This window comes from Allorhizobium borbori, from assembly GCF_014196535.1.
Lineage (GTDB): Bacteria > Pseudomonadota > Alphaproteobacteria > Rhizobiales > Rhizobiaceae > Ectorhizobium > Ectorhizobium borbori.
Genome location: NZ_JACIDU010000010.1, coordinates 1 through 56,971, shown reverse-complemented (window position 1 = coordinate 56,971; position 56,971 = coordinate 1). Strand labels below are relative to the sequence as shown.

The following is a 56,971-nucleotide window of genomic DNA, read 5'->3' as shown; positions in this document are numbered from 1 at the left end:
CATGAAAACCGGCGCCGTTGCGACCGATATCGTTTATGTCCCGCTCATGACGCCAATCCTGGCGATGGCAGAAGCGCAGGGTCTTGCTATCGTTGATGGCCTCGGCATGCTGCTGTATCAGGCCGTGCCGGGTTTCGAAAAGTGGTTTGGCCGGCGTCCCGCTGTCGATGAAACCCTGCGCACTCTGGTGATCGCCGACATGGAAAATCACGCATGATCATTCTCGGACTGACCGGCTCCATCGGCATGGGTAAGTCCACGACCGCGGATTTTTTCCGGGCGGAAGGTGTGCCGGTGAACGATTCGGATGCAGTGGTTCACGATCTCTATCGCAGCGAAGCGGTAGAACCGGTTGGCCGGCTCTTCCCGGGCAGCGTTGAAAACGGAACCGTCAACAGGGTGGAACTGAGCCGGCAACTTTCCGAGAATCCGGCTAAGTTTAAGGAGCTTGAGGCGGTCATTCACCCGCTTGTGCGGGCCCGCGAAGGGGCGTTTCTGGAGCGTGAACGGGCGGCGGCGACACCGATCGTTCTTCTTGATATTCCGCTTCTCTTCGAAACGGGTGGTGAAGCGCGAGTTGATGCGATCGTAGTCGTGACCTGCGATCCGGAAATCCAGCGTGCCCGTGTTCTCGCCCGACCAGGCATGACGGTGGAAAAATTCGAGTTGATTCTGAGCCGGCAAATCTCGGATGCGGAAAAACGTAAGCGCGCCGATTTCATCATCGATACGGGGCAGGGGCTTGAGGCGGCCCACGAGCAGGTGCGGCAGGTGCTCGCCATCCTCAAGACCGGCTGGAAGCGGAAAGGCTGAACATGCGTGAAATCATTTTCGATACGGAAACGACGGGCCTCGAGAACAAGAACGACCGCGTGATCGAAATTGGCGGTATCGAGCTTTTCAATCATTTCCCGACCGGTAACACGATCCATTTCTATATCAATCCCGGCGACCGCAAGGTCCACCCGGATGCGCTTGCAGTGCACGGTATTTCGGATGAGTTCCTGAAGGACAAGCCACCCTTTTCCGAAGTGGCGCCGAAGATCATCGAATTCTTCGAAGGCGCCAAGTGGATTGCCCATAATGCCACCTTCGACATGGGCTTCATGAACGCCGAGTTTGCCCGGTTGAACCTGCCGCCCGTGCCGGGTGAACTTGTCGTTGATACTCTTGCCTTGGCCCGGCGCAAGAATCCGATGGGTCCGAACACGCTCGATGCGCTCTGCCGTCGTTATGGTATCGACAATTCCCACCGCACGAAGCACGGCGCACTCCTCGACGCTGAATTGCTGGCCGAAGTCTACATAGAAATGATTGGCGGTCGTCAGGCGGCCTTCGGCCTGACGGAGGAGGAACGCCGCATCGAGGGCGATAACAGTGACGATGCGACGATTTCGGAATTCGGGCAAAGGCCACGGCCGCTTGTCTCGCGGCTGACCACGGAGGAGCGCGATCGCCACGCGGCGATGGTCGCGACGCTCAAGGGCACGCCGATCTGGTCGAAATACGAGGATCAGATGTAATCATCGCCAAAGAAAAAGCCCGGTCGCAAAACCGGGCTTTTGTCTGTCGCAAGGCGTTTCGGATCAGTTCGCCTGAACCTTGGCGCGGGCCTGTTCTTCGGCCATGCGCTGCGAAAACATCTGCGTGAAGTCGATCGGGTCGATCATCAGCGGCGGGAAGCCGCCGTTGCGCGTTGCGTCCGCGACGATCTGGCGAGCGAACGGGAAAAGCAGGCGCGGGCACTCGATGAAGAGGATCGGCAGGATATGTTCCTGCGGGAAGCCGGTAATGCGGAACACACCGCCATAAACCAGTTCAACCGCGAAGAGGGCCTTGTCGCCATCCTTGGCTTCCGCGTTCAGCGAAAGAACGACGTCGAAATCATTTTCGGAAAGCGGGTTGGCATTGACGTTGACGGAGATGTTGATCGCCGGCGGATTGTCACGGGCCTGGAGCGAGCGCGGCGCACCCGGGTTTTCGAAGGACAGATCCTTGATGTACTGGGCAAGGATGTTGAGGGAGGGCTGAGCACCCTCGGAAGAATTCTCGTTGGCCATGGGGCTTTCTCCGAATTTGATTTGTGCCGCTCTAGCATTTCGCAAAGGGGCTTACAACCCTGAGCGCCGGGGCCTCTCAGCCGTCGATCTGCTTGCCTGGCCCAGCCCAGGGCGAGCGGTTCTGCCCTGATCCGTCCTTCGGTTTCGTCTCCTCGTCGCGGTGGAATTCCCCGTCATCGAGATCGATCACCGACGGTCCGGATTTGGTATTGCGTTCGCCTGTATTCGAGCGGCGATAGAATTGAGCCGACCGCGTTACGACGACATCGGGCTTCAGTGAACGCCAAAGAAAGCTGCGCGTAAGCGGCAGGAGCAGAAGCAGACCAAGCGCCGAGGTGATGAAGCCCGGAATGACGAGCAGAAGACCGGCGACCATATGCAGCATGCCGCGCACCACCTCACCGCCTTCCGCGCCGGTCGCGCCGGCTTGAAGGCCGCGCAACATCGACAAGCCCTGCTTGCGCATCAGAATCATGCCGCCAAATGAACTGGCCAGAACGGCAAGAATGGTGGCCCCGACACCGATCCTTTGCCCGACCAGCACGAACATCGCGATTTCCGCCAGCGGCAAGAGAAGAATGAGGGGCAGTAACAGGCGCGAAGACATGATTTCCCTGATGATGAAGTCGAAGTGACCGGATTCCGTAATGATTCCGCCCTTGGCAGTTTGAATGCCGGGCCGATGCTGATTATATGGGTACAAAGAATGAAATTAACAGCGATTGCGGAATAAGATGGGATCGAACGACTTCATTACCTTGTTTTTCGTTGTGGCGGCGGTGCTGATCTTCATCCAGCTCCGGTCCGTTCTCGGTCGCCGGACCGGAAACGAAAAGCCGCCGTTCGATCCTTTCAGCGCGAGGGACGAGGCCAAAGCCCCGACGGAAGACGGCAAGGTCGTGACAATTCCACGCCGCAACGGTCAGGATGGCGAAGACAGCTTCAGTGCGATCGACGCCTATGCTCCGGTTGGCGGCGATCTCAACGAGCAGCTTCGCACGGTGCTTCGCGCTGACCAGACCTTCGAGCCGAAGGAATTCCTGAATGGCGCCCGCATGGCCTACGAGATGATCGTCGTCGCCTTTGCCGATGGCGATCGCAAGGCGCTGAAAGGACTTCTCTCCAAGGACGTGTTCGACGGTTTCAATGTGGCGATCACCGAGCGCGAAAAAGCCGGCGAGACCATGAAGTCCACCTTTGTCGGTATCGAGAAGGCAGAGATCGTTCAGGCCTCGGTGAAGGACAGCGAAGTCCAGATCACCGTTCGCATTTTGAGCCAGCTCATTTCCGCTACCTTCGACAAGGACGGCAAGATTATTGACGGCGACGCGGAGAACGTCTCCGATGTCAACGACCTCTGGACGTTCGCGCGTGACAGTCGTTCGCGCGATCCGAACTGGAAACTGATCGCGACCGAATCCGAACAATGAGCGCCTCGCCCGGACCCTTTCACCTGGAAGCTCTTTCTTTCTCCGGGCTGGAGGGCTGGGCGGAGGATGACCCTTCGCCGCTCTTCCCGGCGTTGAAGGATGTGCTGGACCATCTTCAAAACGCCAAGCCTTACCGAACCGGTTCTCTTGGCGTTACGGCGGCAGACTTGCTGCCGCTATTGGGCGCGGCCACTGAAGCCGCACCGCGGAGTGCGGCAGAGGCGCGCGCGTTCTTCGAGACCCATTGTCAGCCCTTCCGCATCGTTCCCCATGCCGCCGCCCGTGGTTTCGTCACCGGTTTTTATGAGCCGGAGGTCGAGGTTTCCGCTACGCCGGATGCAGCCTGGCGCTACCCCTTCTATCGTCGCCCCGACGATCTCGTGGATGTCGATGACGATAATCGCCCGGCGGAAATGGACGCGGACTATCGCTTCGGCCTGAAAAAGCCGGACGGCTCCATCGGCTTTTATGCGGATCGCGGTGAGATTGATCGGGGTGCGCTTGAAGGACGCGGCCTCGAAATCGCCTGGGCGAAATCGAAGGTGGATGTGTTCTTTGCACATGTACAGGGGGCGGCCCGTCTGGTCTATCCCGATGGAAGCGTCCGGCGTATCACTTATTCCGCCAAGGCCGGACACCCCTTTTCAGGGATCGGTCGCTATCTGGTCGATCACGGTGAACTGGACCTTGCGACCATTTCCATGCAGACGATCCGGGCTTGGCTCGCCGAGCATCCTGACCGGGTGGACGAGATCCTCTGGCAGAACCGGTCCTACATCTTCTTCCGCGAGGCGGAGGTCGAAGGTTTGGCGAAGGGACCGATTGCCGCCGCCAAGGTGCCGCTGATTGCCGGCCGGTCGCTGGCGGTGGACCGGTTGATCCACACCTTCGGCTGCCCCTTCTTTGTTTCCTCTCAAACCTTGACGCATCTTGATAAAGGGCAGCCGTTCCGGCGGCTCGTTCTGGCGCTCGATACCGGAACAGCCATCGTTGGGCCGGCGCGGGGCGATATCTTTACCGGCTCCGGCTTTGAAGCCGGTAACCAGGCCGGAACCATCCGCAACGCAGCGGATTTCGTCATCCTCATCCCGAATGGTGCAGCGGAAAGGTTCCGCTGATGGCACGCAAGGGCAAACGCGACCTCGACACGGATGAACGGGTCCTCTGGGGCAAGATTGCCAGAACCGTGCGCCCCTTGGCAGGACGCATGGAAGACCTTTTGAAGTTCGAGGAAAGCTATCTTGAGCCCGCGCCGGTTGAACCGGAGCCTCCGACAATAAAGAAAGTCGGACAAGGATCGGCTGAATCGCTGGTGAATCCGGATAAGGACGGAAAGAATCCGGCGAAGCATTGCCATTATCCGCTGGAAAAGCCGGTCAAGCGCAAGCTGTCGCGTGGCGCACTGGCGCTTGAGGCGCGGATCGATCTGCACGGCATGTTCCAGAGCGAAGCCCATACCGTTTTGCTCGATTTCATCATCCGGGCGCACGAACGCGGCTTGCGGCATGTTCTCGTCATCACCGGCAAGGGCTCGTCCATGGGCAGCGAAGGCGCCTTGAAGCGGGCGGTGCCGCTGTGGTTTTCCAAGCCCGAGTTCCGCTTCTTTATCTCGTCCTATGAGCCGGCGGCGCGCAACCATGGCGGCGAGGGAGCCTTTTATGTGCGTCTGTCACGGCAACGCGGGGACAGGTCATGACCACACCCTTCGGTGAAACGATAAGGCGCCTGCGGGAAGAACGCGGCGTGACGCAAAAGCAGATGGCTGAGGCCATTGGTGTATCCGCGGCCTATCTTTCGGCGCTCGAACATGGCCGGCGTGGAACGCCAAGCTTCAATTTTCTCCAGCGCGTCGCCGGTTATTTCAATGTCATCTGGGATGAGGCCGAGGAACTGTTCAGCATTGCATCCGCATCCGATCCGCGGGTGACGCTCGATACGGCCGGTTTGCCGGCTCCCTACACCGCGCTGGCCAACCGCCTGGCCCGCGATTTTCGCGAGCTTTCGCCGGAGATCGTGGAGGAGATCGCCGCCGTGCTGGAAAAGGCGGAGGCAAAGCGCTACAAGGGCGTTTAATCCCCTGTTTTATGCCGCTTCCGGGGTCATGCGTTTGGACCTTGCGGTAAAAAACCTGTAGTTAATTCCTAGCGGAATTGCCGGTGATTCGTTTCACCGTGCGCGATTTTGAAAACACTGGAAAGATCATCGATGAGCGACACACCCGTGACTGACAACGGCGCGAGTGCCGAATATGGTGCCGATTCCATCAAGGTCCTGAAGGGCCTTGACGCCGTACGCAAGCGGCCGGGCATGTATATCGGCGACACCGACGACGGTTCGGGCCTCCACCACATGGTTTACGAAGTCGTGGACAACGCGATTGACGAGGCGCTTGCCGGCCATGCCGATATCGTGACCGTGACGTTGAATGCCGATGGCTCCGTCACCGTAACGGACAACGGTCGCGGCATTCCCACGGACATTCACTCGTCCGAAGGGGTTTCGGCTGCCGAAGTCATCATGACCCAGCTTCATGCCGGCGGTAAGTTCGACCAGAACTCCTACAAGGTGTCTGGCGGTCTTCACGGCGTGGGTGTCTCGGTCGTGAATGCGCTGTCGATCTGGTTGAAGCTCAAGATCCGTCGTTCCGGCAAGGTTCACGAGATGAAGTTCACCCACGGTGTCGCCGATGCGCCGCTGGCAGTGACCGGCGAGTATGAAGGTCGTTCCGGTACGGAAGTGACCTTCCAGCCGAGCCCGGAAACCTTCACCCATATCGAGTTCGATTATGCCACGCTGGAGCACCGGTTGCGCGAACTGGCCTTCCTGAACTCCGGTGTCCGTATTCTGTTGACAGACAAGCGCCGGTCGGAAGTGCGTCAGGACGAATTGCTTTACGAGGGTGGTCTGGAGGCTTTCGTTCGCTATCTCGACCGTGCGAAGAAGCCGCTGGTCGACGCACCCGTGGCGATCATCGGCGAGAAGGATGGCATCACCGTTGAAGTCGCCATGTGGTGGAACGACAGCTACCATGAAAACGTGTTGTGCTTTACCAACAACATTCCCCAGCGCGATGGCGGCACGCATATGGCCGGCTTCCGCGGGGCGCTGACTCGTCAGATCACCTCCTATGCCGACACCTCCGGTATCATCAAGAAGGAGAAGGTTTCGCTGACCGGCGACGATTGCCGCGAAGGCCTGACCGCTGTCCTCTCCGTCAAGGTTCCGGACCCGAAGTTCTCCTCGCAGACCAAGGACAAGCTTGTCTCGTCGGAAGTGCGACCCGTTGTCGAGAACCTCGTTAACGAGGCGCTGTCCAACTGGCTTGAAGAACACCCGACCGAAGCCAAGATTCTCGTCGGCAAGGTTGTCGAAGCTGCCGTTGCCCGCGAAGCGGCCCGCAAGGCCCGCGAGCTGACACGCCGCAAGGGTGCGCTCGACATCGCATCGCTGCCCGGCAAGCTGGCCGATTGTTCCGAACGCGATCCGGCCAAATCCGAACTCTTCCTCGTCGAGGGTGACTCGGCAGGTGGCTCGGCCAAGCAGGGCCGTTCGCGGGAACGCCAGGCCATCCTGCCGTTGCGCGGCAAGATCCTGAACGTGGAGCGCGCCCGCTTCGACAAGATGCTGTCGAGCCAGGAAATCGGCACGCTGATCACCGCACTCGGTACCTCCATCGGCAAGGACGAGTTCAACGCTGACAAGCTGCGTTACCACAAGATCATCATCATGACCGATGCTGACGTGGACGGCGCGCATATCCGCACCCTCCTGCTCACCTTCTTCTTCCGGCAGATGCCGTCGCTCATCGAACGCGGCCATCTCTATATCGCGCAGCCGCCGCTCTATAAGGTGACGCGTGGCAAGTCGATCCAGTATCTCAAGGATGAAAAGGCGCTGGAAGAATATCTGATCGCGCAAGGCACGGAAGATACGCGTCTGGAACTCGGCAGCGGCGAAGTGCGCGCCGGTGCCGATCTGCGCGAGATCATTCATGACGCTTTGCGTCTGCGTGCGTTGATTGATGGTCTCCATTCCCGTTACAGCCGCTCGATTGTCGAGCAGGCCGCCATCTCCGGTGCTCTCGACCCCGAACTGACCACACGTCAGGATGATGCCGAGCGGATTGCCGGTGAAGTCGCGACCCGTCTGGACCTGATTTCGGAAGAAACCGAGCGCGGCTGGACCGGCAGCGTGACGAAGGAGGGCGGCCTGCGTTTTGAGCGCACAGTGCGCGGTGTTCGCGAAGTTGCGACGCTCGACATGGCGCTGATCGGATCCGCCGACGCCCGCTACATCGACCAGCTCACGCCGCGTCTCAAGGAAATTTACGCCAAGCCGCCGATCCTTGCCCGCAAGGATGGCACGACCGAAATCTCGGGTCCGCGCGCGCTTCTGGACGCGATCTTCGCGGCTGGCCGCAAGGGTCTTTCCATGCAGCGCTACAAGGGTCTCGGTGAAATGAACGCTGAACAGCTCTGGGAAACGACGCTTGATCCAAACGTCCGCTCGCTGCTTCAGGTCAAGGTGGCCGATGCCGTCGATGCCGATGGCCTCTTTTCCCGCCTCATGGGTGATGAAGTGGAACCGCGCCGCGAGTTCATTCAGGACAACGCTCTCTCGGTGGCGAACCTCGACATCTGACTCCGGCTATCGATCCGACAAAGAAAAAGTCCCGGTGGAAAACCTCCTCCGGGACTTTTCATTTTGTGTTTCACGTGAATCGCGCTTCCCGCTTGCCTTGGATTTCACAGATTCACGTGAAACACTTTGTTAAGCATGACGGAAGGGCGTTGTGTTTCAGCCTTTGAAGCTGCCCTCAAAGGCGATTTCGGCCAGCGGTTTGCGCGGGCTCGGCACTTCGCGGGCGGCGAGCCCTTCCGGAAGAATGGACTTGTCACCGCGCTTCCCAACGACGAAGGCAAGTTCCGCGCGGTAGCCTTCCGGAACGTCCAGCGTCTCGTGAACCTTGTCGAGGTGGATACCCGTGGCGCCGTGGGCGGAATAGCCGAGCAGCGTAGCCTGCAATGCGGCGCTTCCCCAGGCAGCGCCGGCGTCCAGCGTGTGGCTGTAGGAGGGAACCTCTTCGGCTGCACCCGGCGGCAAAAGGTGAGTTTTCGACAGAACAATCACAATGGCGCCGGCATTCTTCGCCCAGCTCTGGTTGAAGTCGTTCAGAAGGCCAAGCAGCTTGTCGAAGGCCGGGGTGCCCTTGACGCCGTAGACGAAACGCCACGGCTGGGAATTGAAAGCGGACGGCGCCCAGCGGGCGGCGTCGAGAATGGTCAGAAGATCCTTCTCTGGCACACTCTCGCCGGTAAAGGCGCGCGGCGACCAGCGGTTCAGGAACAGAGGATCGACCGGATACTCGGCCTGGCGGGGGTTGGTGTCAGTCATGGTGCTCATCTCTGGGGCTGAAAGGGGAGGGCATTCGACACGACGGGCTTGGGAGGCGATCACCATCGCGCGGTGTCCTGTAAACGGGACGACCCGCTAAACATAAGCTGCTTCATCGTAACGGCAAGAGCATGCGAGTCGAATGCAGCGTTTGCAAAGTGAACGCGCATCGCGAAAATTGTCACGGCGGCGGATGACTTTTGCTTGACGGTCTCCGGCACGAATCAGCTATCCATGCCCGATGTTCGGATTTCTGAAGCAGAAGAGGCCGGCCGGCCGCGCGAAAGACGCGCCAAAGGGCCGCACCGTGGAGGTGCTTGGCCGGGCGCTACCACTGACCATCCGCGAAAACCGGCGCGCCACGCGCATCACGCTACGCATCGAACCGGGCGGCAAGGCGCTGAAGATGACCGTGCCGCCGGGGCTTCGTCACCACGAAATCGATGCCTTTCTTGATCGGCATGGCGCTTGGTTGGATGAACGGATTGGTCGCATGGAAACACGCGACACGGCTTGCGTTGCCGACGGTGGTTCCATACCCCTGCGCGGTGTTCCCCACCGCATTGAACACACCGGAAAGCTGCGCGGTGTCACCGAAAGCGTGGTGATCGATGGTGAGCCCGTACTGCGGGTTAGCGGCATGCCGGAGCATCTCGGTCGCCGGGTTGTCGATTTTCTGAAGAAGGAGGCGCGCCGCGATCTGGAATCGCGCGTTGCGCTGCATGCGGCCCGTGTTGGCCGCCGGATCGCGTCCATGACACTGAAGGATACGCGCAGCCGCTGGGGCTCCTGTTCGCACGCGGGCGCCCTCAGCTTCTCCTGGCGCATCGTCATGGCACCACCGGAAATCATAGACTATCTCGCCGCCCATGAGTGCGCGCATCTGAAGGAGATGAACCACGGCCCGAACTTCTGGGCGCTGTGCGAAAGGCTTTGCCCGCAGACACCGAGCGCCAGGGCCTGGCTCAAGGAAAATGGCAACGCCCTCCATGCCGTCGATTTCGGCTGAAATACGGGCAAATTTTTCGTATGCGGGCAATTGCGCAGCAAAAATCGAGCATCTGTCCGGCTGAGGATCGGATGCCCGGTGAAAGCATGGTCAGGGCGGAAAAGCGTGCGATTTCACTCGACTCAATCGATTTTTCATGTCACTTCGGCTGCCATGAAACCGGACGTCAAGATTTGCGGATTGAAGTCGGAAGAGGCAGTCGATCGGGCCGTGGCCCGGGGTGCGACCCATATCGGCTTCATCTTCTTCCCCAAGAGCCCCCGTAACATCGAGCCAGCCGCCGCAGGTGAACTGGCGGATCGCGTGCGTGGCCACGCGAAAATCGTTGCTGTAACGGTCGATGCGGATACGGACGACCTCGATGAAATTGTCGATCAGGTAAAGCCGGATTACCTCCAGCTTCACGGTAACGAAAGCCCGGAGCGGCTTTTGACGCTCAAGGCGCTTTACGGCCTGCCGATCATAAAAGCCTTCTCGGTGCGCGAGGCGAGTGATCTGGAGCGCATTGAACCTTATATAGGGATTGCCGATCGCTTCCTGTTTGACGCCAAGCCGCCGAAAGGCTCGGACCTGCCCGGTGGCAACGGCGTTTCCTTCGACTGGACCATCCTCCAGTCGCTTGACGCTGATGTGAATTACATGCTTTCCGGTGGCCTCAACGCGGAGAATGTCGGCGAGGCGCTGGCGCTCACCAGGGCGCGGGCCATCGATGTTTCCTCCGGTGTGGAAAGCGCGCCGGGGATCAAGGATGTCGGCCTGATCGACGCATTTTTCGATGCAGTCGAAAAAGCCGGCGCCAGCAACCGTTCTCAACGGAGTGATGAGACGTGAACAAGACGCCTGAACCCAATTCTTTCCGCGCCGGTCCGGACGAAGACGGACGCTTCGGTATCTATGGTGGCCGCTTCGTGGCGGAAACCCTGATGCCGCTGATTCTGGACCTGCAGGAAGAGTGGCGAAAGGCCAAGGACGATCCGGCCTTCAAGGCGGAGCTTGCCCATCTGGGCTGCCATTACACCGGTCGTCCCAGCCCGCTCTATTTCGCCGAACGCCTGACCGAACATCTCGGTGGCGCGAAGATCTACTTCAAGCGCGAGGAGCTGAACCACACCGGTTCGCACAAGATCAACAACTGTCTCGGCCAGATCCTGCTGGCAAAGCGCATGGGCAAGACCCGCATCATCGCCGAAACCGGTGCCGGCCAGCATGGCGTGGCATCGGCCACGGTTGCGGCCCGCTTCGGTCTGCCCTGTGTGGTCTATATGGGGGCAACCGATGTCGAGCGGCAGGCGCCGAATGTGTTCCGCATGAAGCTGCTCGGCGCGGAAGTGCGCCCGGTGACGGCCGGTCATGGCACGCTGAAGGACGCCATGAACGAGGCAATGCGCGATTGGGTGACCAATGTCGAGGATACCTACTACCTCATTGGCACCGCTGCGGGTCCGCATCCCTATCCGGAAATGGTGCGCGATTTCCAGGCCGTGATCGGCGAGGAAGCCAAGGCGCAGATGCTGGAAGCCGAAGGCAGGCTGCCGGATATGGTGGTGGCTGCCGTCGGCGGCGGTTCGAACGCCATCGGCATTTTCCATCCGTTCCTTGACGACAAGGACGTGAAGATCGTCGGCGTCGAAGCTGGCGGACGTGGCCTTGATGGTCAGGAACATTGTGCCTCGATCACTGCGGGAAGCCCCGGTGTTCTTCATGGCAACCGCACTTATCTGCTGCAGGATGGTGACGGCCAGATCTTCGAGGGTCACTCGATTTCCGCTGGTCTCGATTATCCCGGCATTGGCCCGGAACATGCATGGCTGAACGATACCGGCCGCGCTGAATATGTGCCGATCATGGACCACGAGGCTCTGGAAGCCTTCCAGCTTCTGACGCGCCTCGAGGGCATCATTCCGGCGCTTGAGCCCAGCCACGCGATTGCTGAGGTCATCAAGCGCGCGCCGAAGATGGGCAAGGACGAAATCATTCTGATGAACCTCTCCGGTCGTGGCGATAAGGACATCTTCACGGTCGGCAGGCTTCTTGGTTTGGGAGTGAACGAACAATGACCGCTCGCATGGAAAAGCGCTTCGCGGCGCTCAAGGCCGAAGGCCGTCCGGCGCTCGTCACCTATTTCATGGGCGGCGATCCGGATTACGAAACCTCGCTCGCCATCATGAAGGCATTGCCGGAAGCCGGTTCGGATGTGATCGAGCTTGGCATGCCCTTCTCCGATCCGATGGCCGATGGCCCGGCCATCCAGATGGCCGGTCACCGGGCGCTGATCGGCGGACAGACCTTGAAAAAGACCCTCAAGCTCGCCGCCGATTTCCGCCAGACCGACAAGGACACACCGATCGTGCTGATGGGGTATTACAATCCCATCTATATCTACGGTGTCGAAACCTTCCTCGATGACGCCAATGCCGCCGGTATCGACGGGCTGATCGTTGTTGACCTGCCGCCGGAAATGGATGACGAACTCTGCATTCCGGCGCTCAGGAAGGGTATCAGCCTCATTCGCCTGGCCACGCCGACGACGAATGACAAGCGTCTGCCGAAGGTGCTCACCAACACCTCCGGTTTCGTCTATTATGTCTCGATGAACGGCATTACCGGTTCGGCCCTGCCGGATCCGTCTCTGATCGGCGCCGCCGTGGCGCGCATCAAAGCCCACACGGATCTGCCGGTCTGTGTCGGTTTCGGTGTGAAGACGGCCGAACATGCCCGCGCCATCGGCGCGGCGGCTGATGGTGTCGTGGTTGGCACGGCCATCGTCAACCGCATCGCCGGCAGCCTGTCGGAAGACGGCAAGGCGACTGGCAAGACGGTGGAAGCCGCGACCTCGCTGGTGCGCGAACTGGCCGGTGGCGTGCGCGCCGCGCGTCCGGTGGCTGCCGAGTAACAACAAGAAATCGCCTGCCCGCGCAGGTCCATCAACGGGAGTGATGCGCTTTGAACTGGATTACCAATTACGTCCGCCCGAAGATCAATTCCATGCTCGGTCGTCCGAGCACCGTTCCGGAGAACCTCTGGATCAAATGCCCGGAAACGGGCGAGATGGTCTTCCACAAGGATCTCGAAGAAAACAAGTGGGTCATTCCATCCTCCGGCTATCACATGAAGATGCCGGCCAAGGCCCGTCTCGCCGACCTCTTCGACGGCGGCCAGTACGAAGCCTTCCAGCAGCCGAAGGTCGCGACCGATCCACTGAAGTTCCGCGATTCCAAGAAGTATGTGGATCGCCTCAAGGATAGCCGCACCAAAACCGAGCAGGACGATACCATCGTTGCCGGTCTCGGCACCGTGCAAGGCGTCAAGCTCGTGGCCGTCGTGCATGAATTCGCCTTCATGGGCGGTTCGCTTGGCATGGCCGCAGGTGAGGCCATCGTGAAGGCTTTCGAACGCGCGCTGTCGGAAAAGTGCCCGCTCGTGCTCTTCCCGGCTTCGGGTGGCGCCCGCATGCAGGAAGGCATTCTGTCGCTGATGCAGATGCCACGCACCACGGTGATGGTCGATCTTCTCAAGGAAGCTGGCCTCCCCTACATCGTCGTGCTGACCAACCCGACCACGGGCGGCGTCACGGCCTCCTACGCCATGCTGGGCGATCTGCACATTGCGGAGCCGGGTGCGGAAATCTGCTTCGCCGGCAAACGTGTGATCGAGCAGACGATCCGCGAAAAGCTGCCGCCGGGCTTCCAGACCTCGGAATACCTGCTGGAGCACGGCATGGTGGACATGGTGGTTGATCGCCGCGATATGGCCGATACGCTGGCCAGGGTTCTCACCATCCTGATGAAGCAGCCGGAGCCGAAGGCCGCTGCCTGATCGGGCACAGGAAATGAATGCGGGAAAGCGGGAAGGGCTCACTCGGGCCGCCCGCTTTCCGTCTGTTTGAAAGCCGACGATGACCCATCTTTCGACCAGCCGGGCGGAACAGGAAATCGAGCGCCTCACGGCGCTTCACCCCAAGCGTCAGGACCTGTCGCTGGAGCGGATCAAGGCATTGCTCGACAAGCTCGGAAATCCCGAGCGCAGATTGCCGCCGGTCATCCACATTGCCGGCACCAACGGCAAAGGCTCGGCCTCGGCCTTTTCCCGCGCGCTGCTCGAAGCCGCCGGTTACGCCGTTCACGTCCACACTTCACCACACCTCGTCAACTGGCACGAGCGCTATCGCCTCGGCGTGAAAGGCGAGCGCGGACGCTATGTCGAGGATGACGTTCTGGTCGAGGTTCTCCGGCGGATCGAAAAGGCCAATGATGGCCATCCCATCGCACTGTTCGAAATCCTCACGGCGGCGACCTTCGTGCTCTTTGCCGAACATCCGGCCGATGCCGTCGTTCTGGAAGTGGGGCTCGGAGGTCGCTATGACGCCACCAATGTCATCGAAAACCCGGCCGTATCCGTCATCATGCCGATCTCAATGGATCATCAGGCCTTTCTCGGCGATCGCGTCGAACTGATTGCCGCGGAAAAGGCCGGTATCCTCAAGCGCGGCCGCCCGGCGGTGATCGGCTTTCAGGAATTCGATGCGGCGCTCGACGTGCTCGTTTCAACGGCAGAACGTCTGCGCTGCCCGCTCTGGACCTATGGCGAGGATTATTCCGCTCATGAGGAATATGGCCGGATGGTCTATCAGGACGAGACGGGGCTGGCCGATCTGCCACTGCCGGCGCTGCCGGGCCGCCACCAGCTTGCCAATGCCGCCGCCGCCATCCGTGCCGTGCGGGCCGCCGGTTTTCTGCTCAGCGAAGAGGTGATCGAGCGCGCCATGCTTTCGGTGGAGTGGCCGGGGCGCATGCAGCGTATCACCGAAGGCAAGCTTCTTGCCCATGCGCCGAAGGGTGCGGAAATCTGGATCGATGGCGGGCATAATCCGGGTGCTGCGGAAGTCATGGCCGAGGCGTTGGCGGAGCTGGAGGAGCGTCACCCCCGGCCGCTCTATCTCGTCACGGGCATGATCAATACCAAGGATTCGCTGAACTATTTCCGGCCCTTCGAGGGACTGGCGGAACGGGTCTTTGCGGTGCCGATCCGCGGTACCGAGGCGATGACGGACCCCGTGGTTCTGGCGAGTTCCGCCTATGATGCCGGTCTCGTCGGCCAACCCATGGGCAGTCTCATCGAGGCGCTGGAAGAGATCCGCAGGATCGCCTCCGATCCCGACAAGCGCCCGCCGCGCATCCTGATCTGCGGTTCGCTTTATCTCGCCGGTAATGCGCTTGCCGATAACGGCACCCCGCCGGTCTGAAAAGCCGCATTGACAGGGAGCGTCATGGGCGGGAAGACCGTGAAAGGGCATTCGCGGGGGCGTTTCGATGCAAGGTTTCGACTGGGCGGCATATGATCACTTCGGGCTGGCGGCCATTGTTCTGGCTGGCACGCTTGTGGCTTCGTGGGCGTTGTCCGCCTTCATCTTCAGCGAGAAGAACCGCGCTTTTCTCCATTCGATCAAGGGCGTGGCGCCGCCCTTCATCAACATCATCGGCACGCTGTTCGCGCTGACCCTTGCCTTCCTCGCCAACGACACCTGGAGCGCCCATGACCGCGCCACCAATGCAGTCTACCGGGAGGCGGACAGCCTGAAAGCGATCCTGTCGCTGACGCTGGAACTGCCGGAGCCCGAACGTACTGCGGTACACCGCGCTGTTGAGGACTACGCCCGTTCGGCGGTTGAGGCGGAATGGCCGCTGCTTTCACATCGGCAGGCCGATCCGGGGACGGCTGCGAGGCTCGACAATCTGCTGATCCTCGTGTCGAAAAAGGAGGTGGGCGAACAGTTGGGGCTTGCCGTCCACACCCGTGTCCATGTGCAGGTGGGAGAAGTACGCGATAGCCGTGACCAGCGCATTGCTCTGTCGCAGACCCACGTCAATCCGCTGAAATGGCTCGGCATGGCCTTTCTCGGCCTCGTGACCATGCTCTCGGTCGCCGCCGTCCATGTCGAACAGCCGCGTGCGGCGCTTGTCGCCATTCTTCTGTTTGCCGCCGCCGCTGCTCCCACCGCAGCCATCGTGCTGGTGCAGGGCAATCCCTTCCAGCAGCCGACCACGGTTTCGCCGGCCCCGATCGTAGCGGTCTATGCAAAATAAAAAGAGCGCCGACGGTTGCCCGCGGCGCTCTCGTTCAATTCGATCGTCGGCAATCAGGCGGCAGACGAAATCCAGGCGGAAAGGGCGGTCTTCGGCTTGGCGCCTACGGAGATGTCCACGACCTCACCAGCCTTGAAGATGGCAAGCGTCGGGATGGAGCGCACGCCGAACTGAGCAGCCAGTTCGGGGTTCTCATCGATGTTCAGCTTGGCGATCTTCACCTTGCCGGCGAGTTCCTTGGAGATTTCCTCCAGGCTCGGGCCGATCATCTTGCACGGGCCGCACCACTCGGCCCAGAAATCCACGACCACGGGTTCATTGGATTCCAGAACTTCGGCTTTGAAGTTGGCATTGTTGACAGCAACGGTGGCCATAGGCCTCTCCTTCGGATGATCTTGAGATAGAGATTATGTGATGTGCCCAAAGCGGATTTTCAACACTTCGTATCTCACTTTGCCGCGAGGGCGGCAAGGGCCTGTTGCAGAACCGGTTCCGGCAAGCGAATGACCGTTCCCGTCTGCGTGTAGACGAGCAGGCATTCGATGCGGCGGCCGGGATAAAGCGGCCGCAGAACCTCGGCATAAATGGCAAGCTGCGCCCGATGCGCGAAGGAAACGCCAGCGATATCGCGGGGCGGGGTGAGATTGGTCTTGAAGTCGGCGATGCACACACATTCGCCATCGTCGCCGATCCGGTCGATGCGACCGGACACCGCGAAATCGCGGCCCTCAAGCCGGATCGTGCCCATGATCGCCGTTTCGGCGCGTGCGGAAGACCTGAACAGGCCGGCCAGTTCCGGATTGCCGAGAATGCCAAGCACGGAGGCAATCAGTGCGTCACACTCGCTCTCCGGCCAGAAGGGGGCTGCCCGCGATACGTAACGCCGGGCGGCGGCGGCCCGTTCGGACGGCGGGAAGTCCGGCAGAATCTGCAACATGCGATGCGCCAGCTTGCCGCGCTGCAGGAAAAGCCCGCCACGCTTTTTCTGCGCACCGAAAAGCGGCGAGGTGACCATCGCATCATCCGCGCCGTCATCGACCATCGCCCCGGCCCCGGAAGGGCTCAACGGACGCGGCAGACTGCGCTGCGCTGGCAACGGACGGAAGAGTTCGGGCGGCAGGCCGGTGTCGCGGGTCTCGGCTGCTTCGGAGCGCTCTTCCGTCGCAAAGGATTTCGCCCCCGGTGCGCGCCAGCAAAGCCCGCTCCATTGCGAACCGTCCGGCAGGGAAAAGGTCTTTTCTTCACAACGCTCGCCGTCGGCGGCGAGCGCCGAGCGCACCATGGCATGCCAGACATCGCTGTTTTCCCGCGTGCCGGAATAGCCGCAGAGAATCAGCCGGTCGGCGGCACGCGTCATGCCGACATAGAGCAGGCGGCGGTATTCCTCTTCCGTAAGCTTCTTCGCCCGTTCGGTATCGGCCCCGACAATGCCGTTTGAAACGGAACTGTTCGGTACCCAGGCGGGAAGAGCCGGTTCGTCCTCGCCGCGCTCGATCAGCCGGAATTTCGGCAGATGGGAATGGGAGAATGCTTTCGAGCCGCCATCGACCAGAAACACCACCGGTGCCTCCAGCCCCTTGGAGGCATGAACCGTCATGATCCGGACTTCGTTGCGGCCCTTGTCCTGCTCGCGCTTGACGACCGGGGCTTCCGCTTCCAGCGTGGCGAGGAAGGCGGCGAGACCGGGCAGGCCGGCCTGCTCGTGGTCGAGGGCAAATGTCAGGAACTCATCGAGAATATCGCTGACTTCGCTGCCGAGCCGGGCAAGGAATTTCCGCCGCCCGCCACCCGCACCCAGAAGCCGGGCATAGAAATCATGGACGCTGAGGCTCCGCGCCATCCCGGAAAGCCGTGTCAGCAGGCCAACCGCTGCTTCCAGCCGTTCGTCGCCGGCCTCGGCTTGCGCCGCCAGCCGCGTCCACAGTGTTTCGCCGTCTTCGCGCCGCGCCGCCAGTTCGAACAGATCGTCCTCGCCAAGGTCGAGGAACGGGCTTTTCAGCACTGCCGCCAAAGAAAGGTCGTCACGCTCGCTGACAAGAAAGCGGCCGAGCGCCATCAGGTCCTGCACGGCGATATGGCCGGTCAGCGTCAGCCGGTCGGCCCCGGCCACGGGAATGTTGTTGAGGTTCTTCAGCGCCCGTGTCAGCGCATTGACGAAACTGTCGCGCTTGCGCACCAGAACGAGAATGTCCCCGGGCTCGATGAAGCGCGCCTTGCCTTTTTCCACCACGGTCTCGCGGCCGATCATTTCGCGGATAGTGAGGGCGATGCGGCGGGCGAGAACCGCCGGCGGCTGGCTTTCCGGCGTCGAATCGTAGGGGGCGACCCAATCCTCATCGTCCTCGCGTTTTTCGGCGCGGATCGCGTCCCACAGATCGACCGCGCCGGGATGGCCGGTGCGGTTGGAGGCATGGACGACCGCATCGCCGCTGGCGCTCAGGCCCTGGGCATTGGTTTCGACAGCAAAGACCGCATCCACGGCCGACAGCACATCCGGCGTAGAACGGAACGACAGGGGCAGGCTGATGGAGGAAAAGGCGAGCCCGCCGGCCATCACCCGCTTTTCGGTGGCCTGCCGCTCGGCGGAAAAGCGCTCGGGCCGCGCGCCCTGGAAGGAATAGATCGACTGCTTTTCATCGCCCACCGCAAAGATGGTGCGCAAGGCCGGGCCGCGCGCGCTTTCGCCGGAAAAGAAATCCTCCGCCAGCGACTGGATCACCGTCCATTGCACCGGGCTCGTATCCTGCGCCTCGTCCACCAGAATATGGTCGATGCCCTGATCGAGCTTGTAGTGAACCCAGGGGCCAATGTCCTGCCGGGTCAGAAGCGTCGCGGTGCGGGCAATCAGGTCTTCGAAATCGAGCTGGCTGCGGCGCTTCTTCAGTTCCTCGTAATCGGCCAGCAGCCGGGCCGCCAGCGTCAGTGCCGCCTTGGTCGCTTCCAGCATGGAGAAGAGCTTCAGCCGGTCGCGGATGGCCATCACATGCGCCGCCGCTTCCGTTACCGCTTCGTCCAGGCTTGGATCGATCTTGCGCATGGCGGCGGCAACCAGTGTTTTCGGCGATTTAGCTTCGCCCTTGGCGGTCAGCAACGCACCTTCCAGTCGGGCAAGCCGCAGGGTCGGATCGGCTTCGGCAATCGCCGCCTTCAACTCGGCGGCAATGCCCTTCACGGTGTCGCTGCCCTTGGAGTCGGCAAGCTCCAGATAGGTCGTCAGCATCGGGCCTGAGAGGCCCGGCAACGGCCAGAGCAATTTGGTTACGCTTTCCTCCGTCTCAAGTGGATCGATGCCGTAACCATCCCGCAAGGCGGGCTCGATGCCGCCATTCAGTGTGGCGTGGGTGATGAAGCGGGAAAGCGCCTGCCGCCTGGCCACGATGTCGGAAAGCAGCGTTTCAAGCCCGGTTTCATCGGCCAGCGATAACACCAGCGCGAAGGCTTCCGCCAGATCGTCGTCCCCCTCGCTCGTGGTCGCCGTCAGCAGCGAGCGGCGCGCATCGGACAGAAGGGCCGCAGCAGCGCGGTCGTCCAGAACAGAAAAATGCCCGGCCACATTTGCTTCCAGCGGAAACTGGTGCAGCAGCGCCTCGCAGAAGGCATGAATGGTCTGGATTTTTAGTCCACCCGGCGTTTCCAGAGCGCGGGCGAACAGACGCCGCGCTTCCGCCAGCTTGAGGGCGTCGGGCATGGCGCCCTCGATAGTTTCGATGCGCTTGGTCAGTTCCGTCTCGTCCAGAACCGCCCATTCGGCCAGCCGGGCGAAGACGCGGTTCGACATTTCGGAGGCCGCCGCCTTGGTATAGGTCAGGCAGAGAATGGCCGAGGGCCGGCAGCCGGAAAGCAACAGGCGGATCACCCGCTGCGTCAGCACATGCGTCTTGCCCGAACCGGCATTGGCCGACACCCAGGCAGAGCGCGCGGGGTCGGAGGCAAGGCTTTGGCGCTCGGTGGTGCGGTTCAGCCATTCCTTGGGGTCGTGGACCGCTTCATTCGGCATTGTCGCCGTCCTCCTCGCTTTCGGCGGTCGACCATTCCGCCACGCGGGCAAGGTGATCGTATTCGCCGCCGTAATCGAACTGCTTGAACGGCACCAGCCGCGAGGTGAAGCCGCGTTCGCCCTTCTGAAGTACGGCGACGAAGCGGCTGAACTGTTCCAGCGCCTCCTGTCCGAGACTGGCGGCTGACTTGCCGTCCTTCGCGCCTTCGTTGTTGACGGTCTCGTGCCTGAAGCGGTTGCCGGGACGCAGCCGAACGTAAAGCAGTTCGCCCGCTTTCTGCGGGGCCAGGCCCCTGAAGCCTCCGCCTTCAAGCGCTGCGGCCTCCAGAGGCAATTGCGGCTCCAGCAGGGTTCGCGCCTGCTTGGTCGAAGGGCTGGAACCGGTCTTGTAATCGATGATCGCAGCCGTTCCGTCCTTCAGGAAATCAATACGGTCGGCGCTGCCGGTCAGCGCGATGCCAAGCGGCTCGATCGCCATATTGGCGCGAACTTCCGTTTCGCTGCGCGCGATGTCGCCCTGTCGTTTCGCTTCCCAGTCGAGGAAGGCAGACGCGACCTCACGGAAGCGCGGACGCCAGACGGCATCGATATGCGGCGGCAGGCTTTCCGCCAGAAAGGCCTCGTCCACGATCCGCTCCATCGCCGCGCGTGCCGCCGGTGTACCGGCCTTGTGGCCTTCCTTCACGAAGCGGTCGAGAACGGCGTGGTAGAGTGTGCCGCGCTGGGCGACACCCGGATCGCTGTTGAAGGGATCGAGCGGATCGAGTTTCAGCACGCGCCGCGCATAGACGGAATAGGGGTCGCGCCGCAGCCGCCCGACCTCGGAGAAGGAATAGCGCTTCGGCTGAACGTCTGCCGGCGGCGTGGGCGAGGGGCGCCCGGCCGATTTCTGGTTCTCGCCCCGGTCGATGGCGGCGGCGTAATCGCGATAGCGTTCGCCCCGCGCGCGGAGTGTTTTCGCGAAGGTCTCACCGCCGAGCGCCAGCAGCCTTTGCAGGAAGCGGGAGGCAACGGTGGGGGCGGAACCCTGCCGAAGCGCGCGGGAATAGATGAGGTCGGCAACGCCGTTCGCCATCTCAAAATCGTGTGCAAGCTGGCCGATGCGCCGCTCCGGCGGCTCAAGCCCCATCTCGCTTTTCATGCTGCGGGAGATGAACGGGTTGGAGGAAGCCTGATCCGGCCACGAGCCTTCGTTCAACCCGCCGAGGATCATCGTGTCGACATCCTGAAGGCGGGCCTCCAGCGTGCCGAAGATGAAGACGCGCGGATGGCTCATGGCGCGGGGCTTCACCGCCTCGCTCGCCATCAGCGCCGCGGTAATGTCGATCCATTGCGGCCCGTCGGCCTCAACGCCGCCGTCATTGTCCATGATCGCGCCGAGCAGGCCGGTCAGCTTTTCACCGGCTTCGCCGGACCAGAGGGCTGCGAGATCGCCCTTTTCATCGATGGCGACGGCTTCCAGTGCCCGCCCGGTCTTTTCCGCCCATTCGGCAAGCGGCAGGTTCGGCGTGAAGCCGCCACCGGACCGGCGGCTGAGGAACACGCTGGACAGTGGTTCGACTGCTGCTGCGATGCGTCGGGCAAGGTCCGCGGCTTCTTTCAGCAGGGGGTCGGTCGAGGTCGGACGCCAGTGGGGTGCATGGCCCCGGTCTTCGGCCTGTTTGAAAGCTGGCAACCGGGCTGTCAGCAGGGGTTCGAGCTGGCTGATGTCGGTTTCGCCTACCCCGCCGCGCAGCGCGGTCAGTTCCAGCGCTTCCGCCACCGTCCGGTAATGCTCCTTCTCCAGACCGAAACGGGCCAGCGGATGGCCGAGCAGCGCCGCAATCGCCACGGGGTCGCCGGGGCGCAGCGTGGCTTCCAGCAGAAGCGTCATCAGCGTACCTTGATGCGTGGCGGCCAGCGGCGTACCGGCGGAATCGTCGGCCTCGATACCGAAGCGCGCGAGTTCGGCGCTGACACGCCGCGCCAGATTGCGATCCGGCGTAATTAACGCCGCGCGCGAGACATCACCGTTGAGCCCCGGCTTTTCCAGTGCGAGTCGCAACGCGATGGCAATCGCCAGCGCTTCCTCGCGTTCGTTCGCTGCCTCGATGAGGGAGACACCGGCAAAGGCCGTTTCCAGCACAGCATCCGGCAGGGATTTGCGCCATGCAATCCAGCCGTCGGTAGCCTGCGAGGGCCCGAGCGCCCGCGAGAGAATGGTCGCGCGGGCCTCAAGGGCCTCCGGTGCCGTTGCCAGGGGTAACACGTCATCGCGCGTCACGCCCAGCTTTTCGAGAAGCTTGTAAAGCCCGTATTGCGGATGGCTGCGCCGCGCCGCATCCGAAACGGGCGCGGAAAAGGTCGAAGCGCCGATTTCCTGCCAGTGGTCCTCCGGCATCACGGTGTCGAGGCCCGGCAGGACGACGGTACCATTGGGCATTTTCGCGACGGTGGCGATGAGCCGCGCTGCCGCCGGTACCGAACCGGTGGAGCCCGCGACGATCACGGGACCGCCCCCGGTCAGGCCTGCGAGCCGTCGCGCCTCGGCGTCGAGCAGCGTCGTCGCGTGGCGGGAAGGGGACGAGCGCCTCAGTTCGCCAAGCCGCGCCGGCCACCATTCGGCAGCGATCTTCAGGAATTCCAGTGTCAGCTTCCACCAGTCCGCATAGTTCTCGACCTTGAGATGGTCGAGATCGGCCCAGTCTCGCTCCTCGGTTTCAATGGCGTCGATCAGTTCGGCGAGATCGCGAGCGAGCCAGATAGCGTCCGCCGGGCTTGCCGGCGCAATCAGCGGCGAGCCGGAATGCAGCGCCCGGATCGCTTCCGGCAGGCGGTTGCGCCACGCCAGAATGAGTCGCGACAGTTCCAGAAGACGTCCCGGACCGGACAGTGGTTCGGCGAGATCGATGAGTGCCGGGGCCGCCTCGTCGAAGAAGCCCGATTCCTCCTCCGTTTCACCGAGTGGTCGGATAACCGGCAGAATGGCGGAGCGCCCGCCGAGCAGATCGACGAATTCCGAGCGCAGCGATCGCGCCGCGCGCCGCGTCGGCACGAAGATCGTCACTCCCGCCAGCGACAGCGGATCGGTGGGGTCATAGGTGAAATCAGGCGTCAGCGTTCCATCACATAATGTCTTTGCCACCGTCGCGAGAAAGGGCGTGCCGGCGGCGATGGTATAGACGCGCGGGCGAAAGCCGCCGCTCACGCTGCCGTCTCCGCAGCAAGGGCGGCCAGTTTCGCTTCCGCTTCGCCAATGGCTTCCGGCGTGCCAGCCGTCAGCCAGTCGCCGTTCAGCATCAGACCGTAAAGTCGTCCGCCTTCGATGGCGCGGTCGAAGATGCGGTTCAGGCTGAACGGCCCATCCGGCGTATTGTTCAGCAGGCCGGTGGTCAGGGCAATCGCGCCGGCATAGACGACCGGGTTTTCCATGCCGTCGCGGTAGCGCGTCAGGCGCCCATCCGGCGAAAGACTGAAATCCTTCTTGCCGTTATGGCCGGTGGTACGCTCCAGCGGCACGCACAACAGCGCCATATCCATGGTTTGCGGATCGAAGAATTGCCCGAGCCGCGTCAGGCTGGAGGCGTGGACATTCGGCGCATCGACCCAGAACAGGTCGGAATTCATAATGAAAACCGGGCCGGGCTCAAGCAGGTGAAAGCCCTTCTTCGCGCCGCCGCCGGAATCGAGCAACTGGTCCCGTTCATCGGAAATCAGGATTTCAGGGTGGTGACGCGCCTTCAGATGCGCTTCCATCTGGTCGGCGAGGTAATGGACATTGACGACCGCGCGTGTCACGCCGCCTTCTTCCAGAAGGTCGAGCGCGTAATCCACCATGGCCTTGCCGGCAATTTTCACCAGTGGCTTCGGGATCGTGTCGGTGATCGGGCGCATGCGGGTGCCAAGCCCCGCCGCCAGCACCATGGCTTGCCTGATGGTCATGTCCGCCTTGCCGGTTCTATGATTCGACGGTGCCTATTCCAGCCCGTGCGCACCATTCGCGCAAGGGGGCAAGGGCCTCATGTTCGAACGCCACCTGAAGATGCCACAGCGTGCGCGGCATGTGCTTCATGTAACCGTCCTTGCCGTCGCGCTTCCACAGCCGCACCCACAGTCCGTTGAGCTTCGAGGCGCGCTGCGCCGCCATGATCGCCCAGGCCTTGCGGAAATTCGCTTCGTCGAAACCGCCCTGCACATGGCGAAGCGTCACGTAATCGGCCATCATCACATCGACGAGATCGCGCTCGATGGTCACGCGCGCATCCTGCACGATGGAGACGAGATCATAGGCGGTTGGCCCGATCATCGCGTCCTGAAAGTCGATGAGACCCACGCGGTCAATGCCTTGGGCTTCCGGTCGCCAGATGATGTTGGGCGAATGGAAATCGCGTAGCACCAGATTGGTCTCGGCATTGGCGAGTTCGGCAATCAGCCCATCCCAGATGGCGAGATAATCGGCGCGCTCCTCGTCGGTTGCGCCCTTGCCGTCACGCTTCCATGGCAGATGCCAGTCGAGCGTCAGCTCGGCCTCCATCTTCATTACCCCCGCGTCATAGTCGGGAATGCGATGAACGTGGCTGTCGGTGACGCGGATTTCGCGCGGAAACTGCATGGAATGCAGATGCGCGAGGCAGGCGACGCTTTCGCGGTAGCGCTCGGGGATCGGCTTGCCCTGCCCATCCAGAACACCCTCGGTGCCGAGATCTTCGATCAGAAGAAGACCGGCCTCGTAATCGCTGCCGTAGATTTCAGGCGCGGCCAATCCCTGCGCTTTCAGCGTGCGGGCGATGGCCACGAAGGGATAGACGTCTTCGGCCAGATGCGCGATCTGTGAGTAGGGCTTTCCGTCGCGGATCGGCGGGCCGTCCGGCTGGCGCGGCGCATCCATCAGGATCAGACGCGGCTTGTCCGCTTCGATGATATATTCATAGGCCCGCGTCGAGGCGTCGCCGGTCAGGTGGCGGCGCGCGGCCCCGGCATGGTCATGGCTATCGAGAAAGGCACGGATGAGACGATTGCGGGCGATGCGCCCGGCCTGCGGTTCGCTGGCAATGATGGTCGCGCGACGGCCTTCACCGTCCTGTTCCAGTCTCAGACGGATAGCGTTTTTTGGCAGCGCGTTGCCTGCCATTTCCGGCCATTCGATCAGTGCCACGCCATGGTCCAGTGCCTCGTCCAGCCCGAGTTCATCGAGTTCCGAGGGGTCTGCGATGCGGTAGAGGTCGAAATGGGCGACGGGCAGGCGCAGGTCGTAGCTCTGCACCAGCGTGAAGGTGGGGCTTGGCGCTTCCAGATAGGGATCGTTCGCCATGGCGCGCAGGAAGGCGCGCGCCATTGTCGACTTACCCGCGCCGAGATCGCCTGACAGCGCCAGACAATCGCCCGGTTTCAGCGCCAGCGCCAGATCCTCGCCGAGCCGGATCGTATCGGCCTCGCCCGCAAGCGTCAGCGTGAAGGTTTGCACGGCTTCTGTCATTCTGCGGCAGCGCTTCTGGTGTCCGGTTCGGCTGCATTGGGAATGCGGCAATGGACGATGGTGCCCTTGCCGGGCGCGCTGTCGATGGAGACAGTGCCGCCATGCAGGCTGACGAAGCTTTCGACAATGGAAAGACCAAGCCCCGCACCGCTGCGCTTGCCGCCACCGGTGCCGGCATTGAAGCGATTGAATACGGCCTTGATCATGTCCTCTGGAATGCCCGGACCCTTGTCGGCCACCGAGAAGGTGAAATCTTGACCTTCGCGCTGGCAGGTCAGCGAGATGACCGAGCCTTCCGGAGCGAAATTTGCCGCATTGCTCAGAAGCTTGAGCAGAATCTGCTTCAGGCGCTGCGGATCGGCAACCATGGAGCCGAGATGCGCCGGCGCCACGATTTCCAGCGTCACGCCCGCCTCCTGAAGCCGGTCGGCGATCTGCATCGCCACATCGTCCAGCAGATCGTCCAGATCGGTGTCCTGATAGTTGAGATACATGATGCCGGCATCGACGGTCGCGAGATCGAGAATGTCGTTCACGATGGTCAGAAGCAGGGCGGAAGAGGTCGAGATATGGTCGACATATTCCGACTGGCGCTCGTTGAGCGGGCCAACCACCTGCGATTTCAGCAGGTCGGTGAAGCCGATGATATTGGTCAGCGGCGAACGCAGCTCATAGGAAACATGCTGGACGAAATCGTTCTTCAGCTCGTCGGCTTTGGTCAGCGCCTCGTTCTTTTCCTTGAGCGCCCGTTCCGCACGCACATTGTCGGTCATGTCGACGAAGGTCAGCATGGTCTGGGCATTCGGTAGCGGAATGACGGCGTAGTCGAGCACGAGGCCGGAATAAAGCTCCAGCGTGCCATCCAGCGAAGGACGCTCGTCGTCGAAGCTGGTGATCATCTGACCGAAGCGACGCCAGCCGTCCGGCTTGTCGTAGGATGGCGCGCACGCCGTTTCGATGGCGCGGATATGGGTCTCGGGCTTGGCCTGTTCGGCGGTCACGCCCCAAAGTGCCCGGAAAGCGGGGTTCGACAGGCGGATGCGTCCGTCCGGCCCGAACACGGCAACGCCTTCGGACAGATGGTCGATGGTTTCGCCCTGAACACGCAGCAGCGTGTTGTAGCGGGTTTCCAGATCGACCTGCTCGGTCAGGTTCTCGAACACCCAGGTTGCACCGCCCTGCGGATGCGCGGTGGCGATGACGCGGAGCGTCTGACCGTTCGGCAGGTGCCAGAGATCGGTCTTCGTATCGAGCGCCTGGTAGACGGAAAGGGCGTTTTCCTTCCAGCTCTTCCAGTTGAGTTGTTCCGGCAGCTTGCCGGCGCTGCGCAGGCGCTCGAACAGTTCGTTATTGTCCGGTGCCGATTCCAGGAACGCCATGTCGAGTTCCCAGAGCTGCAGGAAGGCCTGATTGTAGAATTGCAGGCGGCGTTCGCCATCGAAGATCGCGACAGGGGTCGCCAGATGATCGAGCGTTTCGGCGTGGGCCCGCAAGGTGCGCTTCAACTCCTCGCGCACGGCCTCGACGGACGAAACGTCCACCGCAATACCGGCCGATCCCGTGGCGTTTTTCACATCCACCACGTCATAGAAGGTGCGGTTGCCGCGCACGACGGTCGAAACCGTGCCCTGGAAGGGCGATTCCGGCGTGGCACTGGCGCGGATCTTCTCGCGGCTCACCGTGGTCAGGATCTCGCGGTTTTCGCGCACGGCAGTCTGCGGTGTATCCGCCTCGACGGCCTCTCCATAGGCGTGGTTGACCCACAGCAGCTTGCCATCCGAACCGCGCTGCCAGACCGGCTGCTCGATGGAATCGAGAAGGTCCTGGAAAATGGAAATGGAAGTCTGCAGCCGGTCGCGCTCGATCTTGAGTTCGGCAAGCTCGGCGCGCAGGTTGTTGAGAGCGATGAAGCGTACGAAGGCGCGGCCACCGGAAACCCGGCCCTGCACTTCCAGTACCTCGTCGCGCTGTGTTTCGATCACCATGTCGAAGCTGCGGGCATCGGTGCGCAGCGTCTCGATCGCCTTTTCCAGATCGCCCGCAAAGCTCGCCTTCAGCCAGCGCCCGAAGGCGAGAAAATCACTGTTGCTGGATGGAGCACCGGTTTCAGCCGGCAGAGCGCCGAGAATTTCCGGCTTCGAATTCGCGCCGTCCCAGATGACGATGCGCCTGTTCTTGTCGGCGATCAGCGCTTCGTAACGCGAAATGCGATGCTGAGCGTCAGAGAGCGCCGAGCGGATTTCACGCGCTTCCGTTTCCATGTTGCCGCGCTGGCGAATGAACCAGACGGTGGAAAGAAGCGTTGCCGAAAGCACGCCGAGAACCAGCGAGAAGGTTGCCATTTCCGCCGAGGAAAACAGCCGAGCCGCAATCGGCTCCGCCTGCTGCGCCTGTGCCGAAGCCGCAAAGCCTGACAGCGCTGTGCCCGAAAGGAAGGCCGTGATCGTTGGCACCCGTCGCTGGACGACAGGCTTGCCGAAGACCTTTTTCAGAATTGTGCCGATACCGTTTCCGGTCTTGGCGCGACGGTCCTCATTACCGTCGTTGGCGGCCGCGCCCGAGAGCTGGCCTTTTGTATGAACCGTCATATCCGGTCTGTCTCCGTCCCTTGTGCCGCATTTCGACAAGACATCCCATTTTCGCGCAGAACTCCGCCAAGAATGCGCGAATCAAGTCTCAAAAAGATACTTCTTTAGGGAATCCACGGGAAGGGAGTGGGGCAAAAAAGAAGCCGCGGCTTTTGTCAAGGTCGCGGCTTCTATATCTTGTGGATGAATGTGCGCTAATTAATAGCGGTAGTGTTCAGCCTTGAACGGACCAGTGGTGGACACGCCGATATAGGCAGCCTGCTCTTCCGAAAGCTCGGTCAGCTTCACGCCGAGCTTGTCGAGATGCAGGCGAGCCACCTTCTCGTCGAGGTGCTTCGGCAGGATGTAGACCTCGTTCTTGTAGTCATCCGGCTTGGTGTAAAGCTCGATCTGCGCCAGAACCTGGTTGGTGAACGAAGCCGACATCACGAAGGAAGGGTGGCCGGTGGCGTTGCCGAGGTTCAGCAGGCGGCCTTCCGACAGCAGGATCATGCGGTTGCCGGAGGGGAACTCGATCATGTCGACCTGCGGCTTGATGTTGGTCCACTTGAGGTTCCGCAGCGCTGCAACCTGAATTTCATTGTCGAAATGGCCGATATTGCCGACGATCGCCATGTCCTTCATCTCGCGCATGTGCTCGATGCGGATGACGTCCTTGTTGCCGGTCGTCGTGATGAAGATATCGGCGGTCGAAGCAACATCTTCGAGCTGGACGATTTCGAAACCGTCCATGGCGGCCTGAAGCGCGCAGATCGGGTCGATTTCCGTGACCTTGACGCGGGCGCCGGCGCCACGCAGCGAGGCAGCGGAGCCCTTGCCGACGTCACCGTAACCGCAGACCACGGCGACCTTGCCGGCCATCATCACGTCGGTGGCGCGGCGAATGCCGTCAACCAGCGATTCCTTGCAGCCATACTTGTTGTCGAACTTCGACTTGGTGACGCTATCGTTGACGTTGATGGCCGGGAAGGGCAGGAGACCCTTCTTCTGCAGTTCATAGAGGCGGTGCACGCCCGTGGTCGTTTCTTCGGAAACGCCCTTGATGGCGGCGCGCTGCTTGGTGAACCAGCCCGGGGAAGCCTTCAGGCGCTTCTTGATCTGCGCGATGAGGATTTCTTCCTCTTCGGAACCGGGGTTGGACAGCACGTCTTCACCGGCTTCGGCGCGGGCACCCAGCAGGATGTACATGGTGGCGTCGCCGCCATCGTCGAGGATCATGTTCGAAAAGCCGCCATCGGTCCACTGGAAGATGCGGTCGGTATATTCCCAGTACTCCGTCAGCGTTTCACCCTTCACGGCAAAGACCGGAATGCCGGCGGCGGCAATGGCCGCGGCGGCATGGTCCTGCGTCGAGAAGATGTTGCACGAAGCCCAGCGTACTTCTGCGCCGAGCGCCTTCAGTGTTTCGATCAGAACGCCGGTCTGGATCGTCATGTGCAGCGAGCCGGAAATACGCGCACCCTTCAGCGGCAGCGTTTCGCCGAATTCGGCGCGGCAGGCCATCAGACCCGGCATTTCGGTTTCGGCAATGTCGAGTTCCTTGCGGCCGAAAGCGGCAAGCTCGATATCGGCAACGATGTAATCCTTGTCGGTGCTCATGACTGTCTCCTGAATGGATGCGTTTGGCCGCAACGCCTGTGTTCGACAGGGCGGCATGCGATGAACCCGCCGAAGCGGGCAGGACTGGAGACAGGCAATATCAGGCTTTGTCGCGTCTGGCAATTCCGACATAAAGAAGTCTTTATGTCTTTATGTCTTTATGTCCTTGGTGAATGCAGGGCAAACGGGATTCAACATGCACGAAATCGGGTGCATGGAAAAAATATTGCCAAAATCGGGCTGAAGTTACATTTCCTCGCCGAAGCGGTCGGCGACGAGGCGTTCAAGCGCGTCGAGAACATCCACGGCCTGGTTTCCGGTCGCGGAAACCATGACGCAACAGCCGGGGCTGGCAGCCAGCATCATCAGGCCCATGATGGACGTTCCGCCCACCGACATGCCATCCTTGGAAACGGTGACGTTGGCGTCATAGGCACTGACCGTCTGCACGAATTTTGCCGAAGCACGCGCGTGCAGTCCGCGCTTGTTGATGATGGGGAGTTCGCGCGAGAGCGACGTCATCGAAATCCTTTTCAGCACATAGGCTGGAATTGCTCTATTTGCCGCTCAGAACACGGCTTGCGACATTGATATATTTGCGTCCGGCTTCCGATGATTCAAGCAGCGCCTTCTCCATATCGTTATCTGCGCGAATGCCGGCGAGCTTGATCAGCATGGGCAGGTTCATGCCGGCAATCACTTCCACCTTGCCAGTGTTCATGACCGAAATCGAAAGATTGGAGGGGGTTCCGCCGAACATGTCGGTGAGGATGATGACGCCATGGCCGGTATCGGCGCGCTCCACGGCGGCAACGATATCCTGACGGCGCTGGTCCATGTCATCCTCGGGGCCGATGCAAATCGTCTCGATGAGTTGCTGGGGTCCGACGACATGTTCCAGAGCCAGACGGAACTCTTCCGCCAACTTGCCATGCGTCACCAGCACTAGTCCGATCATAATATTACTCGTCTCCCCACAGCGCAGACTGAATGCCCGATAACGCAATGCAGAATGGCTGTCCATCGGTGGACGAGTATCTTGGCGATGAAAATGTGAAGTGCAAGCCAAAAATAGAGGCTTGTACCAAGGTTCCCGGCCGACTTTCGCCTACCAGAAGTGCAATTCCCGTTGGAAAACACCCAAAACCGCGAGGGGATCAAGGGTGTCAACCGGAAGTCGCAACAAGGGGAGCGAGATAGTTCCGGTGAGGGTCACGGTCTCGTTTTCGGCGGGCAGACGCTCACTTTCGGCGGAAATCACGGGGTGCACTGCAAGATGCATGAGCGCATGCGGCAGGCTTTCGACCGTGCCGATGCCGGTGCAGCGAAACTCCATCAGGCCGGCAATGGGTTCGGGCCGCCGGGCGATGACGTGGCCGTTCACGCCTTCGATAAAGATCTGGTCGTCGGCGATCAGCGCTGCGAAAAGCCTCGCGCGCCGGGCCGCCGCAAGGCAGGCAAAGGCGAGTTTCGATTTTCCGCTGCCGGAGGGGCCGATGAAGACGATCCCGACGGTGCCGACAACGATGGCCGTAGCGTGAACATTGCTGGCCGGGGCGGGTGTTTCGGCCATCGCCGCCTCACGCCGTTTTCTGCAGGGCCGGGAGCGAGAGGACGAAGCGCGCGCCGGTTACCTTGTCGCTGTCGGCGTCGTGCATGTTTTCCGCTTTCAGCGTTCCGCCATGCGCCTCGGCAATCTGGCGGCTGATCGAAAGGCCGAGCCCTGAATTCTGGCCGAAGCTCTCGCCCTCCGGCCGGTCGGTGTAAAAGCGTTCGAAGATGCGGTCGATATCCTCGGCCTGAATGCCAGGGCCGTTGTCTTCGATCTGGACAATGCAGCGATCCTTGGTCCGTGAAAGACGCACGGTGATGCGGCCATTCTTCTCCGGCACGAAGGAGCGGGCATTCTCGATGAGGTTGGTGACGATCTGGCCAAGACGCAGGTCGTGGCCATTGACGGTGAAGCCAACGCGGCTGCCGGGTTTCTGGTCGATGATATAGTCCAGCTCGACCGGCTTCTTGTGGTTGCGAATCTGTTGGGAAATGTTGACGAGGTTGGAAAGCAGCACTTCCAGATCAACAGGCGCGGCATCGGCACGGGCAAGCTCCGCATCGAGCCGCGACGCGTCGGAGATATCGCTGATCAGCCGGTCGAGACGGCGCACGTCGTGCTGGATGATGTCCGTCAGGCGGCGCTTGGAATCCTCGCTCTTTGCCAGCGGCAGCGTTTCGACGGCACTTCGCAGCGAGGTAAGCGGGTTCTTCAACTCGTGGCTGACATCGGCGGCGAAGCTTTCGATGGCGTCGATGCGGTCGTAAAGCGCCGTCGTCATCTCGCGCAGTGCCACCGAAAGATTACCGATCTCGTCCTGACGGATGGAGAAATCCGGAATTTCCTCGCGCTGCTTGGCACCGCGCCGCACGCGAACCGCTGCCGCTGAAAGCCGGCGCAGGGGATTGGCGATGGTGGAAGAGAGCATCAGCGACAGAACGATGTTGACGAGCGTGGCGACACCAGCCATGCGCATGATCGCAAGACGTTCGGCATGGACGATCTTGTCGATATCGCCGGCCTGGGTCGAAAGCAGAAGGACGCCAAGCACGGCGCGCGATCGCTGCACCGGCACGGCGACGGACACGATCAGTTCACCCTTCTCGGTAACGCGCACCACCGCGCCGCGCACGCCGGTCAGTGCGTTCATCACTTCGGGATAGATCGCGCCATCGCCGCCGGGCGATTCCTTGTAAAGCGGCAGGTTGCCGGGCTGGAGCAGCCGGTTCACCCAGCTCATGAAACGGTCGCTGATGCCGACATTCGTGGGGTCGATGGGCGGCAGGTCGAAACGCAGAACCTGTCGCTGTGAATAGAGATGCCGCGAGTCGAGCAGCAGGTTGGCATCGGAATCGAACAGGCGCGCGCGCGTCCGCGTGGGAGAGATGAGTCGTCGAAGAACCGGCGCCACGCGCTCGGGATTGATCGGGAAATCGAGGTTCTCGTCGCTCGGCACCGGCGTGATGCTTTGACCAGCCTGGAGTTCCAGCAGCTTTTCCGGATCGATGGTGATCGAGTTGGTATCGACCGACGCTGAGGCGGAGATCGCGCCAGCGATGATTTCGCCCTGAGTCAAAAGACTTTCCACGCGGGCGTCGATCAGGCCCTCGCGGAACTGGTTGAGATAGAGAATGCCGCCGACTAGCACCACGAGCGCGGCCAGATTGAAGAAGACGATGCGCCGTGTCAGGCTGGAAAACACGGCATTGCCGAACAGACGGCGGATGAGCGTGAATGGGCGCGAGAGCATACGCCCTCCCGCCCGGCGAGAGGACCGGTTTCCCTGAACCTCGCCTTGCCTGTCAACCTTGCTGTCCGCCACTGTCGCCATCGATCAATCCAGAGCTTTCGCCGGCCCGAAGAGTCAGGCCGATTCGCGGAAGCGGTATCCCACGCCGTAAAGCGTTTCAATCATGTCGAAGTCGGTATCGGCCATCTTGAACTTCTTGCGAAGCCGCTTGATGTGGCTGTCGATGGTGCGGTCGTCGACATAGACCTGTTCGTCATAGGCTGCATCCATCAGTGCGTCGCGGCTCTTCACCACGCCGGGCCGCTGGGCGAGCGCATGCAGGATAAGGAATTCGGTAACGGTCAACGTCACCGGTTCGCCCTTCCAGGTGCAGGTGTGTCGCTCCTGATCCATAACGAGCTGGCCGCGTTCCAGCGTGCGGGCCTGATCACCCTGCGCCGGCTTTGCCGGGGCGGTCCCGCTTGCAGCGGCCTCGCGATTGGCCACGCGGCGCAGGATCGCCTTGACGCGTTCCACCAGAAGCCGCTGCGAAAAGGGCTTGGTGATGAAATCGTCGGCGCCCATCTTGAGGCCGAACAGTTCGTCGATTTCCTCATCCTTGGAGGTGAGGAAGATCACCGGCAGGTCCGACTTCTGACGCAACCGGCGCAGAAGTTCCATGCCGTCCATGCGCGGCATCTTGATGTCGAATATCGCCAAGTTCGGCGGGCGGGCGGAAAGTCCCTCCAGCGCCGACGCGCCATCCGTATAGGTTTCCACCTTGTAGCCTTCGGCCTCAAGGGCGATGGATACGGATGTCAGGATATTGCGGTCGTCGTCAACGAGCGCGATTGTCTGCATGCTAAAGTTCTCCGCCATCATCGAATGCGCATCTCCTGGATTTCTCTACCCAGCCCAGGCCGACAGTCGCCGGTGCGTCTTCATGAGTATAAAGGTGGAACAAATTGTGGCAAAGACAAAAGCGACCGCTTAATGTCGCATCCGCCTGACTGGTAGATCGTCAAGTTTGGCGAAAAGGGCGCTCCGTTTAAACGATTTAAACAGGACCGTTTCGTTTTAAACCGATTAATTGTTTGAAATTATTGGCGATTTTAACCATGGTGGTCTTGCGTTTTCTCAGGCTGGGAACTAGGTTCCCGCCAGCTTTGCATTTGTGGCCTTAACGAAGGAGGGCGTCTGCATGGAGGAGCTCGGAGTATTCAATCCGGCGAATAGCGTAACTGCGGTTGGCATCGAAGGTGCTGCCGTTGTGAAGTACAATTTCCTTGAGCCCTATCTGGTCGAGGAGTCGATTCGTGCCGGCGAGGCTGATCTGACCGCAGACGGTGCCGTTCGCGCCATCACCGGCCAGCACACCGGTCGCTCCCCGAAGGACAAGTTCGTCGTTCGCGATGCCGTGACCGAAGACAAGATCTGGTGGGACAACAACAAGCCGATGTCGCCGGAACACTTTGCTGTTCTGAAAGCCGACATGCTTGCCCACGCCAAGGGCAAGAGCCTCTACGTGCAGGATCTGATCGGCGGCGCCGATCCGGAAAACGCCCTGCCGACCCGCGTCGTCACCGAGCTGGCCTGGCATGCGCTGTTCATCCGCAATCTGCTCATCCGTCCGAAGAAGGAAGAGCTCGCCACCTTCAAGCAGAAGCTGACGATCATCAACCTGCCGAGCTTCAAGGCTGATCCGGCCCGTCACGGCTGCCGTTCGGAAACCGTCATCGCCTGCGACCTCGAAGGCGGTCTCGTTCTCATCGGCGGCACGTCCTATGCCGGCGAAAACAAGAAGTCGGTCTTCACCGTCCTCAACTACCTGCTGCCCGCCAAGGGCGTCATGCCGATGCACTGCTCGGCCAACGTCGGCCCGGCCGGCGATGCGGCTGTCTTCTTCGGCCTGTCCGGCACCGGCAAGACCACGCTGTCTGCCGATCCGAAGCGCACGCTCGTTGGCGACGACGAACATGGCTGGGGCGAACACGGCATCTTCAACTTCGAAGGCGGCTGCTACGCAAAGACCATCCGTCTTTCGGCCGAAGCCGAACCGGAAATCTATGCCACGACCAAGCGTTTCGGCACGGTTCTGGAAAACGTCATTCTCGATGAGAACCGCGTTCCGAACTTCGACGACGGCTCGCTGACGGAAAATACCCGTTGCGCCTATCCGCTGCACTTCATCCCGAATGCGTCGGAAACCGGCCTTGCTCCCCATCCGAAGACGATCATCATGTTGACTGCCGACGCTTTCGGCGTGATGCCGCCGATCGCCAAGCTGACGCCGGAACAGGCTGAGTACCACTTCCTTTCCGGTTACACCGCCAAGGTTGCCGGCACGGAAAAGGGCGTCACCGAACCGGAAGCCACCTTCTCCACCTGCTTCGGCGCACCGTTCATGCCGCGTCACCCGGCTGAATACGGCGCCCTGTTGAAGGAACTGATCGCCAAGCACGGCGTGACCTGCTGGCTGGTGTCCACCGGCTGGACCGGCGGCGCTTACGGCGTCGGCAAGCGCATGCCCATCAAGGCAACCCGCGCCCTCCTGACGGCTGCTCTTTCGGGCGAACTGAACAAGGTCGAATTCCGCAAGGACGAAAACTTCGGCTTCATGGTTCCGAAGGCTCTCGAAGGCGTCGACACCGCGATCCTCGATCCGCGCTCGACCTGGGCCGATGGCGCTGCTTACGACGCGCAGGCCAAGAAGCTGGCCGGCATGTTCGTCGCGAACTTCGCCAAGTTCGAAGATCACGTCGACGACAAGGTCAAGGCCGCAGCTCCGGTTGCTGCCTGATCGAAATCCTGAACTGGATTCACGTGAAACCCGGTTGGTTCGCCAGCCGGGTTTTTCTTTTGCCTTTCTCCGGCTATGGAAAGGAAAGCGAAGGAGAAACGGACATGGCAAGCGATCCCCTGGTGATCAACAGTCGCATCACGATTGCAGGGTGGGAGCTTATCGAACAGTTCGTGCTGGCGGGTGGTCCCGGTGGCCAGAACGTCAACAAGGTGTCGACGGCGGTCCAGCTTTTCTTCGATATTGCATCCTCGCCCGTACTCAATGATCGCGTGAAGGCAAACGCCATCAAGCTTGGCGGCAGCCGGGTTTCGAAGGATGGCGTGCTGATGATCGAGGCGAGCCGCTTCCGTAGCCAGGAGCGCAATCGCGAGGACGCCCGCGTCCGCCTGCGCGAGCTTCTTCTGGAGGCCGCCGCCCCGCCGCCGCCGCCGCGCCGCAAGACCAAACCCACCAAAGGTTCGATCGAACGTCGCCTCAAGGAGAAGTCCGGAAGGGCCGATGTCAAGAAGATGCGGGGCCGTCCTGTGACGGAATGAGCCAAGGCCGTTTCGCTTTTTTCTCTCATTTTTGAGGGATGAACCCTTGTAATCTTCCTGTCGCTGCTCTCTCTTATGACGAGAATCGAAACAACCTGCAGGGAGAAACGATCATGGGTCTGTTCAGCTTCATCAAGAGCGCCGGCGTCAAGCTTGGCCTGGTGGACGACGAAGGCGAGAAGGCACCGGATGCCGAAGCCGTGAAGAAGGAACTGGAATCGCACGGCCTCGGTACTGACAAGGTTCAGGTTGCCGTCGAAGGCGACAAGGTCGTCCTCAAGGGTGACGTGGCCGACCAGAGCATCTTCGAGAAGGCCGTGATTGCCGTGGGCAACACGCTCGGCATTTCCAAGGTTGAAGCCTCCGAACTCAAGGTCGCGGAAGCCGCCGCCAAGGAGCCGGTGCTCTACACCGTCAAGAAGGGCGACAATCTCTGGAAGATCGCCGAAGCGCAGTATGGCGCCGGCAAGGGCGCCAAGCATACAATCATCTTCGAAGCGAACAAGCCGATGCTGACGCATCCGGACAAGATCTATCCGGGTCAGGTTCTGCGCATTCCGGAACTGGAAGCCTGATTCAAACCGGTTGAACGCGCCGCCGTGAATCCTCAGGGGTTTGCGGCGGTTTTCTTTTGAGTGTGGCGGGTCATGAAGCAGAAAGAACTGGTCCTGTCGCCGGGTGTGCGATTCCTTCCCGGCTATTTTGATCGACCGGCGCAGGACGCGCTGGTGGAGACGATTCGTGCGGTCGTGAGTGCCGGGCCGCTGTTCGTTCCGCGGATGCCGCGAACCGGCAAGCCGATGTCGGTGAAAATGACCAATTGCGGCTCACTCGGCTGGGTGACCGATAAGGAGCGCGGCTACCGCTATCAACCGCTGCACCCTGAAACCGGCAAAGCCTGGCCACCGATCCCCCAGGCCTTGCTCGATCTTTGGCGTGATGTTGCCCCGGATGCGCCGGAACCGGAGGCCTGCCTTGTCAACTTCTATGCGCCGGATGCCCGTATGAGCCTGCATCAGGACCGCGACGAACAGGATTTCTCCGCCCCCGTTGTCTCGGTTTCGCTGGGCGATAGCTGCCTGTTCCGGCTCGGCGGCCTTGAGCGAAACGATCGCACGCAATCCCTGAAACTCGCCAGTGGCGATGTCTTCGTGCTTGGCGGGCAGGGCCGGCTGTTCTTCCACGGCGTCGACCGTATTTATCCGGGCACATCCGATCTTCTGAAAAATGGTGGACGTATCAATCTCACGCTCAGGCGGGTATCGGGATCTGCTGGCAAGGTTCGGGAATGATGAACATGGGTGCCGAAAGGCAGGATATTCGCCTCGCGATCATCGTCACGGTGTTTGTCTATGGCTGGGGCCTTTTCTATTTTGCAACACTGTGGACACTGGCACCGGATGGTCTTTCGGCAACGACGGGCAGCACGCCCTACTGGGATTTCAGCAATCTTTGGAGCGCAGGCCGGCTCATTCTGGATGGTCACGTCGACTGGCTTTTCGAACCGGACCATTACCGCGCCTGGTTGCGCCTGACATTTTCCGAAGCCCTGCCGAATCAGGAATGGAGCTATCCGCCCAATCTGTTCTTTCTGGCGGTGCCGCTTGGTGCCTTGCCGATCATGCCGGCCTATCTGCTTTGGACCTTCGGCACCATCCTCTGCCTCCACTTCGCCATTCGGCCGCTTGCCTTGCCGCTTCTTGCGCACTGGCTTGCGATCACCGGTCCGGCGGTCTGGATGAACGCTGCTTTTGGCCAGAATGGCGCACTGACGGCAGCGTTGCTGCTCGGTGGATTGCTCAATCTGGAGCGCCGCCCTATTCTCGCCGGCGTCCTCATCGGCTTTATGGCCATCAAGCCGCATCTCGCGCTGTTAGTGCCTTTCTGCGTGCTTGCGAGCCGTAACTGGAAGGCCTTCCTTTCAGCGGCCCTCACAGTTGTCGGTCTGAACCTTGCAACGGGCCTCGTCTTTGGCTTCGATGTCTGGCGAAACTTCTTCGGCGTGACGGCACCGTTGATGTCGGCCATTCTGGAGGCGCCCTTTCCGCAATCCTATCACGGTAACGCCGCCACGGCGTTCATCATGGGGCGGTGGCTTGGCTTCGATCTCGCGGGCGCCTATGCCCTGCAGGCGGCCTTCGCACTGGCAGCGATCATCGTCTGCGTCGTGATGTGGCGGCCGGCCTCCACAATGCCGGTGGCGAAGCGTGCTGTCCTGACGGCGGTTCTCGCCATCGTATCGACACCCTATGGATATTCCTATGACATGGTGCCACTGGGCGTTGCCGTTGCGTGGCTTGCTGTGCATGACAAGGGCATGAACCGGTTGGGACTGGTGCCGATCTGGATCGCGCCACTATTCATTCACGCACTCATCATCAAGGGCGGCGTCGCCATCGGTGTTCTTTTCCCGGCAACGCTTGCCATCTGGGCGCTCTGGCGCGAATGGAGCGGCAAGATGACCGCCCCGCGATCTGAACCTTGAGGGTCAGAGCTTGCGCAACGCCACTTTCTCGACCGTGTGGTTCTCACCCTTCTGGAGAATGAGATCGGCCCGCGGACGGGTCGGCAGAATGTTCTGCCGGAGGTTTTTCAGGTTGGTGTTGTGCCACAGCCCTTCGGCGACCGACACAGCTTCCTCGACGCTGATCGAGGCATAGCGGTTGAAATAGGCCTGCGGATCACGGAAGGCGGTCTGGCGCAGGCGCAGGAAGCGCTCCACATACCATTTGTGAATCAGGTGTTCGTCGGCGTCGATATAGATCGAGAAGTCGAAGAAGTCCGAAACGATGGGCACGATCTTGCCGCCCGCCGGCAGGTGGCGTGACTGGAGAACATTGACGCCCTCGAAGATCAGGATGTCGGGCCGATCGACGATGGTATGCTCATCCGGCAGCACGTCATAGACGCTGTGGGAATAGCGCGGTGCCTTCACATTCGGCAGACCGGCCTTGATGTCGGAGAGGAAGCGCAGCAGCGCCCCGGTATTGTAGCTTTCCGGAAAGCCCTTGCGCGCCATCAGGCCGCGCGCCTTCAGAATGGCGTTCGGGTAGAGGAAACCGTCCGTGGTGACGAGATCGACCTTCGGGCTTGAAGGCCAGCGGGCCAGAAGCTCCTTCAGGATACGGGCCGTGGTGGACTTGCCGACCGCCACCGAACCGGCGATGCCGATCACGAAGGGCGTCTTCACCGCATCCGACAGGCTGAGAAACTGGTTGCGCTGGTTGAACAGCATCTGCGAGGATTCGACATGGGCCGAGAGCAGGCGCGACAGCGACAGGTAGATGCGCCGGACCTCATCGAGATTGATCGGATCATCGATGGAACGCAGGCGGTTAATATCGTCTTCGGTCAGCGTCAGCGGAGTGTCGGCACGAAATTTTGCCCATTCCGCAGCGGTAAAGAAGTGATATGGCGAGTACCGGCTTGCCTGGAAATGGTCCAGTGTCTCCGGCACCTCTACCTCCCTGATCGCGCCCATACTCAACTCCTCCGGAGACTACTCCCGACGATTCGCCTTCTCCTCAAGGCCGGATTGCGCAGTACGCTTTTCCAATACCTTCAATACATCTGAAAGCGGTATGTCCGCAATCTTCAAAACGACCAGAAGGTGATAAAGGAGGTCTGCACTTTCGTCGGTCAGGTTATCACGATCTCCGGCAATGGCTGCGATGACGGTTTCTACCGCCTCTTCGCCCAACTTCTTGGCGGCCTTGCGCTGGCCGGCCGTGTAAAGCTTGGCCGTCCAGGATTCGTCCGGCGAGGCGAGCGCACGACGCGCAACGATCTTTTCAAGGTCGGAAAGGGTAAACTCGGTCATGTCCTGTCTCTCCGTCAGTCGAGCCGCATCGGAATGCCGCGCTCGGCCATGTAGCGCTTGGCCTCACCGATCGTGTAGGTGCCGAAATGGAAGATCGAAGCGGCGAGAACCGCTGTCGCATGACCTTCCGTGACACCCGCCACCAGATCGTCGAGATTGCCGACGCCACCCGATGCGATCACCGGCACCCGAACCGCATCCGCGATGGTGCGGGTCAGTTCCAGATCGTAACCGGACTTGGTGCCGTCCTTGTCCATGGAGGTCACGAGCAGTTCGCCGGCTCCACGCTCGACCATCTGGATCGCGAATTCCACCGCATCGATGCCGGTCGGGTTGCGCCCGCCATGGGTGTAGATTTCCCAGGCGCTCTTGTTGTCGCCACCGATTTCCTGCGTGCGGCGACGCTTGGCGTCGATGGAGACGACGATGCACTGGTCGCCGAACTTGTCGGCGGCTTCGTTCACGAAATCCGGATTGTTCACCGCCGCCGAGTTGATCGAAACCTTGTCGGCGCCGCATAGCAGCAACTTGCGGATATCGGCAATGGTGCGCACGCCGCCGCCGACGGTGAGCGGCATGAAGCAATGTTCGGCGGTACGCTGCACCACATCGAAGATCGTGTCGCGATTGTCGGAGGACGCGGTGATGTCGAGGAAGCACAGTTCGTCGGCGCCGGCGGCGTCATAGGCCTGTGCGGCCTCCACCGGATCGCCCGCATCGATGAGATCAACGAAATTGACGCCCTTGACGACGCGGCCGTCCTTGACGTCGAGGCAGGGTATGACGCGAGCTTTCAGGGTCACAGCGCGGCCTCCTTCTTCGCAGCGGCAATCAAGGCCAGCGCTTCCTTCGGGTCGATGCGGCCGTCATAGAGCGCCCGACCGGAAATCGCGCCTTCGAGACGCGCGGCATCGGGCTCCAGCATGCGGCGAATATCATCCAGCGAAGCAAGGCCGCCCGAGGCGATGACGGGAATCGAAACGGCGTCGGCCAGTTCCAGTGTGGAAGCCCAGTTTATGCCCGTCAGAATGCCGTCGCGGTCGATGTCGGTGTAGATGATGGCCGAGACGCCAGCGCCCTCGAACTTCTTCGCCAGCTCGATCACGCCGAGTTCCGAGGCTTCCGCCCAGCCCTCGACCGCCACCTTGCCGCCCTTGGCGTCGATACCGACGGCGACATGGCCGGGGAAGCGCTTGCAGGCTTCGATGACCAGTGCCGGGTCGCGCACCGCCACCGTGCCGAGAATGACACGGGATAGTCCGCGCGAAAGCCAGTTTTCGATATGGTCGAGCGTGCGAATCCCGCCACCGAGCTGCACCGGGTTCTTCGTCGCCTTGAGGATGGCGTCGACGGCAGCACCGTTGACCGTCTCACCGGCAAAAGCACCGTTGAGGTCGACCACATGCAGCCACTCGAAACCCTGATCCTCGAAGGCTTTCGCCTGCGCGCCGGGGTCGGGATTGTAGACGGTGGCCTGGTCCATGTCGCCAAGCTTCAGGCGCACGCACTGGCCGTCCTTCAGGTCGATTGCGGGAAAGAGGATCATGTCACGGCGTCCATTTCAGGAAGTTGGCAATAAGCTTGAGACCGAGCGTCTGGCTCTTTTCCGGGTGGAACTGGGCGCCGGCCATGTTGTCCCGACCGACGAAGGCGGTCATCGGGCCGCCGTAATCGGTTGTCGCGACTACGTCCTGAGGCTTTGCCGCGGCCAGATGGTAGGAATGTACGAAATAGGCGTGCAGGCCGCTTTCGCCCGTGGGAATGCCGTCGAAAAGCGGATGCGGACGGTTGAGCGTCAGTGTGTTCCAGCCGATCTGCGGGATCTTGAGGGTGGGGTCGGACGGGGTCATTTCCACGACATCGCCCTCGATCCAGCCGAGCCCCTGCGTGACCGTTTTTTCAAGCCCGCGCGAGGACATGAGCTGCATGCCGACGCAGATGCCGAGGAAGGGGCGGGCCTTTTCCTCGACGGCGTGGCGAAGCGCATCCACCATGCCCGGCACGGCGTCGAGACCGGCGCGGCAATCGGCATAGGCGCCGACACCCGGAAGCACGATCCGGTCGGCAGCGGCAACGATGTCGGCCTTGTCGGTCAGGATGATTTCGGCCTCGATCCCCTCCTCGCGGGCGGAGCGTTCGAAAGCCTTGGTGGCCGAGCGCAGATTGCCCGAACCGTAGTCGATGATCGCGACGCGCATCACTCAGCGTCCTCCATGCAAATCGAAAAGACCAAGCACCGGGCGATGGTCGCCCACGGGCCTGAAAGCGGCCGGTGCCGGGTTTGCGCCTGAATTCACCGGCGTTCTAGTCGCAAGCGGCGTTTTGGAAAAGAAGATTTCCTCGGCCTCGGCAAGATTCCGTGCTTCAAGGGCGGCCTCCAGCCGGAAGCCTTTCCGTTCGAGGTGACGAAGCCGCAGATTGCCGCTTTCGAGCCCGCAGAAAAGGCAGAGCGCGATGCCAGGGAAGGGGCCGGCGAGGCCGAGATGCCCGGTCTCCGCGACAAGACCAGCCAGCACCAGCAGAAGGACGGAAAGCAGGGCCTCGAACCAGAGCCGGTGCAGCAGGAACCACACGGGCGGAAAAAGATAGGCAAGGAAAGAAAAGCCGTCGCGTAGAACGACGGTTTTTTCATCACCTGGCGCGCGACCCGGCGGGGTCAGGAAAACATAGCTTGCCATGGAGGGAACCCTCTCTTGGCGAGGCGTCCGGACAACGGATCAGACCAGCGTGCCCTTGGTGGAGGGAACCCGGTTCGCCTGGCGTGGATCGATTTCGGTTGCTGCTCTGAGCACCCGCGCGACGGCCTTGAAACAGGTCTCGGCGATATGATGGTTGTTGGCGCCGTAATGGTTCAGAACATGCAGCGTGATACCGGCATTCTGGGCAAAGGCCTGAAAGAATTCACGCACGAGTTCGGTGTCGAAGGTGCCGATCTTCGGCGCGGAGAAATTCACGTTCCACACGAGGAAGGGCCGACCGGAAACATCGATGCCCGCCTTGGTCATCGTCTCGTCCATCACGAGATCGAGCGAGGCGTAGCGGGTGATGCCGCGCCGGTCACCCAGCGCCTTCGAGATGGCTTGCCCGAGCGCGATGCCGGTATCTTCCACCGTGTGGTGGTCATCGATATGCAGATCGCCCTTCACGGAAATATCCATGTCGACGAGGGAGTGGCGGCAAAGCTGGTCCAGCATATGATCGAAGAAGCCGACGCCCGTCGAAATCTTGCCGGTGCCGGTGCCGTCGATGGAAACGGAAACGGAAATGGCGGTCTCGTTGGTTGTGCGGGAAACGCTGGCCTTGCGGCTGGCGGCTTCGGTCATGTCGGGCTTCTCCCTGAATGATGCATGTCGTGCAAAAATGTGCAGCGGTTTCACGATAACGGCATGCACGAATATAGGTGACCGTTCCTTAGCAGGCAAAGGACCCCAAGGCCAGAATCATTGCGGGTGTTTGGCCGCATTGCATTCGTGCCGGGTGCACTTACATAAAGTCCAACGCACGACAAAGCCCGGACCGTTTCCGGAGCCTGAAGGACTTTCCAATGACGACGATTATCTCTGTACGCAAGGACGGCAAGGTGGTGATGGCCGGTGACGGTCAGGTGAGCCTTGGCCAGACTGTCATGAAGGGCAATGCCCGCAAGGTGCGCCGCATCGGCAAGGGCGGCGAGGTCATCGCCGGCTTTGCGGGAGCAACGGCAGATGCCTTCACCCTGCTCGACCGGCTTGAAAAGAAGCTGGAGCAATATCCCGGCCAGCTCATGCGCGCCGCCGTGGAGCTTGCCAAGGACTGGCGCACCGACAAGTATCTGCGCAATCTCGAGGCCATGATGATCGTGGCCGACAAGAACATTACGCTCGCGATCACCGGCAATGGCGATGTGCTCGAGCCTGAACATGGCGCCATTGCCATCGGTTCCGGCGGTAATTACGCACTCGCCGCCGCCCGCGCGCTGATGGATACGGATAGGGGCGCCGAAGAGGTGGCCCGCCGCGCGCTCGATATCGCGGCCGATATCTGCGTTTACACCAACCATAACATGATCGTCGAAACGCTCGATGCCGAACGTTGAGATGGACGCAAGGACAAGAGCATCATGACGAATTTCTCCCCCCGTGAAATCGTGTCCGAACTGGACCGTCACATCATTGGCCAGCACGACGCCAAGCGTGCGGTCGCCATTGCGCTCAGAAACCGCTGGCGTCGCCAGCAGCTCGAAGAGGGGCTGCGCGATGAGGTCATGCCGAAGAACATCCTGATGATCGGCCCGACCGGTGTCGGCAAGACGGAGATTTCCCGTCGTCTGGCCAAGCTTGCCGGTGCGCCCTTCATCAAGGTGGAGGCCACCAAGTTCACGGAGGTCGGTTATGTCGGCCGCGATGTCGAGCAGATCGTCCGTGACCTGGTCGAGGTCGGCATCACCCTGACGCGCGAGAAGAAGCGCGCCGAAGTGGAGGCGAAAGCCCATCAGAATGCCGAGGAGCGGGTGCTCGACGCGCTGGTCGGCGCCACCGCTTCGCCCGCCACCCGCGAAAGCTTCCGCAAGAAGCTGCGCGCCGGCGAACTGGACGACAAGGAAATCGACATCGAAGTTGCGGACAGTGGCTCCGGCCAGCCGGGCGGTTTCGAGATCCCTGGCATGCCCGGCGCCAATATCGGCGTTCTCAACCTGTCGGAAATGTTCGGCAAGGCCATGGGTGGACGTACCAAGAAAGTGCACACCACGGTCGCCAAATCCTATCCGGACCTCATCCGCGATGAATCCGACAAGCTGATCGACAACGAGGTCATCCAGCGCGAGGCGATCCGTTCGGCTGAAAACGACGGCATCGTCTTCATCGACGAGATCGACAAGATCGCTGCCCGCGATGGCGGCGTGGGAGCCGGCGTTTCGCGCGAAGGCGTGCAGCGCGACCTGCTGCCGCTGGTGGAAGGGACCACGGTTTCGACCAAATACGGGCCGGTGAAAACGGATCACATCCTCTTCATCGCATCCGGCGCCTTCCACGTCGCCAAGCCCTCGGACCTGCTGCCGGAACTTCAGGGCCGTCTGCCGATCCGTGTCGAACTGAAACCGCTGACCAAGGAGGACTTCCGCCGCATCCTCACGGAAACGGAAGCAAGCCTCATTCGCCAGTACAAGGCGCTGATGGCGACGGAAGAACTGAACCTCGACTTCACCGAGGAAGCCATCGACGCGCTGGCCGATACGGCGGTTCACCTGAACTCGACCGTCGAGAACATCGGTGCGCGCCGCCTGCAGACGGTGATGGAGCGGGTGCTGGACGAAATCTCGTTCAACGCACCGGACCGCGGAGGCTCGGCTGTGATGATCGATTCGGACTATGTCCGCGAGCATGTCGGCGATCTCGCCCGCGATACCGACCTTTCGCGCTACATTCTCTGATCCTCTCGGCCCTGGTCTGGCGGGATTGTGAACGATCCCGCCTCGACAAAGCCGTTATGATTTCGTTAAAGGAGAGCCGCCTGACGGCGACTTTCCCCGCAATGACCCGATTCGGCCCGATCTGCCGGCGAGGGTGCGGCAGATCATGGATGGAATGGTGAAGCTTCGACGGATTATTCTGGCATTGACGGGCGCTCTGGCGCTGGCCTCGGCGGATATGGCACTGGCAGGTTCGCCTGTGCCCGAAGGTAATCGCAATGCTGAACAGCCGGCCATTCCCGGTTCCTCCGTTCGCCGCACCGCCGCGTTGAAATCGAGCTTCGACCGCAAATACGAGAAGGTGCGTGATCTTCTCGCCAGCGACCGGCAACTGATCGCCAAGATCAAGAAGACCGCATCGGCCTACGGCATCGATCCGATCCACATGATCGGTGCGCTTGTGGGGGAGCATACGTATAATGTCGATGCCTATGATCGACTGCAGAGTTATTACGTCAAGGCGGCCTCCTACACCGGCAATTCCTTCCGTTTCGGTTATGGCGACGAGACGATCACCGAATTCCTCGCGCGCCCGCAATTTGGCGAGTGCAAGCAATCCGACAGCTATGCACTGTGGACTTGCCGCGAAGACATCTGGGACAAGAGCTTCCGCGGCAGGAAGGTCGATGGAACGTCCTTCCCTGATAACCGTTTCAGCGCCGTTTTCTTCCAGCCCTTCTTTGCCGGCCAGACCTTCGGCCTCGGCCAGATCAATCCGCTGACGGCGCTGATGCTCTCCGACATGGTGGCGAAGAAGTCCGGCTTCGAAAAGCTGGACGAAAAGGATGCCGCCGGCGTCTACAAGGCGATCATGGACCCGGACCGGTCGCTTGCCTATATGGCGGCGATCATCCGCCGGGCGATCGACGATTACGACGACATCGCCAATGTCGATATTTCCAGCAATCCCGGGATTACCGCGACGCTCTACAATGTCGGGAATTCGCGTGATCGCGCCCGCCGGCTTGCGGCCCAGCGCGCGTCCGGCCAGCAGACCTGGCCGGAAGAGAACTATTACGGCTGGCTGGTCAATGACCGTCTGGCCGAACTCAGGAAGCTGCTCTGATCGTTTTCCCCGGCCGTTTTTTCGGCTGGAGACCAGCTGCGGCACGATTGTTTCCATTTCGGAAAAAATCTTTCAAACTTTTGCAGAATTGACCAAAATCGAAATCCGGGGAAACTGCACCTCACTGTAAAGGCGTTACGCCATGGGAGTTGAGATATGAGCCGGATTGAAAAGAACGGACTGGCCTTTGATGCCGGTCTTTATGAGTTCCTCGTCAAGGAAGCCCTGCCGGCAACGTCGGTCGATCCGGATGCCTATTTCGCAGCCTTCGCGGCCATCGTGAACGAACTTGCGCCGGAAAATCGCGCGCTTCTGGCCAAGCGCGACCGTTTTCAGGAACAGCTCGATGCCTGGTATCGCGAAAACGGTTCGCCTGATGATATGGCGGCCTATGAAGCGTTCCTGCGCGAAATCGGTTACATCCTGCCGGAAGGCCCGGCATTCAGCGTTACGACCGACAATGTCGATCCGGAGATCGCTGAAGTCGCGGGTCCGCAGCTCGTCGTTCCCGTCATGAACGCCCGCTATGCGCTCAACGCCGCCAATGCCCGCTGGGGTTCGCTCTATGATGCGCTGTACGGCACGGATGCGATTTCCGAGGCCGACGGTGCCGAGAAGGGCAAGGGTTACAATCCGAAGCGCGGCGAGAAGGTCATCGCCTGGGCCCGCGCCTTCCTCGATGGCAGCGCACCGCTGGCCGCCGGTTCGTGGAAGGACGTGAAGTCCTTCACCATCAAGAATGGAGCCCTCTTTGTCACGCTGCTCGACGGCACCGAAACCGGCCTTGCCAATCCGGCGTCCTTTGCGGGCTATAACGGCCCGGCGACAGCGCCGGAAGCGATCCTGCTCAAGAAGAACGGTCTTCATGCCGAAGTCCGCATCGATCCGACCTCGCTGATCGGCAAGACCGATCCGGCCGGCATTGCCGATGTCATCGCCGAATCCGCCCTGACCACGATCATGGATTGCGAAGACAGCGTTGCCGCCGTCGATGCCGAGGACAAGGTCGTCGTCTATTCCAACTGGCTCGGCCTGATGAAGGGCGACCTGACCGAAGAACTTGAAAAGAACGGCAAGACCATCATTCGCCGTCTGAATCCGGACCGCACCTACACGGCGCCGGATGGTTCCAGCCTGTCGCTGCATGGTCGCTCTCTGATGCTTGTCCGCAATGTCGGCCACCTGATGACCAATCCCGCCGTTCTCGACGCCGAAGGCAACGAGATCCCGGAAGGCATCATGGACGCCCTGGTCACCGGCCTGATCGCGCTTGTCGATATCGGCCCGAACGGTCGCCGTGCCAACTCGCGCGCCGGCTCGATGTATGTCGTCAAGCCGAAGATGCACGGTCCGGAAGAAGTTGCCTTCGCCTCGAAGCTCTTCGGCAAGGTCGAGGCCGCGCTGGGCATGGCGCCCAACACCATGAAGATGGGCATCATGGACGAGGAACGCCGTACCACGGTCAACCTCAAGGAATGCATTCGCGCCGCGAGGGAGCGGGTCGTCTTCATCAATACCGGCTTCCTCGATCGTACGGGCGATGAAATCCACACCTCGATGGAAGCGGGTCCGATGATCCGCAAGGGCGACATGAAGCAGGCTGCCTGGATTTCCGCCTACGAGCAGTGGAACGTCGATATCGGTATCGAATGCGGTCTCTCCGGGCATGCGCAGATCGGCAAGGGCATGTGGGCCATGCCGGACCTGATGGCTGCCATGCTGGAGCAGAAGATCGCTCACCCGAAGGCCGGGGCCAACACCGCCTGGGTGCCTTCGCCGACGGCCGCCACGCTGCACGCCACGCACTACCACACGGTTGATGTCGCCGCCGTTCAGGCCGGCTTCAAGTCGCGCCCGCGCGCCTCTCTCGGCGATATTCTCTCGGTTCCGGTCGCGTCGCGGCCGAACTGGTCGCCGGAGGATATCCAGCGCGAGATCGACAACAATGCCCAGGGCATTCTGGGCTACGTCGTTCGCTGGATCGACCAGGGCGTCGGTTGCTCCAAGGTTCCGGACATCAACGATATCGGCCTCATGGAAGACCGTGCGACGCTGCGCATTTCCTCGCAGCACATGGCCAACTGGTTGCGCCACGGCGTCATTACCGAAGCGCAGGTGTTCGAGACGATGAAGCGCATGGCCGCCGTCGTCGATCGCCAGAACGCCGGTGATCCGCTCTACACGCCGATGGCCGCCGATTTTGACGGTTCCGTTGCCTTCCAGGCCGCGCTTGATCTGGTCCTGAAGGGCCGCGAACAGCCGAACGGCTACACCGAGCCGGTCCTCCACCGTCGCCGCCGTGAATTGAAGGCGAAGCTCGCCGGTTGAGGTTCGAGTGTTGATGAACTGACGAGGGGCTGCCGAAGGGCGGCCCCTTTTCCGTTCAGCTTTTCTGAAGGGCAAGATGGGCTCCGAGCCCGATCAGCAGGGTTCCGCCCGCTTTGCGGGTCAGGCGCTGGACGGCGCTCGACCGCCTCAGCCGCGAGACGATCAATCCCGCGAGAAAGACGCAGACCACGTCAGCAAGTGTGAAGATGAGGTTGATCGCCACGCCCAGCACTGCGAACTGCATCCAGACTGGCAGGGCCGCTTTGCTGTCAATGAATTGCGGCAGGAAGGCGGTGAAGAAGATGATCGTCTTCGGATTGAGGATCTCGACGGTCACGCTCTCGATGAAGGCGCGGAAGCCGGCCTTCGGCGCGGGGCCTTCCATGTCCGGTGCGCGAAACAGCGAGATGCCAAGCCAGACGAGATAGGCAGCCCCGGCCATCTTCACGCCCATGTAGATGAGCGGCGCAGCGTGGAAAAGCACGGAAAGCCCCGCCGCCGCCGCGATGATATGGACATAGGCGCCAGTGTGAATGCCAAGCACTGCCATCAACCCGGCCTTGCGACCGCCAGCCATCGTCCGGGCGGCGGCATAAAGCATGGCCGGGCCGGGAATGAAGGCGAACACCGCCGTGGTGACGGCGAAGGCAAGCAAGACCTCGATGGAAGGCATGGTTTCCGATCCTTGTGATGCCGGATAGGGCGGCTCAGCCGAAGGTCGCAAAAAAAGAAGGCGCCGGCAATGCCGCAAGCGCTATGCCAAACGAAAAAGCCGCCGGATCGCTCCGGCGGCTTCTCGAAGAGGTCTTGCGGCGGTCCTTACTGGAGAACGACGACGCGGGTGCCACGGCCCGGACGGACGCGGCTGTAAAGGTCGATGACGTCCTGGTTGATGAGGCGGATGCAGCCCGAGGAAGCAGCCGTGCCGATGGAGGCCCATTCCGGCGTGCCGTGCAGGCGAAACAGCGTGTCGCGGCCCTTGTCATCGAAGAGATACATGGCGCGGGCGCCCAGCGGGTTCGTGATGCTCGGGCCCATGCCGTTCTCGACATACTTGGCGACTTCCGGCTTGCGGCCTGCCATTTCCTTCGGCGGATGCCAGGTCGGCCATTCCTGCTTCCAGGCGACATAGGCCTCGCCCTTCCAGGCAAAGCCGGCCTTGCCGACGCCGATGCCGTAACGAACGGCCTTGCCGCCCGGCAGTACGTAATAGAGGAAGCGCTTCGGCGTATCGACGACGATGGTGCCCGGCTTTTCCGACGTGGAGTATTCAACCACCTGGCGGTGGAACTGCTTGTTGACCTTGTTGATTGGAATGGCCGGCAGGGCATAGCCGGCATCGGTCACCGCGCCGTAGGAATCGGAGAAGATCTGGTTCGTTTCGATCTTCGCCGTCTCGACTGCCGGCGCCTTGTTGTCGGCGGAAGCGGTTTCAGACGTGGTGGAGCAACCGGCCAAGGCAAGCATTGCTGCCAGACTGGACAAAGTCAGGACATTGCGGGCGCGCATGATATTCTCTTCGTGAAACAGGATGATTCGGCGGTGCAGCAACCGCTCCTGTCAAAAGGTTATTTTCGATAAGACCGGGCTTGGCAAGCCGCCGTTGCGGGCTATCGCGGCCCACGAGTCTAATTTTATCGGCCATGGCCTTTTTGCAACATATGTTGCATTCCAGCCGCGGGTTAGGACGCATGACACTGATCAGTCTATCGGGCTCCGGCCCCCTTATCGATGGTCGCCAGTCGGAGGCGGCGCTTCTGGTGCGCCGGGGCGTTCAGCGCCTTCTTGAGGAGATGCGCCACGCCACGCTGCCGGAACTGCCGCTGGCCAGCGGTCGGCGAGCCGATCTCATCAGCGTTTCGGACAAGGGGGAGATCTGGATCATCGAGATCAAGTCCTCGATTGCCGACTTCCGTACCGACCGCAAATGGCCTGATTACCGCGCTCACTGCGATCGGCTGTTCTTCGCCACCCATGGAGGTGTGCCGGCGGATATATTCCCGGAAGAATGCGGTCTTTTCATCTCGGATGGATATGGCGCGCATCTCTTGCGCGAGGCGCCGGAACACCGGTTGCCGCCGGCCACGCGCAAATCCGCGATGCTGAACTTCTCGCGGGCTGCCGCGCGCCGGTTGATGGCGGCCGAATGGGCCGCCGGGGCTGACTGGAATCCAGGGATGTTGCCCGAATGAGGCTGTGATGTCGTGCTGGCGCCCTTATTTCGGGGCGCGCTTGGCAAGAATGCGCTGCAGCGTGCGACGGTGCATGTTCAGACGGCGGGCCGTTTCAGAAACGTTGCGCTCGCACATTTCATAGACGCGCTGAATATGTTCCCACCGCACCCGGTCTGCGGACATGGGGTTCTCCGGCACTTCGGCCCGTTCGCCAGGACGCTGCGTCAGCGCATGGTAGATATCGTCGGCATCGGCGGGCTTGGCGAGATAGTCGAGTGCGCCGAGTTTGACCGCGGTCACGGCGGTGGCGATGTTGCCATAGCCTGTCAGAACGATGACGCGGGTTTCGGCTTCGGTCTGGCGAAGCGCCTCGATGACATCGAGACCGTTGCCATCGCCGAGCCTCAGGTCGATGACGGCATATTTCGGCGGCCGGGCCTTTACCTTGGCAATGCCTTCGGAGACCGATTCGGCGGTCTCGACGGCAAAGCCACGCGTTTCCATCGCGCGGGCAAGGCGTCTCAGGAACGGGCCGTCGTCATCGACGAGCAGCAGGGTTTCCTCATGTTCCTTGTCCGTCTGGGACGTGGAGGGTGCGCCGTTCGGGCCTTTGTCCACCATCGCTTACCAATTCCTCTCAAGCCGTCGGAAACCCGCTGGCGGGCGGGCAACCGCTTCTTTTCCTGCACCGCCGGCATGTGTCAAGGCGACATATGCGGCAAAGGCAATCCTTCCCGGAAGACGGTTATGGCCATTAATTCCTGACGGGTAAAGTCATTTTCGTTTTATGGCTTCCATTCGCGAGCGCGGCCACTCGATCCGCACATTTGCCCCCGGTCGTTCTTCCGGACCGTTGAAAAAATCCAGCCGGGCGCCGGAGCGTTCCAGAAGCGTCTTGGCGATGAACATGCCAAGCCCAAGTCCACCTGCCTTGTCCGGTCGGGTTCGCTTGGTCACATAGGGCTCGCCGATATGAATGAGGACATCTGGCGCAAACCCCGGCCCGTCATCGGAGATCAGCAGGGTCACGCGCTCGCGATTGTGCTCCACCGTCACGGTGACCCTTTTCTTGGCGAAATCGACCGCGTTTTCGATGAGGTTGCCCAGACCGTAAAGAATGCCGGGATTGCGGTTGCCGACCGGTTCGTCCGCCCGCTCGGATTTCTCGATCAGCTCAAGTGCCACGCCGAATTCGCGATGCGGTGCCATCACCTCCTCGATCAGTGAGGAGAGGGGCAGGAAGCGCATGTGCTCCTCTCCCTCGGCGGAGAGCGACGTGAGCCGGCGCAGGATATCGCGGCAGCGTTCGCTCTGGCTGCGCAGCAGGGCCACGTCCTCGCGGAACCGGTCGTCGGGCTCCAGTTCACGCTCCATTTCCTTGGCAACGACGCTGATGGTCGCCAGCGGTGTGCCGAGTTCATGGGCTGCGGCCGCCGCCAGTCCGTCGAGCTGCGACAGATGCTTTTCCCGCTGCAACACCAGTTCGGTCGCCGCAAGCGCATCGGCAAGCTGCGTCGCTTCGCTGGAAATGCGGAACACATAGAAGGCGGCGAAACCCATGGTCGAAACCACGGCGCACCACAGGCCGACCTGCATCACCGGCTGGATATGCAGTTCCTCGCCCGGATACCACGGAATCGGAAAGGTGGAGAAGGCCTGGGCCGTCGTCGCCGAAAGTGCGATCACGAACAGAACCGAGGAATAGAGGAGCGGCTGTGCGGCAAAGGAAATGATGACAGGCACGCAGAGCAGCGGCACGAAGGGATTGCCGAGCCCGCCCGTAACGTAGAGCAGCGCGGCCAACTGGATCAGGTCGATGGAAAGCAGCGCCAGCGTCGCTTCCGCTGAAAGTCGCTGGGTGGAAGGGTAGCGCAGCGAGATGAAGAGGTTCAACGCGGCGAGCCCCCCGATCAACGCAACGCAGGTGGGCAGCGGAACGGGAAAGCCCAGAAGCAGCGCCACTGCCAGAACTGTCACCGTCTGGCCGCCGATGGCAAGCCAGCGCAGCCAGGAAAGCGTGTGCAGGCGAAGCGCCCGGCTATCATGCCCGAAGGTCACGTTGGCATCATTCGGCGTTGCATTCATGCGTTGCTCCTCGCTGTCGTCAGCCGTCATGTACCACGCGGCTTCGCCCGTGTCGTGGGGGCGGCGTCAGCCGGGTTTTCCGGCCATGGATGCTTGGGATAACGGCCGCGCATATCGGCGCGCACATCCTTCCACGAACCCGCCCAGAAGCCCGGCAGGTCACGGGTCGTCTGGATCGGCCGATGGGCGGGGGAGGTCAGTTCCAGCACCAGCGGCAGGCGACCGGCCCCGACGGACGGATGCACCTTCAGCCCGTAGAGTTCCTGCACGCGGATGGACAGAAGCGGCTCGGCGCCATCGTAATGGATGGGATGCCTTTGCCCGGTTGGGGCTTCGAAATGGGTCGGCGCCAACCGGGCCAGATCGCGGCTCACCGCATGCGGCACCAGCGACATCAACCCTTCCGTCAGGCTGCCGGATTTCACGTCGTCCAGACCGCGCGTCTCGTGCTGGAAGGGCTCGAACCATTCGTCAAGCCGTGCGATCAGCGCCTCGTCGCTCATGTCCGGCCAGGGTTCGCCCAGTGCCCGGTGCAGAAACCCGATGCGATCACGAAGCTGGCCTGCCTCCTTGCCGAAGAGCAGGGCGGCAAGCCCGAGCAGTCGCACGCCGTCGGCCAGCGCCTTGGCCGCCTTCGAGCCGGTCGGGCGGGGCAGGGGCGTTTCCTCCAGCACCAGCGCACCAAGCCGCGTGACGCGCCGTGCCCGCACCTGCCGGCTGTCCCGGTCGAACAGGCATTGCTCCTCGCGCCGGATCGCGGGCTTCAACTCCCGTTCCACCTCCGCACGGCTGATTTCCGCTGCTGCCAGAATACGTGGTTGGGCGGCACGCCCGGTCAGATCGGCCACCACCAGCATCTCGGCGGCGGAAAGCCGTTCCGTTTGGTCCAGTTCGCCGCCGCGTCCGTTCGCCAGAACGAAACGCCCGCGCCCGCTGCGCTGAAGCGCGATACGGTCCGGAAAGGCGTGCAGCAGAAGCGCACCGGGACGCGCGGCCTCTTCCGTCTTGCGGGCGCCGGGTTGTAGCGTTTCGGCCAGCCGCATCGCCAGCCGTCGGGCTGCTTCCGCGCGCGGCCCCTTTTCACCCTTGAAGCGGCGCAACCGGTCTTCAAGATCGGGGCTCTGACCACCAAGGCCCTGTTCGGTGAGCAGAACTCCAAGAAGGCAGGCTTCGAGTGCTTGTCCCTCAGCGGCGGCAGCGACGGCCATGGCCGCAAGGCGCGGTGGCAGCGCCAGCGAACGGATGCGCTTTCCGTTCTCGGTCAGATCACCGCTTTCATCGAGTGCGCCGAGTAGGATGAGCAGATTGCGCGCCTCCGTGAAGGCCGTCGGCGGAGGCGGGTCGATGAAGGCGAGCCCCGCAGGGTCCTTCACGCCCCAATGGGCCATGTCGAGAACCAGCGCCGTCAGATCGCTGGACAGAATCTGCGGCGGCGTAAAGGCCTGAAGTGCTGCCGTCTGCCCCGGATGCCACAGACGAATGGCGGTGCCCGGCCCGGTTCGCCCCGCGCGGCCCGCCCGCTGGTCGGCGGAGGCTTTTGACACCCGCACGGTTTCCAGCCGGGTGATGCCCGTGGCCGGCTCGAACACCGGCAACCGCTGCAATCCGCTATCGATGACGATGCTGACGCCATCGATGGTGATAGAGGTTTCGGCAATGGACGTTGCCAGCACGATCTTGCGGCGTCCAGCGGGTGCGGGCCGGATGGCGGCATCCTGCTCCTTCTGCGTCAGGTTGCCATAAAGCGGCGTGATATCCGTGTCCGGCCCGAACCGGCCTTCCAGCCGCTCGGCGGTGCGCAGGATCTCCGCCTGCCCCGGCAAAAAGGCAAGGATGGAACCGGCGGAAGAGGCATGAGCCTCGCGGATGGCGCGCGCCATCGTATCCTCGATCCTTTCGCCGGCCGGTCGGTCGCTGTGGCGGACATCGACGGGAAAGGAGCGCCCCATGCTTTCGATGGCGGTCGGATTGCCCAGCAGTTCGCCGACCCGGTCGACATCGAGCGTTGCCGACATCACGAGAATGCGCAGATCCGGGCGTAGCGCCGATTGCACGTCAAGCGCCAGCGCCAGCCCGAAATCCGCGTCCAGCGAACGCTCATGGAACTCGTCGAAAATCACCGCCGCCACGCCTGCCAGTTCCGGATCGTCCAGCACCATGCGTGCGAAGACGCCCTCCGTCACCACCTCGATGCGGGTGCGGGTGGAAATGCGGCTGTCGAGGCGCATGCGATAGCCGACCGTTTCCCCGACCGGCTCGCTCGCCAGTTCGGCCATGCGTCCGGCCGCAGCGCGCGCGGCCAGACGGCGGGGCTCCAGCAGCACGATCCTGCCGTCACCCCGCCAGGTCTCGCCCAGCAGATAAAGCGGCACGAGCGTCGTCTTGCCCGCGCCGGGCGGTGCGGAAAGAACGGCGCGCCCCTCGCCGGCCAGCGCCTTGCCGATTTCCGGCAAAACCGCGGACACGGGCAAGACGGGCAGTGATTCACGTGAAAATGCCATTCTTTGTCTTACGCGGTTTTGCCGGTCGTACGCTCATAGGCGAGAATGGCGCCTGCCAGGTCTTCCAGCGCCGCACCGACCGATTTGAACAGCGTGATCGCCGAAGGATCCGTGCGGCCCGGCTTTTTGCCGCGCACGAGTTCAGAAAGTTCGGAACGGATGTCGCTGCGAATGATGACGCCGTTCAGAAGCGGTTGAACGAGGTCGCCGCCCTCGTGCAGCGCACCTTCATAGGTATCGACGTGGATTTCCGCGCGACGAACAGCTTCATCATCGCATTCGCGCATGGTGGGTTTGAAGGCGCCGATCAGGTCGAGATGGGCGCCGGGCTTCAACCACTCGCCATGCACCAGCGGTTCCGAAGACAGGGTGCAGCAGGAAACGATATCCGCATGGCGAACCGCTGCTTCGAGATCAGACACAGCCTCGGCGGCAAAGCCCAGCGCCCGCGCTTCCGCCGCCGTCTTTTCCGCGGCTTCAAGGCGCCGCGCCCAGATGCGGAAGCGTTTCAAGGGCAGAACGCTCGCATGGGCCTGAATGAGATTGAGCGAAAGCCGGCCGGCACCAACCACCAAAAGCTCTTCGGCATCCGGTTGCGCCAGATACCTGGCCGCGAGTGCCGAAGTCGCAGCCGTGCGTCGTGCCGTCAGTTCGCCGCCCTCGACAGCCATCAACATCTCGCCCGTCTTGCCGGAGGACAGAAGATAGGTGCCGAAGATCGCCGGAAGCGCGCGCAGATGATTGTCCGGGAAAACCGAGAGTACCTTCACGCCTATATAGCGGCCCGGCACCCAGGCAGGCATCATCAGGAAGGTCGCATTCGCTTCGCCGGGCACCTCGACATCGTGGTGGTGGCGAAGCGGCATAACACATTCGCCCGCAAACATGGCTTCAATCGCATTGATCAGATCGGCCCAGGGCAGAGCCGCCCTTGTGGCTTCGAGGTCGAGAACCCGCATGAAAACTCCTTGGAACACGCGGCGGAACCGCTGTGCCGGTCATTGCATTATAGAGATTAGCCCTGTGGCAAGAGCGCGGACTTTGCCCCAGCGATATGGGCTTGGCAAGGTTCAGCTTGTGGCGCGCGGCGAGAGCAGGCCAGACGCGGATGTCCGGCCTGTTTCGACGCTGTTTTCGATGGTTTGCTCAAGGCATGTCGAAATATTCCATTAAATATCAATTACTTATAAGAAAAGTGACGATTGGATGAAATTGGATGTTGACGGTTTGGGTGTGGTGGTTCTATAAGCCGTGTCACTGACGAGGGCGGCGGCGCTGCTGGCGACCGACGAACTCGCTCCTGAGACTGGCGG

Annotated in this window: 53 protein-coding genes (1 of these 53 cut by a window edge); 25 read left to right on the top strand and 28 right to left on the bottom strand. The window is 61.6% G+C overall.

Annotated elements, in window-relative coordinates; genetic code table 11:
- The 3 genes in view from GGQ66_RS13215 to dnaQ are tightly spaced (at most 2 nt apart) and all read left to right on the top strand, a layout consistent with a single transcriptional unit that may run on beyond the window.
- A protein-coding gene (locus GGQ66_RS13215) for a shikimate dehydrogenase (RefSeq protein ID WP_183793194.1) crosses the window boundary here: on the top strand, positions 1-217 show its 3' end. The gene continues 644 nt to the left of window position 1, outside the view; only the last 217 of its 861 coding nucleotides appear in the window; its start codon lies beyond the left edge, outside the window; the stop codon is at positions 215-217.
- Positions 214-813 carry a dephospho-CoA kinase gene (gene coaE, locus GGQ66_RS13210; protein ID WP_183793193.1) on the top strand — a complete coding sequence of 200 codons (600 nt, stop codon included), beginning with the start codon at positions 214-216 and terminating at the stop codon, positions 811-813. Before GGQ66_RS13215 ends, coaE begins: the two co-directional genes overlap by 4 nt.
- Positions 814-815: 2 nt before the next feature.
- The gene (dnaQ, locus tag GGQ66_RS13205; protein WP_183793192.1) at positions 816-1,523 is read left to right on the top strand and encodes a DNA polymerase III subunit epsilon; all 708 of its coding nucleotides are present in this window, start codon (positions 816-818) and stop codon (positions 1,521-1,523) included.
- A 63-nt stretch (positions 1,524-1,586) separates the two neighbouring features.
- On the opposite strand, the gene secB is transcribed toward dnaQ, so the two are convergent.
- Both secB and GGQ66_RS13195 read right to left on the bottom strand, forming a co-directional pair.
- Positions 1,587-2,060 (bottom strand): protein-export chaperone SecB, encoded by a 474-nt coding sequence (secB, locus tag GGQ66_RS13200; protein WP_183793191.1) that lies wholly within the window; start codon positions 2,058-2,060, stop codon positions 1,587-1,589.
- 76 nt (positions 2,061-2,136) lie between these two features.
- Positions 2,137-2,667, bottom strand: coding sequence for an FxsA family protein (locus GGQ66_RS13195; protein WP_183793190.1), 531 nt, complete (start codon positions 2,665-2,667; stop codon positions 2,137-2,139).
- 127 nt (positions 2,668-2,794) lie between these two features.
- Between GGQ66_RS13195 and GGQ66_RS13190 the strand changes: the two genes are divergently transcribed.
- From GGQ66_RS13190 to gyrB, 5 genes are all read left to right on the top strand, one after another.
- Entirely contained in the window at positions 2,795-3,490 is a 696-nt protein-coding gene (locus GGQ66_RS13190; protein ID WP_183793189.1) for a Tim44/TimA family putative adaptor protein, read from the top strand.
- The gene (gene mltA / locus GGQ66_RS13185) at positions 3,487-4,608 is read left to right on the top strand and encodes a murein transglycosylase A (RefSeq protein WP_183793188.1); all 1,122 of its coding nucleotides are present in this window, start codon (positions 3,487-3,489) and stop codon (positions 4,606-4,608) included. Before GGQ66_RS13190 ends, mltA begins: the two co-directional genes overlap by 4 nt.
- Positions 4,608-5,186: a Smr/MutS family protein gene (locus tag GGQ66_RS13180; protein WP_183793187.1), complete on the top strand. Its 579-nt coding sequence runs from the start codon at positions 4,608-4,610 to the stop codon at positions 5,184-5,186. The genes mltA and GGQ66_RS13180 overlap by 1 nt, the downstream gene beginning before the upstream one ends.
- Positions 5,183-5,563, top strand: a complete 381-nt coding sequence (locus tag GGQ66_RS13175) for a helix-turn-helix domain-containing protein (protein WP_183793186.1) — start codon at positions 5,183-5,185, stop codon at positions 5,561-5,563. The genes GGQ66_RS13180 and GGQ66_RS13175 overlap by 4 nt, the downstream gene beginning before the upstream one ends.
- 132 nt (positions 5,564-5,695) lie before the next feature.
- Positions 5,696-8,131: a DNA topoisomerase (ATP-hydrolyzing) subunit B gene (gene gyrB / locus GGQ66_RS13170; protein ID WP_183793185.1), complete on the top strand. Its 2,436-nt coding sequence runs from the start codon at positions 5,696-5,698 to the stop codon at positions 8,129-8,131.
- Between the two features lie 156 nt (positions 8,132-8,287).
- Here the strand turns inward: gyrB and GGQ66_RS13165 are convergent, their stop codons facing one another.
- Positions 8,288-8,884, bottom strand: coding sequence for a nitroreductase family protein (locus tag GGQ66_RS13165; protein ID WP_183793184.1), 597 nt, complete (start codon positions 8,882-8,884; stop codon positions 8,288-8,290).
- Between the two features lie 241 nt (positions 8,885-9,125).
- On the opposite strand from GGQ66_RS13165, the gene GGQ66_RS13160 reads away from it, so the two are divergent.
- The 7 genes from GGQ66_RS13160 (at position 9,126) to GGQ66_RS13130 (ending at position 15,976) form a co-directional block, all read left to right on the top strand.
- On the top strand, positions 9,126-9,893 hold the full coding sequence (locus GGQ66_RS13160) for a M48 family metallopeptidase (protein ID WP_183793183.1): 768 nt from the start codon (positions 9,126-9,128) through the stop codon (positions 9,891-9,893).
- 153 nt (positions 9,894-10,046) lie between these two features.
- Positions 10,047-10,724, top strand: a complete 678-nt coding sequence (locus GGQ66_RS13155) for a phosphoribosylanthranilate isomerase (protein WP_183793182.1) — start codon at positions 10,047-10,049, stop codon at positions 10,722-10,724.
- The gene (trpB, locus tag GGQ66_RS13150) at positions 10,721-11,950 is read left to right on the top strand and encodes a tryptophan synthase subunit beta (protein WP_183793181.1); all 1,230 of its coding nucleotides are present in this window, start codon (positions 10,721-10,723) and stop codon (positions 11,948-11,950) included. The genes GGQ66_RS13155 and trpB overlap by 4 nt, the downstream gene beginning before the upstream one ends.
- Positions 11,947-12,786, top strand: coding sequence for a tryptophan synthase subunit alpha (trpA, locus tag GGQ66_RS13145; RefSeq protein ID WP_183793180.1), 840 nt, complete (start codon positions 11,947-11,949; stop codon positions 12,784-12,786). Before trpB ends, trpA begins: the two co-directional genes overlap by 4 nt.
- A 50-nt stretch (positions 12,787-12,836) precedes the next feature.
- Positions 12,837-13,709, top strand: coding sequence for an acetyl-CoA carboxylase, carboxyltransferase subunit beta (accD, locus tag GGQ66_RS13140; protein WP_183793179.1), 873 nt, complete (start codon positions 12,837-12,839; stop codon positions 13,707-13,709).
- Between the two features lie 79 nt (positions 13,710-13,788).
- Complete coding sequence (locus tag GGQ66_RS13135; protein ID WP_183793178.1) at positions 13,789-15,135, top strand: bifunctional folylpolyglutamate synthase/dihydrofolate synthase; 1,347 nt, start codon at positions 13,789-13,791, stop codon at positions 15,133-15,135.
- A gap of 67 nt (positions 15,136-15,202) precedes the next feature.
- Positions 15,203-15,976, top strand: coding sequence for a bestrophin-like domain (locus GGQ66_RS13130; protein WP_183793177.1), 774 nt, complete (start codon positions 15,203-15,205; stop codon positions 15,974-15,976).
- Positions 15,977-16,029: 53 nt separating this feature from the next.
- Here the strand turns inward: GGQ66_RS13130 and trxA are convergent, their stop codons facing one another.
- The 12 genes from trxA to GGQ66_RS13070 form a co-directional block, all read right to left on the bottom strand.
- A complete protein-coding gene (trxA, locus tag GGQ66_RS13125) occupies positions 16,030-16,350 on the bottom strand; it encodes a thioredoxin (RefSeq protein ID WP_183793176.1) in 321 nt (106 codons plus the stop codon).
- Positions 16,351-16,424: 74 nt separating this feature from the next.
- On the bottom strand, positions 16,425-19,973 hold the full coding sequence (gene addA, locus GGQ66_RS13120; RefSeq protein WP_183793175.1) for a double-strand break repair helicase AddA: 3,549 nt from the start codon (positions 19,971-19,973) through the stop codon (positions 16,425-16,427).
- Positions 19,963-23,160 (bottom strand): double-strand break repair protein AddB, encoded by a 3,198-nt coding sequence (gene addB, locus GGQ66_RS13115; RefSeq protein WP_183793174.1) that lies wholly within the window; start codon positions 23,158-23,160, stop codon positions 19,963-19,965. Before addB ends, addA begins: the two co-directional genes overlap by 11 nt.
- A complete protein-coding gene (locus GGQ66_RS13110; RefSeq protein ID WP_183793173.1) occupies positions 23,157-23,894 on the bottom strand; it encodes a nucleotidyltransferase family protein in 738 nt (245 codons plus the stop codon). The genes addB and GGQ66_RS13110 overlap by 4 nt, the downstream gene beginning before the upstream one ends.
- Before the next feature lie 16 nt (positions 23,895-23,910).
- A complete protein-coding gene (gene tsaE / locus GGQ66_RS13105; protein WP_183793172.1) occupies positions 23,911-25,428 on the bottom strand; it encodes a tRNA (adenosine(37)-N6)-threonylcarbamoyltransferase complex ATPase subunit type 1 TsaE in 1,518 nt (505 codons plus the stop codon).
- The gene (locus GGQ66_RS13100; protein ID WP_183793171.1) at positions 25,425-28,016 is read right to left on the bottom strand and encodes a PAS domain-containing sensor histidine kinase; all 2,592 of its coding nucleotides are present in this window, start codon (positions 28,014-28,016) and stop codon (positions 25,425-25,427) included. Before GGQ66_RS13100 ends, tsaE begins: the two co-directional genes overlap by 4 nt.
- Positions 28,017-28,214: 198 nt before the next feature.
- Positions 28,215-29,615 (bottom strand): adenosylhomocysteinase, encoded by a 1,401-nt coding sequence (ahcY, locus tag GGQ66_RS13095; protein WP_183793170.1) that lies wholly within the window; start codon positions 29,613-29,615, stop codon positions 28,215-28,217.
- 246 nt (positions 29,616-29,861) lie between these two features.
- Positions 29,862-30,137, bottom strand: a complete 276-nt coding sequence (locus tag GGQ66_RS13090) for an HPr family phosphocarrier protein (protein WP_183793169.1) — start codon at positions 30,135-30,137, stop codon at positions 29,862-29,864.
- Positions 30,138-30,171: 34 nt separating this feature from the next.
- Positions 30,172-30,573, bottom strand: coding sequence for a PTS sugar transporter subunit IIA (locus tag GGQ66_RS13085; RefSeq protein WP_183793168.1), 402 nt, complete (start codon positions 30,571-30,573; stop codon positions 30,172-30,174).
- 150 nt (positions 30,574-30,723) lie between these two features.
- Complete coding sequence (locus tag GGQ66_RS13080; RefSeq protein ID WP_183793167.1) at positions 30,724-31,188, bottom strand: HPr kinase/phosphorylase; 465 nt, start codon at positions 31,186-31,188, stop codon at positions 30,724-30,726.
- A 7-nt stretch (positions 31,189-31,195) separates the two neighbouring features.
- On the bottom strand, positions 31,196-32,917 hold the full coding sequence (locus GGQ66_RS13075; RefSeq protein WP_183793166.1) for a sensor histidine kinase: 1,722 nt from the start codon (positions 32,915-32,917) through the stop codon (positions 31,196-31,198).
- Positions 32,918-33,031: 114 nt separating this feature from the next.
- A complete protein-coding gene (locus GGQ66_RS13070; protein ID WP_183793165.1) occupies positions 33,032-33,757 on the bottom strand; it encodes a response regulator transcription factor in 726 nt (241 codons plus the stop codon).
- Positions 33,758-34,097: 340 nt separating this feature from the next.
- On the opposite strand from GGQ66_RS13070, the gene GGQ66_RS13065 reads away from it, so the two are divergent.
- From GGQ66_RS13065 to GGQ66_RS13045, 5 genes are all read left to right on the top strand, one after another.
- The gene (locus tag GGQ66_RS13065) at positions 34,098-35,696 is read left to right on the top strand and encodes a phosphoenolpyruvate carboxykinase (protein WP_183793164.1); all 1,599 of its coding nucleotides are present in this window, start codon (positions 34,098-34,100) and stop codon (positions 35,694-35,696) included.
- A 104-nt stretch (positions 35,697-35,800) separates the two neighbouring features.
- Positions 35,801-36,235: an alternative ribosome rescue aminoacyl-tRNA hydrolase ArfB gene (gene arfB / locus GGQ66_RS13060; RefSeq protein WP_183793163.1), complete on the top strand. Its 435-nt coding sequence runs from the start codon at positions 35,801-35,803 to the stop codon at positions 36,233-36,235.
- A gap of 113 nt (positions 36,236-36,348) precedes the next feature.
- Entirely contained in the window at positions 36,349-36,810 is a 462-nt protein-coding gene (gene lysM / locus GGQ66_RS13055; protein ID WP_183793162.1) for a peptidoglycan-binding protein LysM, read from the top strand.
- Between the two features lie 72 nt (positions 36,811-36,882).
- Positions 36,883-37,527: an alpha-ketoglutarate-dependent dioxygenase AlkB family protein gene (locus GGQ66_RS13050; RefSeq protein WP_183793161.1), complete on the top strand. Its 645-nt coding sequence runs from the start codon at positions 36,883-36,885 to the stop codon at positions 37,525-37,527.
- 5 nt (positions 37,528-37,532) lie between these two features.
- Positions 37,533-38,720, top strand: coding sequence for a glycosyltransferase family 87 protein (locus GGQ66_RS13045; RefSeq protein ID WP_183793160.1), 1,188 nt, complete (start codon positions 37,533-37,535; stop codon positions 38,718-38,720).
- A 3-nt stretch (positions 38,721-38,723) separates the two neighbouring features.
- On the opposite strand, the gene coaA is transcribed toward GGQ66_RS13045, so the two are convergent.
- Genes coaA through hisB form a run of 7 tightly spaced genes read right to left on the bottom strand, consistent with a single transcriptional unit; the run spans position 38,724 to position 43,378 of the window.
- A complete protein-coding gene (gene coaA, locus GGQ66_RS13040) occupies positions 38,724-39,716 on the bottom strand; it encodes a type I pantothenate kinase (protein ID WP_370686345.1) in 993 nt (330 codons plus the stop codon).
- An 18-nt stretch (positions 39,717-39,734) separates the two neighbouring features.
- Positions 39,735-40,055 (bottom strand): phosphoribosyl-ATP diphosphatase, encoded by a 321-nt coding sequence (locus tag GGQ66_RS13035; protein ID WP_183793158.1) that lies wholly within the window; start codon positions 40,053-40,055, stop codon positions 39,735-39,737.
- A gap of 14 nt (positions 40,056-40,069) precedes the next feature.
- Positions 40,070-40,858 (bottom strand): imidazole glycerol phosphate synthase subunit HisF, encoded by a 789-nt coding sequence (hisF, locus tag GGQ66_RS13030; protein WP_183793157.1) that lies wholly within the window; start codon positions 40,856-40,858, stop codon positions 40,070-40,072.
- Positions 40,855-41,601, bottom strand: coding sequence for a 1-(5-phosphoribosyl)-5-[(5-phosphoribosylamino)methylideneamino]imidazole-4-carboxamide isomerase (hisA, locus tag GGQ66_RS13025; RefSeq protein WP_183793156.1), 747 nt, complete (start codon positions 41,599-41,601; stop codon positions 40,855-40,857). Before hisA ends, hisF begins: the two co-directional genes overlap by 4 nt.
- A 1-nt stretch (position 41,602) precedes the next feature.
- Entirely contained in the window at positions 41,603-42,253 is a 651-nt protein-coding gene (gene hisH / locus GGQ66_RS13020) for an imidazole glycerol phosphate synthase subunit HisH (protein WP_183793155.1), read from the bottom strand.
- A 3-nt stretch (positions 42,254-42,256) separates the two neighbouring features.
- Positions 42,257-42,733, bottom strand: a complete 477-nt coding sequence (locus GGQ66_RS13015; RefSeq protein WP_183793154.1) for a DUF2628 domain-containing protein — start codon at positions 42,731-42,733, stop codon at positions 42,257-42,259.
- Positions 42,734-42,772: 39 nt separating this feature from the next.
- A complete protein-coding gene (hisB, locus tag GGQ66_RS13010) occupies positions 42,773-43,378 on the bottom strand; it encodes an imidazoleglycerol-phosphate dehydratase HisB (RefSeq protein ID WP_183793153.1) in 606 nt (201 codons plus the stop codon).
- 221 nt (positions 43,379-43,599) lie between these two features.
- Here hisB and hslV point away from each other — a divergent pair, with 221 nt between their 5' ends.
- The 4 genes from hslV (at position 43,600) to GGQ66_RS12990 (ending at position 48,898) form a co-directional block, all read left to right on the top strand.
- Positions 43,600-44,130, top strand: coding sequence for an ATP-dependent protease subunit HslV (hslV, locus tag GGQ66_RS13005; protein ID WP_183793152.1), 531 nt, complete (start codon positions 43,600-43,602; stop codon positions 44,128-44,130).
- A gap of 24 nt (positions 44,131-44,154) precedes the next feature.
- The gene (gene hslU, locus GGQ66_RS13000; RefSeq protein ID WP_183793151.1) at positions 44,155-45,465 is read left to right on the top strand and encodes an ATP-dependent protease ATPase subunit HslU; all 1,311 of its coding nucleotides are present in this window, start codon (positions 44,155-44,157) and stop codon (positions 45,463-45,465) included.
- Between the two features lie 154 nt (positions 45,466-45,619).
- Positions 45,620-46,570, top strand: a complete 951-nt coding sequence (locus GGQ66_RS12995) for a DUF1402 family protein (RefSeq protein WP_183793150.1) — start codon at positions 45,620-45,622, stop codon at positions 46,568-46,570.
- A gap of 156 nt (positions 46,571-46,726) precedes the next feature.
- Positions 46,727-48,898, top strand: a complete 2,172-nt coding sequence (locus tag GGQ66_RS12990; RefSeq protein ID WP_183793149.1) for a malate synthase G — start codon at positions 46,727-46,729, stop codon at positions 48,896-48,898.
- Positions 48,899-48,953: 55 nt separating this feature from the next.
- Here the strand turns inward: GGQ66_RS12990 and GGQ66_RS12985 are convergent, their stop codons facing one another.
- Together GGQ66_RS12985 and GGQ66_RS12980 are read right to left on the bottom strand one after the other, a co-directional pair.
- Complete coding sequence (locus GGQ66_RS12985; protein ID WP_183793148.1) at positions 48,954-49,571, bottom strand: LysE family translocator; 618 nt, start codon at positions 49,569-49,571, stop codon at positions 48,954-48,956.
- Between the two features lie 146 nt (positions 49,572-49,717).
- Positions 49,718-50,407 carry a L,D-transpeptidase gene (locus tag GGQ66_RS12980; RefSeq protein WP_183793147.1) on the bottom strand — a complete coding sequence of 230 codons (690 nt, stop codon included), beginning with the start codon at positions 50,405-50,407 and terminating at the stop codon, positions 49,718-49,720.
- 182 nt (positions 50,408-50,589) lie between these two features.
- Between GGQ66_RS12980 and GGQ66_RS12975 the strand changes: the two genes are divergently transcribed.
- Positions 50,590-51,090 (top strand): MmcB family DNA repair protein, encoded by a 501-nt coding sequence (locus GGQ66_RS12975; RefSeq protein WP_183793146.1) that lies wholly within the window; start codon positions 50,590-50,592, stop codon positions 51,088-51,090.
- Between the two features lie 24 nt (positions 51,091-51,114).
- On the opposite strand, the gene GGQ66_RS12970 is transcribed toward GGQ66_RS12975, so the two are convergent.
- The 4 genes from GGQ66_RS12970 to lhpI all read right to left on the bottom strand — a co-directional run bounded on the left by GGQ66_RS12970 (position 51,115) and on the right by lhpI (position 56,617).
- Complete coding sequence (locus GGQ66_RS12970) at positions 51,115-51,693, bottom strand: ActR/PrrA/RegA family redox response regulator transcription factor (protein ID WP_183793145.1); 579 nt, start codon at positions 51,691-51,693, stop codon at positions 51,115-51,117.
- A gap of 153 nt (positions 51,694-51,846) precedes the next feature.
- Positions 51,847-53,157 (bottom strand): ActS/PrrB/RegB family redox-sensitive histidine kinase, encoded by a 1,311-nt coding sequence (locus tag GGQ66_RS12965; protein WP_183793302.1) that lies wholly within the window; start codon positions 53,155-53,157, stop codon positions 51,847-51,849.
- Positions 53,158-53,183: 26 nt separating this feature from the next.
- Positions 53,184-55,658 (bottom strand): ATP-dependent helicase HrpB, encoded by a 2,475-nt coding sequence (hrpB, locus tag GGQ66_RS12960; protein ID WP_183793144.1) that lies wholly within the window; start codon positions 55,656-55,658, stop codon positions 53,184-53,186.
- 8 nt (positions 55,659-55,666) lie between these two features.
- A complete protein-coding gene (lhpI, locus tag GGQ66_RS12955) occupies positions 55,667-56,617 on the bottom strand; it encodes a bifunctional Delta(1)-pyrroline-2-carboxylate/Delta(1)-piperideine-2-carboxylate reductase (RefSeq protein ID WP_183793143.1) in 951 nt (316 codons plus the stop codon).
- Between the last annotated feature and the right edge of the window lie 354 nt (positions 56,618-56,971).

Coding starts and splice junctions, on each gene's coding strand:
- arfB (WP_183793163.1), top strand. CDS start 35,801: ATGGCAAGCGATCCCCTGGTGATCAACAGTCGCATCACGATTGCAGGG.
- GGQ66_RS13035 (WP_183793158.1), bottom strand. CDS start 40,055: ATGACCGAGTTTACCCTTTCCGACCTTGAAAAGATCGTTGCGCGTCGT.
- GGQ66_RS13065 (WP_183793164.1), top strand. CDS start 34,098: ATGGAGGAGCTCGGAGTATTCAATCCGGCGAATAGCGTAACTGCGGTT.
- GGQ66_RS13195 (WP_183793190.1), bottom strand. CDS start 2,667: ATGTCTTCGCGCCTGTTACTGCCCCTCATTCTTCTCTTGCCGCTGGCG.
- GGQ66_RS12965 (WP_183793302.1), bottom strand. CDS start 53,157: ATGAATGCAACGCCGAATGATGCCAACGTGACCTTCGGGCATGATAGC.
- GGQ66_RS13085 (WP_183793168.1), bottom strand. CDS start 30,573: ATGATCGGACTAGTGCTGGTGACGCATGGCAAGTTGGCGGAAGAGTTC.
- GGQ66_RS13190 (WP_183793189.1), top strand. CDS start 2,795: ATGGGATCGAACGACTTCATTACCTTGTTTTTCGTTGTGGCGGCGGTG.
- GGQ66_RS13050 (WP_183793161.1), top strand. CDS start 36,883: ATGAAGCAGAAAGAACTGGTCCTGTCGCCGGGTGTGCGATTCCTTCCC.
- GGQ66_RS13175 (WP_183793186.1), top strand. CDS start 5,183: ATGACCACACCCTTCGGTGAAACGATAAGGCGCCTGCGGGAAGAACGC.
- GGQ66_RS12975 (WP_183793146.1), top strand. CDS start 50,590: ATGACACTGATCAGTCTATCGGGCTCCGGCCCCCTTATCGATGGTCGC.
- mltA (WP_183793188.1), top strand. CDS start 3,487: ATGAGCGCCTCGCCCGGACCCTTTCACCTGGAAGCTCTTTCTTTCTCC.
- GGQ66_RS13015 (WP_183793154.1), bottom strand. CDS start 42,733: ATGGCAAGCTATGTTTTCCTGACCCCGCCGGGTCGCGCGCCAGGTGAT.
- gyrB (WP_183793185.1), top strand. CDS start 5,696: ATGAGCGACACACCCGTGACTGACAACGGCGCGAGTGCCGAATATGGT.
- GGQ66_RS13045 (WP_183793160.1), top strand. CDS start 37,533: ATGGGTGCCGAAAGGCAGGATATTCGCCTCGCGATCATCGTCACGGTG.
- GGQ66_RS13100 (WP_183793171.1), bottom strand. CDS start 28,016: ATGACGGTTCATACAAAAGGCCAGCTCTCGGGCGCGGCCGCCAACGAC.
- GGQ66_RS13130 (WP_183793177.1), top strand. CDS start 15,203: ATGCAAGGTTTCGACTGGGCGGCATATGATCACTTCGGGCTGGCGGCC.
- GGQ66_RS12985 (WP_183793148.1), bottom strand. CDS start 49,571: ATGCCTTCCATCGAGGTCTTGCTTGCCTTCGCCGTCACCACGGCGGTG.
- trxA (WP_183793176.1), bottom strand. CDS start 16,350: ATGGCCACCGTTGCTGTCAACAATGCCAACTTCAAAGCCGAAGTTCTG.
- GGQ66_RS13070 (WP_183793165.1), bottom strand. CDS start 33,757: ATGCAGACAATCGCGCTCGTTGACGACGACCGCAATATCCTGACATCC.
- secB (WP_183793191.1), bottom strand. CDS start 2,060: ATGGCCAACGAGAATTCTTCCGAGGGTGCTCAGCCCTCCCTCAACATC.
- hslU (WP_183793151.1), top strand. CDS start 44,155: ATGACGAATTTCTCCCCCCGTGAAATCGTGTCCGAACTGGACCGTCAC.
- GGQ66_RS13160 (WP_183793183.1), top strand. CDS start 9,126: ATGTTCGGATTTCTGAAGCAGAAGAGGCCGGCCGGCCGCGCGAAAGAC.
- GGQ66_RS13155 (WP_183793182.1), top strand. CDS start 10,047: ATGAAACCGGACGTCAAGATTTGCGGATTGAAGTCGGAAGAGGCAGTC.
- GGQ66_RS13165 (WP_183793184.1), bottom strand. CDS start 8,884: ATGACTGACACCAACCCCCGCCAGGCCGAGTATCCGGTCGATCCTCTG.
- coaA (WP_370686345.1), bottom strand. CDS start 39,716: ATGGGCGCGATCAGGGAGGTAGAGGTGCCGGAGACACTGGACCATTTC.
- lhpI (WP_183793143.1), bottom strand. CDS start 56,617: ATGCGGGTTCTCGACCTCGAAGCCACAAGGGCGGCTCTGCCCTGGGCC.
- GGQ66_RS12995 (WP_183793150.1), top strand. CDS start 45,620: ATGGTGAAGCTTCGACGGATTATTCTGGCATTGACGGGCGCTCTGGCG.
- GGQ66_RS13075 (WP_183793166.1), bottom strand. CDS start 32,917: ATGCTCTCGCGCCCATTCACGCTCATCCGCCGTCTGTTCGGCAATGCC.
- GGQ66_RS12970 (WP_183793145.1), bottom strand. CDS start 51,693: ATGGTGGACAAAGGCCCGAACGGCGCACCCTCCACGTCCCAGACGGAC.
- GGQ66_RS13090 (WP_183793169.1), bottom strand. CDS start 30,137: ATGACGTCGCTCTCGCGCGAACTCCCCATCATCAACAAGCGCGGACTG.
- hslV (WP_183793152.1), top strand. CDS start 43,600: ATGACGACGATTATCTCTGTACGCAAGGACGGCAAGGTGGTGATGGCC.
- dnaQ (WP_183793192.1), top strand. CDS start 816: ATGCGTGAAATCATTTTCGATACGGAAACGACGGGCCTCGAGAACAAG.
- GGQ66_RS13180 (WP_183793187.1), top strand. CDS start 4,608: ATGGCACGCAAGGGCAAACGCGACCTCGACACGGATGAACGGGTCCTC.
- hrpB (WP_183793144.1), bottom strand. CDS start 55,658: ATGGCATTTTCACGTGAATCACTGCCCGTCTTGCCCGTGTCCGCGGTT.
- GGQ66_RS12980 (WP_183793147.1), bottom strand. CDS start 50,407: ATGCGCGCCCGCAATGTCCTGACTTTGTCCAGTCTGGCAGCAATGCTT.
- hisH (WP_183793155.1), bottom strand. CDS start 42,253: ATGCGCGTCGCGATCATCGACTACGGTTCGGGCAATCTGCGCTCGGCC.
- GGQ66_RS13080 (WP_183793167.1), bottom strand. CDS start 31,188: ATGGCCGAAACACCCGCCCCGGCCAGCAATGTTCACGCTACGGCCATC.
- GGQ66_RS13135 (WP_183793178.1), top strand. CDS start 13,789: ATGACCCATCTTTCGACCAGCCGGGCGGAACAGGAAATCGAGCGCCTC.
- GGQ66_RS12990 (WP_183793149.1), top strand. CDS start 46,727: ATGAGCCGGATTGAAAAGAACGGACTGGCCTTTGATGCCGGTCTTTAT.
- hisB (WP_183793153.1), bottom strand. CDS start 43,378: ATGACCGAAGCCGCCAGCCGCAAGGCCAGCGTTTCCCGCACAACCAAC.
- ahcY (WP_183793170.1), bottom strand. CDS start 29,615: ATGAGCACCGACAAGGATTACATCGTTGCCGATATCGAGCTTGCCGCT.
- hisA (WP_183793156.1), bottom strand. CDS start 41,601: ATGATCCTCTTTCCCGCAATCGACCTGAAGGACGGCCAGTGCGTGCGC.
- tsaE (WP_183793172.1), bottom strand. CDS start 25,428: ATGACAGAAGCCGTGCAAACCTTCACGCTGACGCTTGCGGGCGAGGCC.
- addA (WP_183793175.1), bottom strand. CDS start 19,973: ATGCCGAATGAAGCGGTCCACGACCCCAAGGAATGGCTGAACCGCACC.
- trpA (WP_183793180.1), top strand. CDS start 11,947: ATGACCGCTCGCATGGAAAAGCGCTTCGCGGCGCTCAAGGCCGAAGGC.
- coaE (WP_183793193.1), top strand. CDS start 214: ATGATCATTCTCGGACTGACCGGCTCCATCGGCATGGGTAAGTCCACG.
- lysM (WP_183793162.1), top strand. CDS start 36,349: ATGGGTCTGTTCAGCTTCATCAAGAGCGCCGGCGTCAAGCTTGGCCTG.
- GGQ66_RS13110 (WP_183793173.1), bottom strand. CDS start 23,894: ATGACCATCAGGCAAGCCATGGTGCTGGCGGCGGGGCTTGGCACCCGC.